This window comes from Limnothrix sp. FACHB-406 (assembly GCF_014698235.1).
Classification (GTDB): domain Bacteria; phylum Cyanobacteriota; class Cyanobacteriia; order CACIAM-69d; family CACIAM-69d; genus CACIAM-69d.
Genome location: NZ_JACJSP010000017.1, coordinates 1 through 57671, shown reverse-complemented (window position 1 = coordinate 57671; position 57671 = coordinate 1). Strand labels below are relative to the sequence as shown.

48 protein-coding genes, 1 tRNA gene and 2 pseudogenes are annotated in these 57671 nt (G+C 54.9%); 28 read left to right on the top strand and 23 right to left on the bottom strand.

Features of this window, described 5'->3' with window-relative positions; genetic code table 11:
• Positions 1–368 precede the first annotated feature (368 nt).
• Positions 369–1016: pseudogene (locus H6G53_RS19335) on the bottom strand (PDZ domain-containing protein); the annotation flags it as partial.
• A gap of 215 nt (positions 1017–1231) precedes the next feature.
• Between H6G53_RS19335 and H6G53_RS15020 the strand changes: the two are divergent.
• Positions 1232–2593, top strand: a complete 1362-nt coding sequence (locus tag H6G53_RS15020; protein WP_099531597.1) for a 1-acyl-sn-glycerol-3-phosphate acyltransferase — start codon at positions 1232–1234, stop codon at positions 2591–2593.
• A gap of 11 nt (positions 2594–2604) precedes the next feature.
• Here the strand turns inward: H6G53_RS15020 and H6G53_RS15015 are convergent, their stop codons facing one another.
• The 3 genes from H6G53_RS15015 to H6G53_RS15005 all read right to left on the bottom strand — a co-directional run bounded on the left by H6G53_RS15015 (position 2605) and on the right by H6G53_RS15005 (position 4504).
• Positions 2605–2760: a hypothetical protein gene (locus H6G53_RS15015; protein WP_190534334.1), complete on the bottom strand. Its 156-nt coding sequence runs from the start codon at positions 2758–2760 to the stop codon at positions 2605–2607.
• 69 nt (positions 2761–2829) lie between these two features.
• Entirely contained in the window at positions 2830–4077 is a 1248-nt protein-coding gene (gene hemW, locus H6G53_RS15010; protein ID WP_190534331.1) for a radical SAM family heme chaperone HemW, read from the bottom strand.
• A gap of 268 nt (positions 4078–4345) precedes the next feature.
• Entirely contained in the window at positions 4346–4504 is a 159-nt protein-coding gene (locus H6G53_RS15005; RefSeq protein ID WP_190534328.1) for a hypothetical protein, read from the bottom strand.
• Here H6G53_RS15005 and H6G53_RS15000 point away from each other — a divergent pair.
• Positions 4503–5579, top strand: a complete 1077-nt coding sequence (locus tag H6G53_RS15000; RefSeq protein ID WP_190355591.1) for a PIN/TRAM domain-containing protein — start codon at positions 4503–4505, stop codon at positions 5577–5579. The two genes, H6G53_RS15005 and H6G53_RS15000, sit on opposite strands and share 2 nt — an antisense overlap.
• Positions 5580–5660: 81 nt before the next feature.
• Entirely contained in the window at positions 5661–7442 is a 1782-nt protein-coding gene (locus H6G53_RS14995) for an ABC transporter substrate-binding protein (protein WP_190534325.1), read from the top strand.
• 143 nt (positions 7443–7585) lie between these two features.
• On the opposite strand, the gene gmd is transcribed toward H6G53_RS14995, so the two are convergent.
• From gmd to H6G53_RS14970, 5 genes are all read right to left on the bottom strand, one after another.
• On the bottom strand, positions 7586–8674 hold the full coding sequence (gene gmd, locus H6G53_RS14990; RefSeq protein WP_099531601.1) for a GDP-mannose 4,6-dehydratase: 1089 nt from the start codon (positions 8672–8674) through the stop codon (positions 7586–7588).
• Between the two features lie 202 nt (positions 8675–8876).
• Positions 8877–9581, bottom strand: coding sequence for a sugar transferase (locus tag H6G53_RS14985; RefSeq protein ID WP_099531602.1), 705 nt, complete (start codon positions 9579–9581; stop codon positions 8877–8879).
• Positions 9582–9704: 123 nt separating this feature from the next.
• A complete protein-coding gene (locus tag H6G53_RS14980) occupies positions 9705–10655 on the bottom strand; it encodes a hypothetical protein (RefSeq protein WP_190534322.1) in 951 nt (316 codons plus the stop codon).
• Between the two features lie 100 nt (positions 10656–10755).
• Positions 10756–11358, bottom strand: coding sequence for a peroxiredoxin (locus H6G53_RS14975; protein ID WP_190534319.1), 603 nt, complete (start codon positions 11356–11358; stop codon positions 10756–10758).
• 81 nt (positions 11359–11439) lie between these two features.
• Positions 11440–12375, bottom strand: a complete 936-nt coding sequence (locus H6G53_RS14970) for an ABC transporter permease (protein ID WP_190534316.1) — start codon at positions 12373–12375, stop codon at positions 11440–11442.
• Between the two features lie 114 nt (positions 12376–12489).
• Here H6G53_RS14970 and H6G53_RS14965 point away from each other — a divergent pair, with 114 nt between their 5' ends.
• Positions 12490–12963 carry a ferredoxin gene (locus tag H6G53_RS14965; RefSeq protein ID WP_199309272.1) on the top strand — a complete coding sequence of 158 codons (474 nt, stop codon included), beginning with the start codon at positions 12490–12492 and terminating at the stop codon, positions 12961–12963.
• A gap of 186 nt (positions 12964–13149) precedes the next feature.
• On the opposite strand, the gene H6G53_RS14960 is transcribed toward H6G53_RS14965, so the two are convergent.
• Positions 13150–14745 (bottom strand): NB-ARC domain-containing protein, encoded by a 1596-nt coding sequence (locus H6G53_RS14960; protein WP_190526811.1) that lies wholly within the window; start codon positions 14743–14745, stop codon positions 13150–13152.
• Positions 14746–15323: 578 nt separating this feature from the next.
• Between H6G53_RS14960 and btpA the strand changes: the two genes are divergently transcribed.
• The gene (btpA, locus tag H6G53_RS14955) at positions 15324–16166 is read left to right on the top strand and encodes a photosystem I biogenesis protein BtpA (protein WP_190534313.1); all 843 of its coding nucleotides are present in this window, start codon (positions 15324–15326) and stop codon (positions 16164–16166) included.
• Between the two features lie 81 nt (positions 16167–16247).
• On the opposite strand, the gene H6G53_RS14950 is transcribed toward btpA, so the two are convergent.
• Complete coding sequence (locus H6G53_RS14950; RefSeq protein ID WP_190534310.1) at positions 16248–18323, bottom strand: alpha/beta hydrolase; 2076 nt, start codon at positions 18321–18323, stop codon at positions 16248–16250.
• Positions 18324–18564: 241 nt separating this feature from the next.
• Here H6G53_RS14950 and thrC point away from each other — a divergent pair, with 241 nt between their 5' ends.
• A complete protein-coding gene (thrC, locus tag H6G53_RS14945) occupies positions 18565–19917 on the top strand; it encodes a threonine synthase (protein WP_190534306.1) in 1353 nt (450 codons plus the stop codon).
• A gap of 348 nt (positions 19918–20265) precedes the next feature.
• Entirely contained in the window at positions 20266–20541 is a 276-nt protein-coding gene (locus H6G53_RS14940) for a MoaD/ThiS family protein (protein WP_099531610.1), read from the top strand.
• A gap of 279 nt (positions 20542–20820) precedes the next feature.
• Here the strand turns inward: H6G53_RS14940 and H6G53_RS14935 are convergent, their stop codons facing one another.
• The 3 genes from H6G53_RS14935 to H6G53_RS14925 all read right to left on the bottom strand — a co-directional run bounded on the left by H6G53_RS14935 (position 20821) and on the right by H6G53_RS14925 (position 23585).
• Positions 20821–22452, bottom strand: a complete 1632-nt coding sequence (locus H6G53_RS14935; protein WP_190534303.1) for a 2-isopropylmalate synthase — start codon at positions 22450–22452, stop codon at positions 20821–20823.
• A 281-nt stretch (positions 22453–22733) separates the two neighbouring features.
• Complete coding sequence (locus H6G53_RS14930; RefSeq protein ID WP_099531612.1) at positions 22734–23252, bottom strand: NYN domain-containing protein; 519 nt, start codon at positions 23250–23252, stop codon at positions 22734–22736.
• A 162-nt stretch (positions 23253–23414) separates the two neighbouring features.
• Positions 23415–23585, bottom strand: coding sequence for a hypothetical protein (locus tag H6G53_RS14925; protein ID WP_190534300.1), 171 nt, complete (start codon positions 23583–23585; stop codon positions 23415–23417).
• A 102-nt stretch (positions 23586–23687) separates the two neighbouring features.
• Here H6G53_RS14925 and H6G53_RS14920 point away from each other — a divergent pair.
• From H6G53_RS14920 to H6G53_RS14865, 12 genes are all read left to right on the top strand, one after another.
• A tRNA-Ser gene (locus tag H6G53_RS14920) sits at positions 23688–23777 on the top strand.
• Between the two features lie 660 nt (positions 23778–24437).
• Entirely contained in the window at positions 24438–25757 is a 1320-nt protein-coding gene (locus tag H6G53_RS14915) for an ABC transporter substrate-binding protein (RefSeq protein WP_199309273.1), read from the top strand.
• Between the two features lie 549 nt (positions 25758–26306).
• Complete coding sequence (locus tag H6G53_RS14910; protein ID WP_190355598.1) at positions 26307–26645, top strand: NADH-quinone oxidoreductase subunit K; 339 nt, start codon at positions 26307–26309, stop codon at positions 26643–26645.
• 422 nt (positions 26646–27067) lie between these two features.
• Entirely contained in the window at positions 27068–28678 is a 1611-nt protein-coding gene (locus tag H6G53_RS14905; protein ID WP_190534388.1) for a cation:proton antiporter, read from the top strand.
• Positions 28672–29058: a Na+/H+ antiporter subunit E gene (locus H6G53_RS14900; RefSeq protein ID WP_190355600.1), complete on the top strand. Its 387-nt coding sequence runs from the start codon at positions 28672–28674 to the stop codon at positions 29056–29058. The genes H6G53_RS14905 and H6G53_RS14900 overlap by 7 nt, the downstream gene beginning before the upstream one ends.
• Positions 29059–29115: 57 nt before the next feature.
• Positions 29116–29370 carry a hypothetical protein gene (locus H6G53_RS14895; RefSeq protein WP_190534297.1) on the top strand — a complete coding sequence of 85 codons (255 nt, stop codon included), beginning with the start codon at positions 29116–29118 and terminating at the stop codon, positions 29368–29370.
• Between the two features lie 2 nt (positions 29371–29372).
• Positions 29373–29669: a monovalent cation/H(+) antiporter subunit G gene (locus tag H6G53_RS14890; RefSeq protein ID WP_242030929.1), complete on the top strand. Its 297-nt coding sequence runs from the start codon at positions 29373–29375 to the stop codon at positions 29667–29669.
• Positions 29666–30397, top strand: coding sequence for a hydrogenase subunit MbhD domain-containing protein (locus H6G53_RS14885; protein WP_190534293.1), 732 nt, complete (start codon positions 29666–29668; stop codon positions 30395–30397). Before H6G53_RS14890 ends, H6G53_RS14885 begins: the two co-directional genes overlap by 4 nt.
• Positions 30397–31059, top strand: a complete 663-nt coding sequence (locus tag H6G53_RS14880; protein WP_190534382.1) for a Na(+)/H(+) antiporter subunit B — start codon at positions 30397–30399, stop codon at positions 31057–31059. Before H6G53_RS14885 ends, H6G53_RS14880 begins: the two co-directional genes overlap by 1 nt.
• A 463-nt stretch (positions 31060–31522) precedes the next feature.
• Positions 31523–33031, top strand: coding sequence for a 5-histidylcysteine sulfoxide synthase (gene ovoA / locus H6G53_RS14875; RefSeq protein WP_190534290.1), 1509 nt, complete (start codon positions 31523–31525; stop codon positions 33029–33031).
• A 47-nt stretch (positions 33032–33078) separates the two neighbouring features.
• On the top strand, positions 33079–34089 hold the full coding sequence (gene egtD / locus H6G53_RS14870; protein WP_190534379.1) for an L-histidine N(alpha)-methyltransferase: 1011 nt from the start codon (positions 33079–33081) through the stop codon (positions 34087–34089).
• A 196-nt stretch (positions 34090–34285) separates the two neighbouring features.
• On the top strand, positions 34286–34738 hold the full coding sequence (locus H6G53_RS14865) for a DUF29 domain-containing protein (RefSeq protein ID WP_190534287.1): 453 nt from the start codon (positions 34286–34288) through the stop codon (positions 34736–34738).
• A 136-nt stretch (positions 34739–34874) separates the two neighbouring features.
• Here the strand turns inward: H6G53_RS14865 and galE are convergent, their stop codons facing one another.
• Positions 34875–35885, bottom strand: coding sequence for a UDP-glucose 4-epimerase GalE (galE, locus tag H6G53_RS14860; RefSeq protein WP_099531619.1), 1011 nt, complete (start codon positions 35883–35885; stop codon positions 34875–34877).
• A gap of 34 nt (positions 35886–35919) precedes the next feature.
• Between galE and H6G53_RS14855 the strand changes: the two genes are divergently transcribed.
• Together H6G53_RS14855 and H6G53_RS14850 are read left to right on the top strand one after the other, a co-directional pair.
• Positions 35920–37179, top strand: coding sequence for a glycosyltransferase family 4 protein (locus H6G53_RS14855; RefSeq protein ID WP_190355893.1), 1260 nt, complete (start codon positions 35920–35922; stop codon positions 37177–37179).
• A gap of 720 nt (positions 37180–37899) precedes the next feature.
• Positions 37900–42492: a PAS domain S-box protein gene (locus H6G53_RS14850; RefSeq protein ID WP_190534284.1), complete on the top strand. Its 4593-nt coding sequence runs from the start codon at positions 37900–37902 to the stop codon at positions 42490–42492.
• Positions 42493–42602: 110 nt separating this feature from the next.
• Here H6G53_RS14850 and cysE read toward each other — a convergent pair whose 3' ends face one another.
• Positions 42603–43454, bottom strand: coding sequence for a serine O-acetyltransferase (gene cysE, locus H6G53_RS14845; RefSeq protein ID WP_099531674.1), 852 nt, complete (start codon positions 43452–43454; stop codon positions 42603–42605).
• An 89-nt stretch (positions 43455–43543) separates the two neighbouring features.
• Here cysE and H6G53_RS14840 point away from each other — a divergent pair, with 89 nt between their 5' ends.
• Both H6G53_RS14840 and H6G53_RS14835 read left to right on the top strand, forming a co-directional pair.
• Positions 43544–43708 carry a hypothetical protein gene (locus H6G53_RS14840; protein WP_190534281.1) on the top strand — a complete coding sequence of 55 codons (165 nt, stop codon included), beginning with the start codon at positions 43544–43546 and terminating at the stop codon, positions 43706–43708.
• Between the two features lie 447 nt (positions 43709–44155).
• On the top strand, positions 44156–46027 hold the full coding sequence (locus H6G53_RS14835; RefSeq protein ID WP_190534278.1) for a sensor histidine kinase: 1872 nt from the start codon (positions 44156–44158) through the stop codon (positions 46025–46027).
• Here the strand turns inward: H6G53_RS14835 and adhE are convergent.
• From adhE to fabD, 5 genes are all read right to left on the bottom strand, one after another.
• Positions 46024–48657, bottom strand: a complete 2634-nt coding sequence (gene adhE, locus H6G53_RS14830) for a bifunctional acetaldehyde-CoA/alcohol dehydrogenase (RefSeq protein WP_190534273.1) — start codon at positions 48655–48657, stop codon at positions 46024–46026. The two genes, H6G53_RS14835 and adhE, sit on opposite strands and share 4 nt — an antisense overlap.
• Positions 48658–48837: 180 nt before the next feature.
• Positions 48838–49050, bottom strand: a complete 213-nt coding sequence (locus tag H6G53_RS14825) for a hypothetical protein (RefSeq protein ID WP_190534270.1) — start codon at positions 49048–49050, stop codon at positions 48838–48840.
• Between the two features lie 12 nt (positions 49051–49062).
• Positions 49063–49185, bottom strand: coding sequence for a hypothetical protein (locus H6G53_RS19025; RefSeq protein ID WP_255512379.1), 123 nt, complete (start codon positions 49183–49185; stop codon positions 49063–49065).
• Positions 49186–49195: 10 nt separating this feature from the next.
• Positions 49196–49477, bottom strand: a complete 282-nt coding sequence (locus H6G53_RS14820) for a hypothetical protein (RefSeq protein ID WP_099531626.1) — start codon at positions 49475–49477, stop codon at positions 49196–49198.
• Between the two features lie 273 nt (positions 49478–49750).
• Positions 49751–50629 carry an ACP S-malonyltransferase gene (fabD, locus tag H6G53_RS14815; protein ID WP_190534267.1) on the bottom strand — a complete coding sequence of 293 codons (879 nt, stop codon included), beginning with the start codon at positions 50627–50629 and terminating at the stop codon, positions 49751–49753.
• 218 nt (positions 50630–50847) lie between these two features.
• Here fabD and H6G53_RS14810 point away from each other — a divergent pair, with 218 nt between their 5' ends.
• From H6G53_RS14810 to H6G53_RS14795, 4 genes are all read left to right on the top strand, one after another.
• Complete coding sequence (locus H6G53_RS14810) at positions 50848–52194, top strand: efflux RND transporter periplasmic adaptor subunit (protein WP_190534264.1); 1347 nt, start codon at positions 50848–50850, stop codon at positions 52192–52194.
• On the top strand, positions 52194–53399 hold the full coding sequence (locus H6G53_RS14805; protein WP_190534260.1) for an ABC transporter permease: 1206 nt from the start codon (positions 52194–52196) through the stop codon (positions 53397–53399). Before H6G53_RS14810 ends, H6G53_RS14805 begins: the two co-directional genes overlap by 1 nt.
• 95 nt (positions 53400–53494) lie before the next feature.
• Positions 53495–54715 carry a sensor histidine kinase gene (locus tag H6G53_RS14800; RefSeq protein ID WP_190534257.1) on the top strand — a complete coding sequence of 407 codons (1221 nt, stop codon included), beginning with the start codon at positions 53495–53497 and terminating at the stop codon, positions 54713–54715.
• 6 nt (positions 54716–54721) lie between these two features.
• Positions 54722–55360, top strand: coding sequence for a response regulator transcription factor (locus H6G53_RS14795; protein ID WP_099531630.1), 639 nt, complete (start codon positions 54722–54724; stop codon positions 55358–55360).
• A gap of 57 nt (positions 55361–55417) precedes the next feature.
• On the opposite strand, the gene H6G53_RS14790 is transcribed toward H6G53_RS14795, so the two are convergent.
• Positions 55418–56296, bottom strand: coding sequence for a bifunctional 2-polyprenyl-6-hydroxyphenol methylase/3-demethylubiquinol 3-O-methyltransferase UbiG (locus tag H6G53_RS14790; RefSeq protein ID WP_190534254.1), 879 nt, complete (start codon positions 56294–56296; stop codon positions 55418–55420).
• A 170-nt stretch (positions 56297–56466) separates the two neighbouring features.
• Complete coding sequence (locus tag H6G53_RS14785; protein ID WP_190534251.1) at positions 56467–57291, bottom strand: DUF3800 domain-containing protein; 825 nt, start codon at positions 57289–57291, stop codon at positions 56467–56469.
• A 174-nt stretch (positions 57292–57465) separates the two neighbouring features.
• Between H6G53_RS14785 and H6G53_RS18585 the strand changes: the two are divergent.
• Positions 57466–57671 (top strand): annotated as a pseudogene (locus H6G53_RS18585) (IS4 family transposase); the annotation flags it as partial.

Below are 57671 nucleotides of genomic sequence, written 5' to 3'. Positions count from 1 at the left end.
AACCCATCGGCCCCATCCCACTGATCATCCCCATCGGCCTGATCTTCCTCTGAATCCCAATCCGTCAAGCCCATGGGCTGCGATCGCGGATCGAACACATTTGGATCGAAAACATCTGGATCGACAACATTCGGATTAACAACATTTGGGTCAGACAGATCCGACTCTGCCGCTTCTGAACCGTCGAGGCGATCGATCACCGCCACCCGATCGCGCTCAGATTCGATCGCCCCCAAATCGGCCCCAGGCGATCGCCCCGCCAACAACGTCACATTTTCGGAAATGGCCCAGCCACCCCCGATCGCGGCTTGGTCAGCCAGGGCCGGCATAGCCCGCCGACTGGGCCCGGCTTGGCCCGCAGGCGATCCATAAAAGCCGGCCAAATCATGAATGGTTCGCTCCAAATGCACCCCATCATTAATGCCAGGACAGAGCACCACTTGAGCATGGATTTGCAAGCGCCGATCGCGAAACCAAGCTAACTGGTTCATGATCTCGCCCGCCCGAGGATTTTTCAGCAGGCGCGATCGCACCTCTGGCTCCGTGGAATGCACCGAAACAAACAAAGGCGACAACCGCAGCCGCTCGATGCGATCCCATTCCCGCTGCGTCAAATTGGTGAGGGTGAGATAGGAGCCATAGAGAAAACTCAACCGATAATCATCATCTTTGTAATAAAGCGATGCGCGTTTACCGGGTGGCTGCTGATCAATAAAACAAAAGGGACAGCGGTTATTGCACTGAATCAGTCCATCAAACAGGGCCGCCTCAAATTCCAAGCCCAACTCGTCGTCATAGTCCTTTTCAATTTCAACCAGGTGGGTGCGATCGTGCTGATCCAACACTTCCAACTCCAACACCTCATCGGCACAGAGGAAGTTGTAATCAATCAAATCTCGGGGTTTTTGGCCATTGATGGCCACCAACCGATCGCCCACTTCAAACCCCACCTCCTGGGCAATTGATCCAGGCAACACTCGCGTAATTTTGGCCGGTCGCACCGCTGCTTCGCTCATCCCCACGCTCCTGAATAGACAACTGGCCAGGCGGTCACCAATCGTGTTTTCCTTGGGCACAACCGGCCAAAATACAGACACCCAATGGCGATTGTGCTGGGGCGATCGGGCCTATGCTGTTGATTCCCAAGCCTTGAACCCCACTGGGCAAGGCCAAGGCGGCTTTGGTGGCCGTTGATTGCTCGTAACCACTCTACCAACTGTTGATTAACCCTATGCCCGCCGCATCCGCTTCCGGCATTCAGCCCACTCTGGAATTCATTCCACCCAACTACACCCCTTGGGTGCATCGGTTGGCGCGTTGGATCTTTCCTTGGTTGATTCGCCAACAGGGCATCGCAAAACTCCATACGGAAAATGCTGAAACGTTGGCGGAACTGTTTCGCGACTTCCAGGCGGGCAAACTCCGCTTTATTTTGGCTTTTCGGCATCCCAGCACCAATGACCCGTTCGTGATGTCCCACTTGCTGTGGGAGGCAGTGCCCCAGGCAGCGCGCGATCGGGGCATTCGGCTGCCGGATTGGCCGCACACGCACTTTATCTACGATCGGGGCATTCCCCTTTGGGCGGGGGATGCGGTGGCCTGGATGTTTTCCCACTTGGGCGGCACATCAATGCAGCGGGGCAAGCTCGATCGCCCCGGGCTAAAAACGGCTCGCGATCTGTTGCTGAACGGGCGGTTTCCGCTGGCGGCGGCCCCGGAAGGCGCAACCAACAGCCACAGCGAAGTGGTTAGCCCCCTGGAGCCGGGCGTGGCCCAAATGGCCTTTTGGACGGTGGAGGATTTGCGATCGGCCGGGCGATCGGAACGGGTGGCCATTGTCCCGATCGGGATTCAATACACCTACCTTTCGCCCCCTTGGGCCGAGATCGATCGGCTCATCGACACGATCGAAACCAGCCTTGGCCTCACGAATCCCCTGAAAACCACCGCCCCCACCAGCCCCGAAGAAGGTCGCTACTTGCGGTTATACCTGTTGGGCGATCGGCTTTTGGACTTGGTGGAACAGTTTTATCAAACCTTCTATCAACAAACCCTCCCGATCGTGGACTTGCCCGACCCCAACGAACGCATGGGCCAACGGCTGAAAAATCTCTTGGATACGGCATTACGGGTGGGAGAAGCCTATTTTGGCGTAACCAACACTGGCACGGTTGAAGAGCGTTGCCGGCGGTTGGAACAGGCCGGCTGGGATCGGATCTACTGCGATGATGGGCGATCGCGCTGCCCAGTGGAGCGCGGTTTGGCCAACTGGGTGGCCGCCGAAGCCACCATCCGAATGCAACACATGCGCCTAGTGGAACGGTTCACCGCCGTCACGGGCCGCTATGTGCGCGAAAAACCCACCGCCGAACGGTTTGCGGAAACCCTACTGATTTTGTGGCGCGTCACCACCTGGATTCAGGGAGACGACACCAGCAAGCCCCCGCAACTGGGCAAACAAGCGGTTTGGTTACGGGTTGCTGACCCGATTTGGGTGAGCGATCGCGCAGCGGACTACAAAGCCAATCGCCGCGCCACCCTGCAATCCGTCACCCAGGAAATTCACCAATCCCTCAAAAACCTAATCGCCTAGCCGGGTCACCTTCAACCGGACTTTTCCTGGTTCGCCGCTGTCCGACGAGCCAGGAAGCGTTCGGAAATACCGGCCATGGCGTATACCAAGCCCGATCGATATTCATGGCGCATGGGGCTATTGGCTTCTAGGTTGAGATATTCCTCGGGGCTGAAGAAAATTGGCATTGGATTCAGTTCAACCAAAAGAATGATCGCACCGATCATAGTAAGCAGTATCAAGATCATTAGATAGCTCTATGGTTCTTGTTCCAAGGTGCTGAAAATTTCCGCCAGAATGCTGTTAGAAAATAGCAGACCATCCGGTTCTGCAAGAGCAAGCCGATCGCCCGATCGCACCACCCAACCCTCCGCCACAAATCGATCGAGGCATTGCAACACCCGATCGACCCAAACCGTGCCAAATTCTCGGCGCAGGGGTTCCAAGGCCAAACCCTCCGCCAACCGCAACCCCAACATCAGCGTTTCTGCCAATCGATCGGGCGCAGGTTGGGGTGAAGCGGGTGGTTCAATTGCGCCGTTGTTCAGCCAATCGTAGTAAGCAGCTCGGGTGCGTGGCCGGCCAAAGCGCTGCCCGGCCACGTAGCTGGTGGCTCCCATCCCAAAACCGTAGTAGGGGCGATTTTCCCAGTAGGTGCGGTTGTGGCGACACTGAAAGCCCGACTGGGCATAGTTGGAAACTTCGTAGTGCTGAAAACCCGCTGCCTGGAGGGTTTGGGAAGCCATCCGATACATTTGAGCCGTTTGTTCATCGGAGGGTAGGGGCCGATCGCCCGGTTGGTAGCGTCGATCGAACACGGTTTGCGGCTCAATGATCAGGTCATAAACTGACAGGTGCGCCGGGCCACAGGCCACAGCCCGATCGAGGGACGCTTGCCACTGGTCGATCGACTGATTGGGTAATCCCGAGATCAGATCTAGGCTCCAATTTTTGACCCCCGCTGACTGCAAAAGGGCCACGGCCTGTTCAATATCTTGGACTCCATGCGATCGGCCGCAGGCGGCTAACAATTCCGATTGAAAGGCTTGCACCCCCAGGCTAATGCGGTTGACCCCGGCCGCCAAAAAGCCCGCCAACCAGGCGCGATCGAACGTGCCCGGATCGAGTTCCATGGAAATTTCCACTTGGGGAGCCAACCCAAAGCGGCGATCGAGCAGTTGCAAGAGCCGATCGACCTGTTCGGGGGCCAGCAGGGACGGCGTGCCGCCCCCAAAAAAGACAGTTTCCAAGGGTGGTTGGTCTGCGGCGGCGCGATCGGCCCCAAGGGTGATTTCCCGCTCCAAGGCTGCCAAGTATTCAATGATTTGGGGGCTGTTGCGACCTGTGGCGGGTTCCGGTGGTTGGTCGGGGCGATCGCGGAAGGTTTTGAACTCCCCCACCACGGAAATGGGGAAATCGCAATAAAAGCAACGCCGCCGACAAAAGGGAATGTGCAAATAGGCGGCCCGGGGCGGGGACAGGGCCAGGGCGACGGGATGACTCATGGGATTCTGTCGGCGTTCCGGGTCGGTGTTTTGGGTCGCTGTTGCCAGTTAGCTTGATCGGCTTGTGGAAATCGGCTGGCGCGATCGCGTGCCTTAGCTCGTTTGATTTGCTGGCCCGATTTGCTGGCTTGATTTGCTGGCTCGATCGGTTAACCGCCCTGGGTTTCAGCCAAAGCCACCAAGTCACGGGGCTATAATACTCATCAAATTCTGTCAAGAATTGGGCGCAATCGTTCTGAATCGCCGCCCATGGGCGGCCGATCAAGGACTAGCAACCACCGCGACCAATCCCAATTCGACTCAGCCCCCACCCACCGAAGAGCCTGCAATTAGCCACCGCGATCGTTCCTGCATCCACCGCCTGCAAGCAATGCTCTGAGCAATGGTCGCGATGACTCGGGCGATCGTCCACTCGATCGATGACCATGATTGACACCGTAATTATCCTTTCATTTCTGATCGCCGGTGCGGGCATTGGCTTTTTCGGCATTGACTTTTTGCCCGCCCAAACCCTGGCCCAAGTCACCAACCGCGAAGGTCTCAGCTTTGCCACGGGTGGTTTTGGGGCCCTGATTGGCTTGGTGCTGGGACTGGCTTGCCAAACCACCTACCGACGCATTGAAAACCAGGTGCGCCAAATGCCCCCCGATCGGCTGCTGACCCGATCGGGTGGGGTGGTGTTGGGGCTGTTGATGGCCAACTTGATGTTGGCTCCTTTATATCTGCTGCCGTTTCCTTGGGAGCTGGCCTTCATCAAACCCCTCGTGGCGGTGTTGGGCAGTGTGCTGTTTGCGGTCACGGGCGTATCGCTGGCCGACACCCACGGGCGATCGTTCCTGCGGTTAATTAACCCCAACAGCGTTGAATCCATCCTGGTCAGTGAAGGAACCCTGGCTCCGGCCGCCGCCAAGGTGGTGGACACCAGTTGCATCATTGACGGCCGGCTGACGGCCCTGCTGGAAACCAAATTCATTGAAGGGCGCTTGATTGTGCCCCAGTTTGTGTTGCAGGAATTGCAGCGCATTGCCGATTCCGCCAGCGACCAGAAGCGATCGCGCGGGCGGCGGGGGCTGGATATTTTGCAGCAAATGCGTGAGGCCTATCCCGATCGACTCACGATCCACTCCGCCGACTACGAAGACATCACCACCGTTGATGCCAAACTGGTGCGACTGGCCCAAGAAATCAACGGCGCACTGCTGACCACGGACTACAACCTGAATAAGGTGGCCACGGTGCAAAACGTCCCGGTCTTGAATGTCAATGACCTGGCCGATGCCCTGCGCCCCGCCTACCTGCCCGGCGACAGCATTGAGCTAAAAATTGTCCGGGAAGGCAAGGAACCGGCCCAAGGGGTGGGCTATCTCAGCGATGGGACGATGGTGGTGGTTGAAGATGGCAACTCCTATTTGGGCGGTGAATTGCGGGTGGTGGTCACCAGTGCCCTGCAAACTTCCGCCGGGCGGATGATTTTTGCCAAACCCGAAGCCGCCGTTTCATAGGCCATTTCATAGACCATTGCATCTAGGCCATTGCATCAAGGTTAGGCAGCGGTTCGGATCCAGAACAAAGCAACAAGGAACATGGCAACGTTAACGGATTGGACGGTGGGGCTAACTCGGCGGCGGTTGCTGTGGGCCTTGGGGGGACTGTCGATCGCGGCGATCGGGGGTTGTGGGCGATCGGGCAGCACGGGCGGTGGCGGGCGATCGCAACTGGTCACCAGCATCCTCAGCGAACCCAAAACCTTCAACTACGCCATTAACGAAGAATCGCCCAACATCTTCGGCATCACCTACGAAGGCCTGGTGGAAGAAGATCCAGAAACCGGCAAGGTGGAACCGGCCCTGGCCGCAGGCTGGGAAATGAGCAACAACGGTCAGCGGATCGTTGTCACCCTGCGATCGGGGTTGCGTTGGTCGGACGGTGCGCCCCTCACGGCCGATGATGTGTCCTTCACCTTCAATGAAGTCTTCTTCAATGAAGCAATTCCCACGGGTATTCGAGACGTGTTGCGGGTGGGCCAAAGCAACGCGCTACCCCAAGTGAAAATGCTGGGCCCGCTCCAGGTGGAATTCAGCGTTCCGGAACCCTTTGCTCCCTTTTTGCGAAGTTTGGGCGTGGGCATTTTGCCCGCCCATCGCCTGCGCCCCACCCTCAAAACCAAGGGAACCGACGGCCGGCCGCAATTTTTGACCACTTGGGGCGTGGACACTCCGCCCAGCCAAATTGTTGGCAATGGCCCCTACCGGCTCAAGGAATATGTCACCAGTCAACGGCTGGTGTTTGAGCGCAATCCCCACTATTGGCGCAAGGGGCCAAACAATGCGCCCCAGCCCTACATCGAAGAGTGGGTTTGGCAAATTGTGGAATCCCAAGACACCTCCCTCTTGCAGTTTCGATCGGGCGGTTTGGACTCGATCAGCGTCACCGCCGACTATTTTTCCCTGCTGAAGCGGGAGGAAAAACGCGGCAACTTCACGATTTACAACGCTGGCCCCACCTTAACCACTTCGTTTATCTGCTTCAACTTGAACAAAGGCCAACGGGACGGCAAACCTCTCGTTGATCCGGTCAAGTCTGCTTGGTTTAATGATTTGCAATTTCGGCAGGCGGTGGCCCACGGGATCGATCGCCAAACCATGATTGACAGCATCTTTCGGGGGCTGGGGCAACTGCAACATTCCCCGATCGCCAGCCAAAGCCCCTATTACCTCTCGCCGGAACAGGGGCTGCTGACCTATGGTTTCAACCCGGAGCGATCGCGCCAACTGCTGACCGAGGCCGGCTTCCAAAATCGCAACGGTGAATTATTCGACGCGGCCGGCAACCGAGTGCGCTTCACCCTGATCACCAACGCGGGCAACAAAATTCGCGAAGCCATGGGCGCACAAATCGCCCAAGACCTGGCCAAACTGGGAATGAAGGTTGATCTTCAGCCGATCGCCTTTGGCAGCTTGGTTTCCAAACTCTCCGATAGTTTGGATTGGGAATGCCATTTGCTGGGATTTACCGGCGGTGTTGAACCCCACGGCGGTTCCAATGTGTGGCGGGTCACGGGCCGACTCCATGCCTTTAACCAAACGCCGGATCCCGGCAAGCAACTGGTGGGCCAGGAATTTGCCCCCTGGGAATTGGAGATCGATCGCCTCTATGCCCAAGCCTCCCAGGAGCTAGATGAAACCAAGCGCCGCGCCCTTTACGCCCGCACCCAGCAGTTAACCCAGCAATATCTTCCCTTCATCCACCTGATCACGCCCTATTCTCTGGTGGCCGTGCGAAACACGCTCCAAGGGCTAAAGGTGAATGCCCTCGGCGGCGCATTTTGGAATATTCACGAGTTGCGGCTCGATCGGGAAGCTTGAGCGGGTCTCTGAGCAGCCGAAACTAGCCACCCTGTGTGCCCCAGCGATCAACGCAGACAAGGAGCTAAAGCCCCTTGCCCCCACGACTGATGATTGGACTGATGATTGGGGTGCTTGAGCCAAAGCCCCCTGGTTTTCACGCATCAGCCACCCAAGTCCACCGTAATCGGTGAATCCTGGCGCACGGTGGCCGCTTCTCGATGCATCAGGGCCTCCCCTTCTCCGGGCGGCTCCAGCCCGATCGCCCGCAGATCCGCATCCACCATGATCTTGACCAATTCCTCAAAGGTCACCGACGGTTCCCAGCCCAGCTTTTCCTTCGCCCGGCCCGCATCCCCAATCAACAGATCCACTTCAGCCGGCCGCAAGTAGCGCGGGTCAAACTCCACAAACTGCTGCCAGTCCAAATTCACATAGCCAAAGGCCACATCCAAAAACTCCCGGATCGAGTGGGTTTCATTGGTGGCCACCACATAGTCATCGGGTTGTTCCTGCTGCAACATCAGCCACATGGCCCGCACGTAGTCCTTGGCATAGCCCCAATCGCGCTTGGAATCGAGATTACCCATAAAGATTTTCTTTTGGGTTCCGGCCAAAATTCGCGACAGGGCCCGCGTAATCTTGCGGGTCACGAAGGTTTCACCCCGACGAGGCGACTCGTGGTTAAACAAAATGCCATTGCAGGCAAATAGCCCGTAGGACTCGCGGTAATTCACCGTTTGCCAATGGGCATAGACCTTGGCGCAGGCGTAGGGACTGCGGGGATAAAACGGGGTTGTTTCCTTTTGGGGAACCTCCAGCACCTTGCCGAACATTTCGGAAGAGCCAGCTTGGTAATAGCGAATTTCTTGGCCGGTGCGTTGTTGGGTTTCGCGCAAGGCCTCCAAAATCCGCAAGGTTCCCAGCCCTACGGCATCCACGGTATATTCCGGCTCGTCAAAGCTCACCCGCACATGGGACTGGGCCCCCAGGTTATAGACTTCGTGGGGCTGAATTTTGTCGAGGATCCGGCGGAGGGTGGAGCCATCGCACAGATCGCCGTAGTGCAGAAACAGCCGCACACCTTCGTTGTGGGGATCTTCGTAGAGGTGATCGATCCGATCGGTGTTGAAGGTGGAGGTGCGGCGGATGATGCCGTGAACTTCATAGCCCTTTTGGAGCAGCAGTTCCGACAGATAGGAGCCGTCTTGGCCGGTAATGCCGGTGATTAGGGCGCGCTTGGGTTGCGTCATTAGGGACAGGGTTTACGACTGAAGGGAGGTTGGGATCGTCTGGGCTGGGCGATCGAACCTGAAGGGAGAACAGCACCGCAACCCAAGCGCGATCGAACCGTCGCCATTATCCATGACGATCGAGCAAGGCCGCCACCAACCGCAGGGCATCGTTGCGGGCGATCGTTGCGGGTCATTGCTGATGGATCGAGGACACTAGGGCCTAGTAAGCGCCGTTCTCCTTGGTGGCCACCACCACCCAGAGGGTCTTTAACACGATCCAAATATCAAGCCAAAGGTTCCGAGCGCTGGCATAGTACACATCGATCGAAATGCGGCGATCGTAGGGAATATCGTTGCGTCCCGACACTTGCCATAGTCCAGTAATTCCCGGCTTCACGGTCAGCACCTTATGGATGTGACGACCATACATGGGCAATTCTTCGGGAACCAACGGCCGCGGCCCCACCACACTCATATCCCCCAGCAATACATTTAAAAACTGGGGGAATTCGTCCAAGCTGGTCACCCGCAAAAAGCGACCAATCCAGGTGATGCGGGGGTCGCGCTTGAGCTTGCAGGTGGCGGCATATTCGGCCTGCAGGGCGGGATCTTTGGCAATCATGGCGGCTAGCATTTCATCGGCGTTCACCACCATGGTGCGAAATTTGATGCACCGAAAACGGCGAAAGTTTTTGCCGACGCGACTTTGGGTATAAAAAACGGGGCCGGGCGAACTGAAGGCCACAAGGGCAATCAGCAGCAGATACAGCGGCGAAAAAACAGTCAGTACAAACAGGGAAAAAACGATGTCAAACAGTCGTTTAACAAAGTCCGCATTCAGGTTGCTGATAACGGCAGGCCCGAGGCTTCGACGGGAGGTCGATCGCCCGGCCCGGCTGGCAACGGAAGGACTCTTAGCCAGCATGACACTCCTTCAAGTTTGTTCACACCACACCTGAGCCTAATGATAAGGCTTGGTTCCGAAAGTCCGGCCCGGACAATACGCTTCAAGAACTGACTACCGGGGCGATCGAGCCAATTCCGGCGGCTAATTCTCGGCAGCCAAGGCCGCCAACCAGGGCTGAATCTGCAAGTCATATTGGCCTGCCTGTTCGGGGGGATACCAACCCTGTTCGATTTTGGCCAGAATTTGCGGCAGGGCGGCTAAAAATTCGGGCGATCGGAGGTTGGGATGCACCGTCCAAGCATCGGTGGACGGCAGCACCGCCCGCCACCAGGGGCCCAGTTCCAGCCGTTTGGAAACCATTAATTCCCAGGAATCCAGGCGACCGCGCCCGGTGGTTCCATACAAGGCGGTGCGCAGGGCGGTGGGGAGCTGATCGAACCAGGGCCGGGGCGATCGATGCCACAAAATGGGCCAGGGCAAGAGTTGGTCAAACCGGCGGCGATCGATCAAAAAGGCGCGGCTGCTGAAGAATTTGAAGCGATAAAACCCATCGGGGTCTTGGGTGAAGGGTTTGACCTGATGCATGGCATCGGCCGGCGGCCCCGTCAGTGGCCGCACAGACATCACATCGGGCCGAGCCTTGAGCAGTTCCACCCCTTCGGAAATCCAATCATGGCCGGGCTTTTGATAAAGCATCATGTCGCTGTCGAAGTGCAGCAGGTAGTCACCCGCGATCGCTTCGAGGGCGTAGAGGCTGCCAAAAATGGGGTAGCCCTTCCAGTTGTGGGTGTGGGGCAGGGGCCAACCGAAGTGCTTGCGGTAAACCTGGGGCCGTTGGCCATAGTCCATGTCTGCGAGCCGATCGACAATGCCGCGATCGAGCAGTTCTTGGCAGGCGGCCCGCAATTGCTCGATCGTCCCCAGGCCCGGCCGCTGCACCTTATCGCCAGACAGGGGAGCCGTATCCACAAATAGCACCCGCTCCACAAAGGGAAAGTTGCAACTCCGAACCAGGTGCGGAATGGTGTGCATCATGAATGGCAAATCCGTACGCGCCACCATGATCGACAGGGAACAAGAGGGAACAGCCACCGCGATCGCAACTCCTCAGCTCAAGGTTATGAATTCAATTGATGAATTCAATCTATGAATTCGGCCAATTCCACCCTACTTCGATCGCCCCGGCCGTCAATCAGCCGACTTTCTGCAACTGATCCAGCCGTTCCAGCACTTCCGCACTGTGAACCACCGGCCGCACCTTCAAGAATCGATCGCGCAGCATCCCTTCCGGGTCGATCAGATAGGTATGGCGCATGGACATGGGATTCATCCAGGAACCATAGGCCCGGCTGACGGCCCCGTCGGTGTCTGCCAACAGGGGAAAACGCAACCCCTCCGCATCACAGAATTCCGCGTGGCTGTCCACATCATCGGCGCTGACTCCCAAAATTTGGGTGTTACGGGCTTGATATTGGGGCAAGTCGCGCTGGAACCGCTGGGCCTCGATCGTGCAGCCAGAGGTGAAATCCTTGGGGTAGAAATACAACACCACCCACTGGCCTCGGTAATCTTGCAGCGAAATCATGCCATCGCCGCTGTTGCTGGGCAGGGTGAAATCGGGAGCCGGGGCATTCAAGGCCGGCTGAGGGCCACCCAAGGCCCAGGCGGCATTGGGGCCAACAAACCACAGCGCCAGGGCGATCGCCCCAGCCAAACAACCCACCAACGCGCGATCGAGCCATTGGCGCACCCAAGCCAAAAACCCCAAGGGGGGCAAACGGTGTGAAAGCAACATCAAACAAGCCTCCTTAGACCTGAGTTTCGGGATTGGGGTTAATCAACAGTTTTGATGCTTGGGGCCGATCGCAGTTTTGGACTAAACCTCAAACTCCGCGCCCCTGATGGCCAAGTCGCTGGTGGTGCGACGCACGGCCACGTAGCTGCCCAAGAGGCCCACGGAACAGCCAAACCCTACCAAAATCGAAAGCAACAATAGCAAGTCAGAACCCGTGAGGGGCAAGTCTCGGGCCAGCAGTTGCACCAATCCCAAGCGGCTGTTCAGCAAGGAACCGAGGGCCTGTTGCAAGGCCATGACGGCCAAACTGGCGATCGAGGCTCCCTGGAATCCAAAAACGGCCCCTTGGAGAATAAAGGGCAGATAGATCCACACAGGGGTTGCCCCCACCAGTTGAGCAATTTCAATTTCCTGACGACGGGCGGCCACCACCAACCGAATGGCGGTGATGATCGTGGCGATCGCAGCGGAAACCAACAGGACGATCGTACCCGTGGCCACCACCTTCAGCCCCCAATCCAGTTCCCGCAGCCGCACCACCACTTCCGCCGCATACCGGGCCGCATCTACGCCGGGCAATTGGGCAATGGTGGCCGCCAGTTGGGGAGTCAGCTCGGCCTGGGCTGCTTGGGCTTTTAGCTCGTCGGTGAGGGGGTTGCCTTCCAACTGTTGGGTGGCGCGGGCAATATCCGAAATGCCCAAATCCCGAACCAGGTCTTGCCAGGCCTGATCTTTCGGAATCACTTGCACGGCCACCACGCCTTCGAGCTGGGCGATCGATCGGGCAACGGCGGCGGTTTGGGCCCCGGGTTGCAAATACACGCAAATTTCGAGCTGGCTCCCCAGTTTGGCCAGGGCCCGATCGAGATACCAAGTGCCCTGCAAGCTAATGCCAAACAAAAACAAGGACACCGCCACCGTACCCACGGCGGCCCAGTTCATCCAGCCGCCCCGTCGCAGGCCTTGCCGGGTTTCTTGCCACAGATACAGCCAAGGGATGGCCGTCCGATCGCCCATGGGGGTTGCCTTCGCCTCCGACTCGCCTCTGAACCATCATAATCAGAGAAATGGCGGTCTCGGCTCCTGGCCAGACTCCTGGCCCCATTCATTCCACACCCTCGAAAGCCGCTCGTGACACACTCTGTGCCCCAATCCACACCCAACTCCACACCAAACACGCCCAAGCACACCCCGGCTACCGCTATGAACAACGCCGCTGATTCTGAACTCCAGTCCCAAAACCAGCCTGCGGCCGAGTTGGGTACAGGGGAAAATGGGCGATCGATCCTGATTTGCCAGAACGTTCACTGCTACCGCAATCGATCGGGAGCCGTGCTGGCCGCTTTCCAGAGCGCCGCCTTGCCAGCGGGGGTCACTGTCACCGCCAGCGATTGCCATGGCCAGTGCCACTTGGGCCCCAGTGTGCGAATTGTGCCCGATGAAACTTGGTATGCCCGGGTCGAGCCAGCGGATGTGTCCAGGATTGTGGAGGAACATCTGCGGCAAAATCACCCGGTCTCAGATTTGCTGAATCCTCGCTTACATATGGATTACAGCACCTATTACGGCCAAGCGGGCTACGGTCAAACCGAGGCCGCCTCCTGAGCGTTGGTCAAAGGGCCCATTCCAAATCACGATCAAAAAATTCACCCCCCAACTCTCCAAGCAAACGGAGGAGAAGGGAGGTGAAGGTTAATCAACGGTCTGAAGGGACTTCAAGTCCTTAATTACAGCGACTGGCGCACCAAAACTCAGTCGCTTCAGCCTCGCGCCAGCCGATGACGACGACCCCTAAGCCTCAACCGGAGGCAGATCCAACCGCAACGAATCCAAAACGCTTTGGACATTGCTGGTGGCATAGCCCACTTCGAGGGGGAACTTGGCTTGCAAAACGGCCAACACCCGATCGAGCTGACCTTCAAGCTGGCGATCGTTGCGAATCAGCTTCCGCAGCCGATCCTTAACGGCCGGCAGAATCGGCCCCGTGTCTTTACCCTCAGAGGCTTCGAGGGCATGGGTACGGAACAGATCCAGGCGATCGATCTTTTGCGTCCGCAACAGGTCTTGCAATTCATAGCAAGCCCGATCGGTAAACTCTTGGGTCACATATTCCAAGACCACCGGTTGCAAGCCAAACATGGCCCCACCGGCCGCGCCACGCTCAATCAGCGATCGCCGGCCCAGGGATTCCAACGCTTCGATTAATTCCGGTTGCGAGAACGGAATCGAAATTTTGTCGCGCAGTTGGCTCAAAGACAGAGGTTGCTGTTCGATCGCCAACCAATAAACAATCGCCCGTTCAATATCCGACAGGCGATCAAACTGGCGTTGCAACAAATCGCGAATATCCCCAAACACCAGGGTCGATTGCTTCAAAAACTCCGACACCCGACCGCCAAACAGTTCTTGAATCGTGGTCGAAGCAATCTTCAAGGTGAGCGGGTTTCCCCGATACAAATCAATCAACTCCTTCCAGAGTTTTTCCTCTTGCAAGCCCTTGTCGCGGAAAATTTCACCCGCTTCATCGGGGCCCAACGCGCCCAACTGCGACACTCGCACCGGCAACGTATTGCCCTCTAGGCGAGCCACCTCACGGGGCTTTTCGGAACTGGTGAGCAGCAAGCAGCTTTGGTGCGACTCTTCGCCCACCCGGCGCAGCAATTCACCATAGTCCTCAAACCCGTCGCGGTATTGTCCGGAGATATCCCCTTGGCGCAGTACCGACTCCACCCCATCCAGCACCAACAAGCAGCGGTGTTGACGCAGATAGTCAATCAACAACGTAATGCGGTTGTGGGCACTGTCGGGCAAATAGGTTTGGCGCTTGCGAGACAAGGTTTGCACCAACCGACCAATCACCTCGCGGGGCGAAACCCCATGGCGGAGCGATCGCCAAATGATGAACTCAAACTCGTCTTGCTCTTCGAGCGATCGAGCCAAGCGCACCGCCAACGCCGTCTTGCCAATTCCCGCGATCCCCAGCAAGGCCACCACGCGGCAGTGATCTTGAGAAATCCAGGTTTGCAGGGCAGTCAGCTCCTGCGCACGGCCATAGAAAGCCGAAATATCCGGCGCTTCTCCCCAGTCATACTGCGGCGGCAACTCGCCCACTTCCACTTCGGGGGTGACCGGAATTGCCACGATCGGCCCTTGTGTTTGGCGGGTTTGATACTGAGACACCAAAATCTGCTGAAGCTTGGCCAATTTTCCTGGCCCAGCACCAGCAATATGAAACTTTTTATACACTTCACCCAAGCGCTTACGGGCCGCTTCTGGGCGGATTCCTAGGCGTTGGGCAATGGCATTCATCGGCTCACCATTGATGGCTGCGGCCAGCACATCCAGCTCGGTATTCGAGACACTATGCTCCTTCGCAATTTGTCTCAAAAAGTCTTGAGGAATCAATTCACCAATCTCTCTGTACTAAACAATCTTCGGCCTTCATCTTAGCCTCGAAAATGTATTTCTTATATGAATATTTTCTAGACATGAGTTCGTAGCTATCAGGGGAGAGTGGGATAAGCTCTCGCATCTCGCACGGTGGAATATTGCGTTTTCAAGATACTTGTGCCTTCCAAGCAGGTTTTACCCTGCTCTGGCCAAGGAGTCTTGGAATTCAGGGTTTTCTGAACATGAGTTTATGGGCATTAACTACAGGGGTGGATAGGGTCGCAATCACTCTGCAAATAGCGGACAGGGAGGCAACCCAAACACCACCCCAAACACCACCCCAGACCCGACTCAGAAATGAACGAAGATCGACGGCGCACCCTGCGCCCAAAAACTTGCCCGGGAACTCGCCCGGGAACTCGCCCGAGAACTTGCCCGAAAACTTGCCCGGGAACTCGCCCGAGAACTTGCCTCAAAATTTGCCCGAAAATTTGACCCGACTGGGATCCCTAAGCTCGATAGAATGGGGGGTGCTAGCAACGCCGCTGTGTTTCGCCGAGTTTTCAGGTCTTTGCGTGGATCTAGATCGAGTCTTTAAACATCCTAAGCCAATCATTGGAGTCGTCCATTTGTTGCCGCTGCCGAGTTCTGCGCGGTGGGGACTGAGCCTTAAGGCAGTTATTGAGCGCGCTGAACAGGAAGCAGTGGCGCTGGCTGCCGGTGGGGTGAATGCGATTTTGGTGGAAAATTTTTTTGATGCCCCTTTTCCGAAAGATGCGGTTGATCCGGCGGTGGTGAGTGCCATGACGCTGGTGGTTCACCATTTACAAAATTTGGTGACTTTACCGATCGGGGTGAATGTGTTGCGCAATGATGCCCATTCGGCCATTGCGATCGCCTCTTGCACCGGGGCGCACTTCATTCGGGTCAATGTGCTGTCGGGGGTGATGGCCACCGATCAGGGATTGATTGAAGGCCAGGCCCACCAGCTCCTGCGTTACCGGCGAGAACTGGGCAATGATGTCAAGATTTTGGCGGATGTGTTGGTGAAACATGCTCGCCCGATCGGGTCGCCCAACTTAACGGTGGCGGTGCAGGACACGATCGAACGTGGCTTGGCCGATGGGGCGATTTTGTCGGGCTGGGCCACTGGTAGCCCGCCAAACATTGAAGATTTGGAATTAGCCAAGGCTGCGGCGGGAGATACGCCGATCTTTGTGGGCAGCGGGGCTAATTATGACAATGTGGCGCAACTGCTGGAAGTGGCGGATGGGGTAATTGTGGCCAGCTCCCTGAAGCGGCGAGGCCGGCGGGATTTGCCGATCGACCCGAACCGGGTTAGCCAGTTTGTGGAGGTGGCACGGCGGGGCCGGCCGGCTCCGGCGATCGTTGTTCCTACGCCTACACCCATGAGCTGATGAGTTGCACCCATGAGTTAGCACCCATGGGTACTAACTCAGAGGCTCAAGCCTAATTAATCGGCACTAATCAGTCCAGGGTTATGGCTTGGACGGCAATGCAATGGCGGGGGCCAGTTGAAACCCGGCGATCGCCCCTTGCAAAATGGCTTGGCGCGATCGCTGGCGCAAGCTTTCCACTGCAATGAGATACGTATCCTGGCCGTCGGTGGTGGCGGCCACCTGCACCGGGCTTTGGGGGCTAGTGTAAAGCTGCCAAGTGCGCCCGCCCACCTGCCGGGATCCTTGAGCGGTCAAGGGCACGGTCAGCCCCAACCGTCGCAAGGCTTGGGGGCCGGTTTCGCCCACCACCCACATGAAGCTGATGCGGCCTTCATTCGGTTCTGTTTCGGGCGATCGCCACAGGTTGGTCAAGATCGAATCTCGCTGCCAGCCCAAGGGGACGAGCGATCGAACTCGCGTCCCCCACACCGCGATCGCGTGCAGGGCAGGAATCATCGGCACTTGGGGCATAAATTGCACCTGAGCCGCACAACGCCCATCGGGAGATTGGTTTGGATCGCGCAAAAAATCGCGAACCAGGCGGTTGGCGCAATCACTGCTGGCAAAGGCCCCATGGCCCAACCCGGGAAAGGTGTAGTGATAGGCGTGGGACAGGCTGGCTGCCACCTGATTGCCAAAGGGTGGCGGCGTGACCGGATCTAAGTTGCCCGACAGCAACAGGGTTGGAATGTTGGTGCGCACGGGGCGGTTGGCTTCGGGGCCCAAGGTGGGGACTGGCCAGAGACGGCAACTGTCTAGAAATTCTTGTGGATCGGTGCTGAGGGAGCGCAATTCCGGCAGAATGCTGCCCAAGTCGGTGGTTCCGGGGGTGGTGAATCCGGCCTCTTCGGCACAAAGCACCGATTGTTGCATTCCGTCGGCTAGGGGGCTGAACCAATCGGACGCTAGCTCCGTGAGGGAAGACCAGTCGCCCGATCGCATTTCGCGCAGCCATTCCGGGAGTTGCGGAATTAAGCTGCTGTCGTAGAGCGCTGAAATGACCAGGTTAACCAGCCCATCGCCGTCGATCGCCACGGTGCGCCAAAATTGCTCACCATTGGCGGCCAGGACTCGGCCCGATCGCCCCGCTTGCAATTGCGCATCCACATAGGCGATCGCGTCAAAGCCTTCAGTGGTAATGGGCTGGCGCTCCAGTTGGGCCACCACGGCTTGGAAGGTTTCTTGCAGACGGGGATATTCCCGCTGGCAAACGGGCGATCGTCGGCATTGTTCAAACAGTTGCCGCAGGGCCCGATCGTGACTGCGCAAGGATTCGGTGATGTAGTTGGTGTTTAGGGGAACCACCGCATCTAGGATCACGCTCCGCAGTCGATCGGGATGGCGCTTCATCAGGTGTTGACCCAACATTGTCCCGTAGGACACCCCATAGAAATTGAAGCGGCCATAGCCCAGGGCAGACATCACCAGCGGGATATCGTCAGCATTTTCCCAACTGTTATAGGCTCCCAGGTCTATCCCTTGGCCCAAGAGTCGATCGCGACAGGCCCCATAGGCCGCCAGGGTTTTTTGGTTGATGGTTTCCTCGCTGAGCTGGGGCAGTTGGGGCGCAATCTGTCGATCGACCTCGTAGATTTCTTGGCAAAACAAATAGGGCTGGGAAAATTGCGTGCCCCGTTGCTCAATCAGCACCAAGTCCCGATCGCTCAGGCCCGGCGTGGCGGCGATGGCTTCCCACCAAGGTTCCAGCAGCATCAGGGTGGAACCACCGGGCCCTCCTTGGGCCATCACCAGCGGATCCGGTTGGGCCTGGGGGCGATCGCTGCGAATTTGGGCCACGGCCAGGCGAATCGTGGGCCCCGTGGGGTTGGCATGGCGCTCCGGCACGGTCACAAAGCCACAGCGCAACCGATCGCCCAACCGAGCCAAGGCCTCGGTGCGCAGCAGCGATGGGCAAGGGGCCGCTTCAAATTGACCGATGGGCAAGGGGGGTGACGTAAGGGCAAGGGCAACCGATGGGGAAGGGGGGCGGTTTCCGGCCACAACGCCCAGGGACAACCCTGTGGAAAACCCATCCCCCCAAAGGGTTACCGCCATGGCACAGCCTGTCACCATCACCCACCGTTGCCACCAACGCCCCCTCCGCCCGATGACCATCACAGTTTCTTAAGAAAAATAAAAATTTTGTAGCAAGGTGCGATCGATAGCTTAACCGATGGCGGGCGATCGACATATCCCTTTACAGATCCGGGTTTTGGGCGTTGAAACAGGTGTAAAACAAATCCCGACTTTTTTAATCGGGATTGTTTGCAGGCCCCTTGTAACCCGTGATACGCTTTCTGCATTCGATGGGATACTCCCTAATCCCGTTGCCGCAAAACAGGAGCGAAACCGCCCCATGACTGGAGTTCTCGATACCCGCCGCACCGCCACCGAATCGCCCGATCATCAGCACAGCCACCCAACCGATGGCCACCATAGCCACAGCGGCCACTTTACGCACCTGAAGTGCAAAGAATGTGGTGCTGAATACGAAGCCACCGCCATGCATGTGTGCGAGTTGTGCTTTGGCCCGCTGGAAGTGAAGTATGACTACGAGGCGATCGCCCGCAACGTATCGCGCGAAAAAATTGCGGCCGGCCCGAACTCCATCTGGCGCTACAAAGATTTTCTGCCCGTAGGCAGCGACCCGATCGACGTGGGCACGGGCATGACTCCCCTCCTGAAGGCTAACCGCCTGGCTCGTCGTTTGGGTCTCAAGAACCTCTATATCAAGAACGACGCGGTGAACATGCCCACCTTGAGCTTCAAGGATCGGGTGGTGTCCGTGGCCCTGACCCGCGCTCGCGAGCTGGGCTTCACTACGGTTTCCTGCGCCAGCACCGGCAACTTGGCTAACTCCACAGCGGCGATCGCAGCCCACGCGGGTTTGGAATGCTGCGTGTTCATTCCCGCTGACCTGGAATCGGGCAAGGTGTTGGGCACGTTGATCTATAACCCCACCGTGATGGCGGTGCGCGGTAACTATGACCAAGTGAACCGTCTTTGCTCGGAAGTGGCCAACAGCTACGGCTGGGGCTTCGTGAACATCAACCTGCGTCCTTACTACTCTGAAGGTTCCAAGACCTTGGGCTTCGAGGTGGCGGAACAGTTGGGTTGGCAACTGCCGGATCACATTGTGGCTCCGTTGGCTTCTGGCTCCCTGTTCACGAAAATTCACAAGGGCTTCCAAGAGCTGATCGCCACGGGCTTGGTGGAATCGAAGCCCGTGAAGTGTAGCGGGGCCCAGGCGGAGGGTTGCAACCCGATCGCCACGGCCTTCAAGGAAGAGCGGGACTTTATTGCCCCCGTGAAGCCCAACACGATCGCCAAGTCGATCGCGATCGGGAACCCCGCTGATGGGATCTATGCGGTGGAGCAAGCCCGCAAAACCGGCGGCCACATTGAAACCGCCACCGACGAAGAAATCGTGGAAGGGATCAAGCTGCTGGCGGAAACCGAAGGCATCTTCACGGAAACTGCTGGCGGTACGACGATCGCCGTCTTGAAGAAATTGGTGGAAGCGGGCAAGATTAACCCCGACGAAACCACGGTGGTTTACATCACCGGCAACGGTCTGAAAACCCAAGAGGCGGTTCAAAGCCATGCGGGTCAACCGTTGGAAATTGATCCGAAGCTGGATAGCTTTGAGCGTGCTTGGGATCGGGCCCGCACGCTCGATCGCCTGGAGTGGCAACAGGTTTTGGTCTAGGGATTTTCCCAAAAACCGGGTGATTCGCGGCTTGGGTTGTGAATCACCCCCACCGCGCGGGAGTTGGTCACGCGCTCATAGCTCTTGCCCATGGGGAGCCTGTCCACTGACCTGGCCAGCCCAAGCGGCGGCCGACCGAACCCCACCACCGAATCCCACTGGGGTGAGGTTAGGAGGCTAGGGCCAATCTCGGGCGATTCGTGCCTGCTGTTTGCGGGCTTGCTTGTGACTGTTGTTGATTGTTCGCAATCACGACTCGCAATCACGATTCATCGTCACGATTCGATGATTGATTCGATCGCCTGCCCTTTTTTTTGCGTTGTTCTGAGTTTCTGAATCTGCACGACCATGGCCATTAAAGTTTTGATTCCTACCCCGCTGCAAAAATTCACCGAGGATCGGGCCGAAATCGAATGCAGCGGCGACACGATCGACGCGATGATCAATTCCCTGGAAGAAAGCTGTCCGGGAATTAAAGAGCGCATTTGCGATGAGCAAGGCAAACTCCGCCGCTTCCTGAATGTCTACGTGAACAGCGAAGACATCCGCTTCCTGGATGGCCAAGCCACCAGCCTGGCCGACGGCGATGAGGTGAGCATCGTGCCGGCCGTCGCGGGCGGTTAAACCAAGGCTGCGGTTGATTCTTCAGAATCGCCGTTGGCAGCTTCCCAGCTTTTCAGTTTTTTCAGTCTTTGGAGAAAGTCGGGCGATCGCCCTAGCGCATCAATTGGGGCGATCGGGATCCGATAGACTTCACTAAATTTGCGGCAACACGAGGGAACCCTAGCGGTATCCTCGTTTTTTCTTTTGGTTTGGCTGGGGGTCAGGCGCTGAACCTGACCCCCCAATCGATCGCCCCAATATCGCCCCCATTTAGGAAATTAGGGACTCATGGGGCAAGACTTACCCGATCGAGACCGTTTCCGTTTGGGGATTACGCTTCCCTTCCGTTTGCAGGGCCGCCGCCAACCGGTTGAGGGCGCTGACGTAGGCTTGGGCGGAAGCCACCACGATGTCGGTGTTGGCCGAATGGCCCGAAAACACCGTGTCCGCGTGGCGAATCCGGATCGTGACTTCGCCCATCGCATCGATCCCTTCGGTGACGGATTGGACGGAGAACTCAATCAAGTCGTTGTCGATTTGAGCGATCCGGCTGATAGCGCGGTAAACCGCATCCACGGGGCCCGTGCCGGTGGCCGCGTCGGTGCGATCGCTCCCGTCGGGCATCCGCACCGTGACGGTGGCCGTGGGGCAGGACTTATCACCGCAGGATACCTGCACATGCTCCAGGCGGTAGAGTTCCGGCACTTGGCGGATTTCGTCGTTGACGATCGCCTCCAAATCCCGATCGCTCACTTCCTTTTTCTTGTCCGCCACGTCCTTGAACCGCACAAAGGCCTTGTTCAATTCCGTTTCGGTCAGCTCAAAGCCCAACTCCTTCAGGCGCGTGGCGAAGGCGTTGCGACCCGACAGCTTGCCGAGGACAATTTGATTTTCCGTCCGCCCGATCGTTTGGGCATCAATGATTTCGTAGGTCAGCTTGTTCTTGAGCATCCCGTCCTGGTGAATACCCGACTGGTGCGAGAAGGCGTTGGCCCCGACGATCGCCTTGTTCGGTTGGACGATCATGCCCGTCAGTTGCGACACCATCCGCGAGGTGCGGTAGATCTCCTTCAGGTTCACACCGGTCAAGGGTTCTTCCGACTCCGGCGATCGCCCAAAGAACGGGTTATAGAACGATCGCCGCACGTGCAGCGCCATCACCAACTCTTCCAGGGAAGCATTGCCCGCCCGTTCACCGATGCCGTTCAGGGTGCATTCCAACTGACGTGCGCCGTTTTGGACTGCCGCCAGGAAGTTGGCCACCGCCAAGCCCAAGTCGTTGTGACCATGGACGGAAATCACCGCCTGATCAATGTTCGGCACATTTTCCTTGATGCCGCGAATTAGGGCCCCGAACTCGTCGGGGGTGGTGTAGCCCACGGTATCGGGAATGTTCACCGTGGTCGCCCCAGCGGCGATCGCCCGTTCCAGCACTTCATAAAGGAATTCCGGATCGCTGCGACCCGCATCCTCCGGCGAAAATTCCACATCGTTAGTGAAGCTCTTGGCGTAGGCCACCATTTCTTCAGCGATCGCCACCACTTCCGGCCGCTCTTTTTTGAGCTTGTACTTCATGTGGATGTCGGACGTGGCAATAAAGGTGTGGATCCGCCACTTCGACGCTTCCTTCAGAGCTGCGGCCGCCGTTTGGATATCTTCCTTGCGGGCGCGGGCCAAGCCGCAAATGGTCGGGCCGTTGGGGGTTCCCACTTCGGCGGCAATCCGCTGGACGGCATCGAAGTCCCCGGGGCTGGAGAAGGGAAAACCGGCTTCGATGATGTCCACTTGCAGTCGAGCTAGCTGGCGGGCGATCGTTAGCTTTTCTTCGACGTTCAGCGATGCGCCGGGCGACTGTTCGCCATCGCGCAGGGTGGTGTCAAAAATCAAAACGCGATCGGGATTAATTACCGGGCCAGCAGACTGAGCGGTCATGAACTTACCTCCGAGGAATCGGCCGCGACCAATGCGGACAACTATTCATAAGGGACAACCAAAAATGCAAAAGCGCAACGCTAAATTTAGGTTGCGCCCATGGGGTTTATTCTAACGATTTTGGTTGCCGATCGCGCAAGGGGCGATCGGGATTGTAATCAGTCAATGGGATGGGCGTACCGAGTCCACCCCTCAAAGCTCTGGACAATTCAACCAGGTAGGGGCGCACCGCCGTGCGCCCACAGTCAGTGATCGCTGAAGTCCCGATGAATAGTCATCGGTTAATAATCCGACTTTTCGATTTTGCGGCGGATGTCGTTCAGGTCAATGTAGCGATCGGTTGCATTGCGCAGTTCCCGGGCAATCATGCCCTCGGTGGAAACCACGGTGATATGGGTGTTTTTGGAGCGCAACAGCTCGATCGCCCGCTCAAAATCTCCATCCCCACTGAACAACACCACTGCATCATATTGATCCACAGTGTTGAACATATCAATCACGATTTCAATGTCCAGGTTCGCCTTTTGGGAATAGCGCTCAGACTTGTCGTCGTAATATTCCTTCAGCAATTTGGTGCGAACCGTGTAGCCCAGATTAATCAATGCATCCCGAAATCCCCGTTGATCCTGAGGATCCTTCAGCCCCGTATACCAAAAGGCATTAATCAATTGCACATTAGCTGGTTCGGTGAAATATTCAAGAACCCGCCGAGGATCGAAAAACCAGCCATTCTTTTGCTGGGCATAAAACATATTGTTGCCATCCACAAAAATGGATAGACGGGCGGTATTAATTGTCATAGAGAAGGAAGCCTAGCTGGTTGATTCAGATGTTTTGAGAAGTGTTTAGGGATTTAGACGCTAGCGTATGGCAGCTTGGTCTAACGAAGGGGCTGGCTGAGGGTTAGGGTTGGCTGATGCTTGAGACCCCGATACAGCGGGAGCGATCGCGCCGTGAGCTGCCTAATTTGAGCCTAGCACTTCATAATATTCCTTAACTTTTACATATTCCTTAACTTTTACACAAACCGCCGAGGGGCCGAATCGCCCGATCGCCCCCACAAGCAATCCTTTGCGGCCACCGCTGAGAACACCGCGCCCCGAAACTGACTCACCACGATCGCGGCTGGTCATGGCTCCCTGAAAACAAAAAAATTGAAACTGTTCCCAAAACCCTTCACAGAATCAAAAAAACTCTGCTACTATGTAGCTCGCGTTGTCAACACAGCGCCTTCTGGAGAGATGGCTGAGTGGTCGAAAGCGGCAGATTGCTAATCTGTTGAGGGTCGTTTAGACTCTCCGAGGGTTCGAATCCCTCTCTCTCCGTTCTGAACAGGCTTTGAGCTAGGGTCTGGGTTCAAGGCCGAACCATCAAGGCTGAGCCATTATCAATAGAATGGCAAATAGCTGCCAATGACTGTTCAAGCGCGATCGGGATAGTCATCACTCGCAGATATTTTTAAAAAAATATTCTTAAAGATCCATCAGCCTGAGCGGATCTCCAAACAGCCAAATCTGAACAGCCAAATCTAAACAGCCAAAATTAATCCGTGGTCGATCGACGGAGCTAAAGGGCTGCAATACCTGGCATCCACGATTATGGGTGCTTTGCCAGTCTCCAAAGATACTTTTCAGGCATCCCTCAGGGGCAATCATTGAGATGCATGAGCGCATGGAACACTCATGGATTGCAGAGATGAGTTCTAGAGATGAATTCTAGGAATCAGTTTCAGAGATCGAGCCGGAATATTAGATTGAGAGATTAAATCCGCCTGGGCTTCAGACCGACCCCTGATTTGATCAACTCATTCGATCAACTAATCTGATCAATTAATTTGATCAACCCAGGAGCAAACTCAGGGCCGAGACTCCTGGGCGATCGATTTGCTCGATCGAGCCAGAACGGGCTAAGACTAGGCCGCATTGGGTTTTCCAATTCTTGAGGAGTGAATGACCATGACTGCGATGCCCGAGCATCACGACCCCATGAAACCACAATTGACCTCGCGAGCCAGACAGCCGCGTCGCACCTGGCCCGCCCTGATGGCCGTGGCGGCCTTGACCAGTTTGCTCGGAGCCTGTGCCGGACAGCCCAACGCATCCCCCGCCGGAGGCAGCCCGGAAGCCGCTGCGCCTGCCGATGGGCTGAAGTTGGGGGCCCTGTTGCCCACCACAGGCGATTTACAGTCGATCGGGCAGCCCATGTCAGAGGTTTTGCCCCTGGCCGTCGAAACCATTAACGCCTGCGGGGGCGTGAACGGCAAACCCGTGAGCCTGGTGCTGGCCGATGACCAAACGGATCCGACCGTGGGCGTGGAAGGGATGACCAAGCTGGTGGAAGTGGACAAGGTGGCCGGGGTGGTTGGCTCCTTTGCCAGCAGTGTTTCCGGCGCGGCGGTGGATGTGGCCGTGCGCAACAAGGTGATGATGATTTCGCCCGGCAGCACCAGCCCCGTATTCACGGAACGGGCGAAAAAAGGCGAATTTCAAGGATTTTGGGCCCGAACAGCCCCGCCGGACACCTACCAGGCCGAAGCACTGGCCAAGCTGGCCTTTGAGCGGGGCCACAAGCGGGTTGCCACGATCGTGATTAATAACGATTACGGCGTGGGCTTTGAGCAAAAATTCATCGCTGCGTTCAAAAAACTGGGCGGCACGGTGGTCAACGAAGCCAAACCCACCCGCTATGACCCCAAGGCGGCCACCTTTGAATCGGAAGTGAACGCGGCCTTCAGCCAAAAACCCGACGCGGTGGCGGCAATTCTTTATGTGGAAAGCGGGGCCCTGTTGTTGAAGGCGGCCTATGAGCAGGGCCTGAGCAAGGGGGTGCAAATCATGCTGACGGACGGCATGAAAACGGACGACCTGGCGAAACAGGTGGGAATGGGATCCGATGGGAAACCGATTGTGGCCGGGGCGATCGGGACAGTGCCCGGAGCCGACGGTGAAAGCCTCACGGCCCTGACAGAGTTGGTGCAACGGAAGCTGAACAAGGCCCCCGCCGCTTTTGTGCCCCAAACCTGGGATGCGGTGATGTTGATGGCCTTGGCAGCCCAAGCGGCCGGCGAAAACACGGGCACAGGGATCCAAAGCAAGATTCGGGAAGTGTCTAGCGGCGACGGGGAAGCGGTTACCGATGTCTGCAAGGGGCTGGAGTTGCTGAAGGCGGGCAAGAAGATTAACTACCAGGGCACAAGCGGCAACGTGGACATTGACGAGAACGGCGACGTGGTGGGGAACTACGACGTTTGGAATGTGGAGAGTGACGGCAAGATTTCGATTAAGGGCAAGGTGAAGTTGCAATAGGGGGCGATCGAATCTCGTCGAACCCAATTAAGCTTCAACAAACTTCATAATATTCGGCACTCAGTGCCACTGGGGCGATCGAGCAGGCTGCAATGGGCCACTCGATCGCCCTATTGATTGCGGTGGCGTGCTTCCTGTCCCTGCCCCTTTCCAAACAGCACCCATTGATCCAGATTCAAATAGGAAAATTCAATCAAACAATTAAGTTTTTATGTCAGTCTCTAATTGACCAAGGCGATCAATCCTCAAGCGCTCCATAGTATAGTCGTTAAGTCAGTACTAAAAAAGAGTAATCAGATCATCTGGTTACAGCAACACCCTATTTAATTTGAATGGGCTAAGTAGGCCCAAGCCGTTTTTCATCGCCCTGGACATTTCCAACTTCTTTGCCCAGGCATTCCGTCCGAATATGATCGGATTGTTCTGTCTCAGCAATCTGTGCAACTTGCTCTAATCAATCTGTTCAATCTGTCCTAAGTCATCTTTCATTGCATTGGTTTGCTTTCAGAATTGCTGATTCAAATGACCTTCACCATAGAGTAATGAGCCATGTTAGAAGGATTTATTTTTGCCACTATTTTATTAGGATTTTTCGGGATGGTTTTAAAGAAAAATCTAGTCATGAAGATTGTTGCGATGGATGTCATGAGCACAGGTGTCATTGCCTACTATGTGCTCATAGCGGCGCGATCGGGTCTATTTACACCCATTTTGCAATCACCTCCCCGTGATGTGACCTATGCAGATCCAGTGCCCCAAGCGGTGATTTTGACGGCGATCGTAATTGGCTTTTCCATCCAAGCACTGATGCTGGTGGGCGTGATGAAGTTAGCGCGGGATAACCCAACCTTGGAAACGGCTGAAATTGAAAAAAACAATCAGCGATAGGCCGCTCAATGGTTTTTAAATCGATCCTCAATCAGGGATTTATCCAGATCAACTAGCAACTAATTTTCAGTTAATTTCGTTGAAATTAGTTTCAAGTAACTCATCTGAATTGATCCTGGTTTCATGGCTCTTAGTTGGGTCGCCTATGGGTTCAGGTTTAAGTTCCAATTAACTTTGGGTTAAGTCTGAATTCACCCCTTGGTCAACTGTCCCGTTGGCCATTCATCACCCCACAAATGCTTGCTGAGTTGAGCGGCGTTGCTCGCCCAAAATCCGTCAATTCTCAGCATCTTCAATGGCTCAACGATGGTTCAGATGGCGCGATCGCGCACTGAGCTAGTCCTCCCCTAGATTGAGTCGCTAATAGCCCCTTGATGGCTCATTCACCACCCCCAGAAGCCACCATGCTTGCATCTTCTATCTTGGAACCTTTAACCGTTGGCTGGGTTGTTTTTTCCCTGATGGTGGGGTTTGTAATTGCCCTGCTGCCCAAGCTCGATCGAGTCTTGTCCCTGCTGGTCGCCGTCACCTCAGCGGTTTATGCCGGGCTACTGTTAACCGCCAATGCTCCCTTGCCGCTAACCCTCTTGGATCGGTTTGGGGTGACTTTGGTTGCCGATTCCTTGGCGGCTTTTTTCATTTTGACCAATGCGATCGTCACCCTCGCAGTCTTGTGCTACTCCTGGCAAAGCCCCAAAAAAGCTTTTTTTTACAGCCAATTGTTAATGCTCCATGGCAGCCTTAATGCGGCATTTATTTGTGCTGATTTAGTCAGTATTTATATTGCCCTAGAGGTTAGCGGCATTGCGGCTTTTTTGCTCATTGCCTATCCCCGCAGCGATCGCTCCATTTGGGTCGCCCTGCGCTATCTCTTCATTAGCAATGCTGCCATGCTGTTTTACCTGGTGGGGGCAGTTTCTGTTTATCAACATCAACATTCCTTTGCCCTAGCAGGTCTTGCCAAGGCTCCACCGGAGGCAATCGCCCTCATCTTTTTGGGACTGCTGGTGAAAGGTGGGGTTTTTATCTCCGGTTTGTGGCTACCGCTCACCCACTCAGAATCAGAAACCTCCGTTTCAGCCCTGCTTTCGGGAATTGCCATTAAAGCCAGCATTTTGCCTTTGTTACGCTGTGCCTTGGTGTCTGATGATTTGGATTTAATTGTCCGAATTTTTGGGGTCGCAACAGCCCTTTTAGGGGTTAGCTACGCCATGTTTGAAAAAGACACCAAACGAATGTTGGCTTTTCACACCATTTCGCAGTTGGGGTTTGTTTTGGCCGCGCCCTTGGTCGGTGGATTTTACGCCCTCACCCATGGTTTAGTGAAGTCCTGTTTGTTTTTATTGGCGGGTTCTTTACCCAGCCGCAACTTCAAGGTTTTAAAAAGCCAAACGATCGATCGCACCCTTTGGGTTGGGTTGCTGCTGGCTAGTTTGTCGATTTCTGGGTTGCCCCTTTTGGCTGGTTTTGCGGCCAAGGCCTTAACCCTGAAAGAACTGCAACCTTGGCAAACCATGCTAATGAACGCAGCCGCGATTGGGACAGCCATTTCCTTTGCGAAATTTATCTTCCTCAAACCCGATGGATTCCCATCCTTTGGCAAGGCGATCAGCGGTGACCAAGGGGCAGGTCAAATCACAACCCATGCTCTGCCGCAACCCGAAGTGGCCGTCATGGCTAGCGCAGCATTAGCTCCATCAAGTTTGGCTACCCAAAACCTAGATTTTTCTGGTACGAGTGCTGCCCATTTGGAACCCAAAGCAGCCGCCACCACTCCCAAATTTGGGCTTTGGATTGCTGTGAGTTTGCTACTCGGAAGCCTGGTGCTGGCCAATGGTTTTTATGGAGCGGCTTACACGGTGGATAGTGCCAGCAAGGCTGGTTTAACCATTGCCGCAGGCTGGCTGATCTATTGGGTTGTGATTCGTCAAAGCACTGTGAAATTACCTCAGGTAGCCGAAGAATTTGATCACCTGGTGGGGGCCATGAGTTTAACGTCTGTTGTGCTGTTTTGGATGGCATTGTCATGGTAAAGATCGGCCGGCTCGCAATTATTTTATTTCGCCTTCTGATTTGGTTGTTGCTAACAGCCGATGGCAGCGGGGTCAACCTCGCGATCGGGATTGTGGTTGCTGTGCTTTTGCCGCGTCAATCCTTTGCGCCCGATCGCCTCAAAGATTGGCTCACCGTTTTCTGGAAGATCGTGACCGCCATTCCCATGGCCTATATCGAATCCATTGAAATCATGTTCCGTCCCCATCGTCGGGAAAGCATTGTTTGGGAACAGGTTCCTCAGCGGCGATCGACCCAACTAATTTTTTTGGACATCTTTCTCATTACCTTCACCCCCAAAACCATCGTTTGCCGATACGACAAAGAAACCGGCTATGCCGTTCACAAAATTGATCCCTAGAGTTTGATTGCTTCGCCGTGACTGCTCAACTTCCTGACTCAGGTTGCTCAATTCACCATGACCAATACCATTTTGATTGCTGCCATTTTGGCTTTGTTAATTCCAATTTATAAAGCCTGCGCAGAAGAAGACGTTTGGCAAAAGATGTTGGCCCTGTCGAGTGTTTCCAGCAAGGTTTCAATCGCCATTTTGCTGGTTTCAGTGCAGCGAGATGATTGGTCGATCGGGGTCGTAGCCGTGATTGTGTTGAGCGTGGGCAATGCTGGATTAATGCTGCTGGCTAACGTTTTGAAACGAATGGGAGAAGCCTAAACATGACCTGGACAGAACTGCCTTTGGTTGATGGCATCAGCAATCTTTGTTTAGGGGGTGGGATGGTGTTTTGGTTTTGGGGCACAACCCAATTACTCACCCGTCGATCGGTGCTTTTTAAATTACACGGCTTATCGGTGTCGGACACCTTGGGATCTTTGGCGATCGTGTTTGGATTGTTATTAAAGATTCCCAATGAGTGGCCATTGCTCATTTTGGCCATGATTTGTTTGGCCGTTTGGAACACTATGTTGGGCTATGTTTTGGCCTACTGCTCCACCAGCGGAGATCAACCATGAATGAGTTGAACTGGGTTAATGACCTGCCAATTTATGTGATCACTGCGCTGTTGCCGCTCTCGGCAGCGATGGTAATTTTTCAATCGAATCCTTACCATGCACTGGTGATTCGTGGCATTTTGGGCGCTTTGGCGGCGGCTGTTTATGCGGTTTTGGGTGCTGCTGATGTGTCTTTAACGGAAGCACTGATGGGCACATTACTGGCAATTACCCTATATGCAATTGCTGTGCGATCGTCCTTGGTTTTGCAGTTAGGATATCTAGAAGATCCAACCATTGTTACCCCGCCTCATCTACTGCATTTAGACCCGGAAACCCACGCACCTGACTTAACCCAAGAGTCTGCCAATGGGGAATTAGATCCCACGGTGGTGGAATGTTTAGCAAATACATTCAAGCCCTTTTACCTCCGCATTGAATTGGTTCCCTATCCCAGCCTGACGGCACTCCAGCGAGCCTTGGGCGATCGGGAAGTTCATGCCATCTATACGCCCACATTCAGTCTTTTAAGTGCCCCTGAAGACTCAACAGCGCCTCAGCCCCATTCCGGAAAGCCACAACTCATCACCCGCGTTCAACGGCTCTACGAAATTATGCGGGAAAAGCCCCTGTCAGACTTGGCCACCATTACTTATCAGTCAGCATATCAGTCAGCCAATTTATTAGCCAATTTATCAACTGATTCGTCAGCCAACGTCACCCTTACCCAGGAGCGCAAACCCTCATGATTAAGTGGATTTATGTACTGGCAGGCTTAGCGCTCTATTGCAAAATGGTGCTGTTTCCCAACTATGCGCCAGATGTGATTGGGGCTGAAATTGTGCAGGCAGTGGTGACCGATAGCGGGGTGCCGAATGCTGTTTCGGGGATCATTTTTCGCAATCGGTTATACGACACCATTTTTGAGGTGGTGGTTTTTACAATTGCAATCATGGGATCGCAATTTCTATTGGCTAATGAAAATCCATCCTGCTCAATTCAACGCTTGGTGGATCAGCCCTCGATCGTGCTGGCGCGGTTAGGAGCCACGATTGCTGCCCTGGTCGCGATCGAGCTAGGAATTCGCGGTCACCTCAGCCCCGGCGGTGGTTTTGCAGCGGGCGTGGCGGGGGGCACTGCGATCGGCCTAGTGACCATTACTGCTTCGCCAGACTGGATGCAAAATCTTTATCAACGCTGGCGAGCCGCCACCTGGGAAAAAATTTCCGTCCTCGTTTTCATCGCCTTGGCTGTCGTCACCTTGATTGGGTATGAATTGCCCCACGGTGAGTTAGGGACCCTCGCCAGCGGCGGTTTATTGCCAATCTTGAACTTATTGGTGGCAGTGAAAGTGGCCTTGGGATCTTGGGCGGCGCTGTTAGTTTTTATACGCTACCGTGGACTGTTTTAGGTTTGGCTTTTACAGTTGAGTGATCCGACTGATCGTTTTCTGTGATGTTGCTGGCCACCCCGATCGACCTTGGGAAGGGATGCTTAGACATGACTCGTGAAACGAATTGTTGACAGCGATTCTTCAAGGGAATTTCAATCACACTCTGTGAAGAAATGTTCAATCACGCTTTGTGAAGAAATAGATCCCATAACGCTGAAGAATTGCTGAAGTTCCCCTTCAGGATCCAAAATCAGACTGAGGATGGGAACACAATTCCCCAAACCTTTGCCCTTGCCTCATTGAAATCCTAATTGGGCAAGACCCGCTGCAAAGCAAGCGACCTCAACCGATCCAGAAGGATCGGTTTTGACCGCAATGGGGAAAATTCAGTCTTGATTTTCAAGGGATGGCTCGGGCCATTGCCCAATGCTAAAACCATTGGAGATCAGATCATTTGAAATCGTCATGGTGATCTAGCCATATGACTGTTGCAACCAATCCGGCTGACATTCGGATGAATTCAGCCCCAACTGTGCCACGGTTAGACCGTTGTTGCTCGCAGGAACTGCTGCATTATTTTCAGGATGCCTGGGCTTTAGAAGATAAACTGCTAAGCAGTTTGGCAGAGCCAGCAACCTTTTATTTACGACCAGATCCCCTACGCAACCCGCTGATTTTCTACTTAGGACATTCAGCGGTTTTTTATGTCAATAAGTTGGTGCGGGTTGGCCTGTGGTCACAACGGCTGAACCCAGACTATGAGCAGTTGTTTGAAATCGGGGTTGATCCTAACACTGCTGCGGAATTAGATGCCGTCATTGGCGAGATTCAATGGCCAGAAGTGGCGGCTGTTTGGGACTATCGCGATCGGGTCAAGGCCACGATCGAGCAAGTGATTCAGACTGTTGATTTTGAATTGCCCATTCACCCCCAACATCCCCTTTGGGCCCTGTTGATGGCGATCGAACATCAGCGGATTCACATTGAAACCTCTTCGATGTTGTTGCGCCAATTACCCCTCGATCGCCTGCGATGTCCGGCCGATTGGTCGATCGCCCCAACGGATTTGCCCGCGCCGCAAAATTTCATGCGCCTGATTCCCGGCGGCACAGTCACCCTCGGGAAATCCCCAACCGATCAAACCTATGGTTGGGATAGTGAATATGGTCGCCGCCCAGTGGAAGTGCCCAGCTTTTGGGCGAGCCAATTCCTCATCACCAACCAAGAGTATCAAGAATTTGTGGCAGCCGGTGGCTACCAAAATGCAGCCTACTGGTCGGCCGAGGGTTGGCAATGGCGCGAAATGCATCAGGTTTCCCATCCCAAGTTTTGGATTCCGCAAGGCGATCACTACCGGTATCGATCGACCTTTTTTGAATGTGATTTACCCCTCGCCTGGCCCGCAGAAGTGAACTATCACGAGGCGATCGCCTTCTGTCGCTGGAAGGGTGAAGGCGTGCGATTGCTCAGCGAGGCGGAATGGAATCGTGCATTGCAATGGTCAACAACAGAGGCACAAAACCCTGCGCAAGGTCATGATTTCCAGCCTTGGAATCAGCAAACAGATCCCCACTTCAATCGCCCTTTCATCCAAGATCTAGATCAAGATTTCGGGCAAGACTTTGGGCAGGCTTTCGGGCAAAACTCAGGCCCCATGGCTGAATTGCCTCCCAATTTGCACTGGCAATGGATCTCACCCCGAGCGGTCAATTCAAACGGGGCGATCGCCCAAGGACTTGCGGATTTGTGCGGCAATGTTTGGGAATGGATTGCTGATGCTTTTAATCCATTACCCGGCTTTGAACCTCATCCCCTTTATGAGGATCAGTCAGCGCCTTTTTTTGATGAAGATCACCGGATGATGCTGGGTGGTTCTTGGGCCACCAATGGCTCCATGGCCCTGCCATCCTATCGCAATTGGTTTCGACCTCATTTTTATCAACATGTGGGCTTTCGGATTGCCCAAGGAACAAGTGATTTATGCCACTAGAAAGCCGGTCTTTGTCTGTTCAATCGCGCCCTGTAAATGCCGCTGAAATGGTTGATGCGGATATTCGATCGGGGGCGATCATTGTTTTGGATCACAGCCACGTACCCGCCACCCCAGAAGGGGCAGAGGTGATCCAAGGCTTGAGCAAAAACCCTAAGCAGTTGTCTCCCAAGTATTTTTATGACGATCGGGGATCGCAACTCTTTGAGGACATTTGCCAGCTTCCGGAATATTATCCAACCCGTACAGAAGCTTGGATTTTGCAAACCTATGCCACCGAAATTGCTGCAATCACCGACAGCCACGAACTGATTGAATTAGGCAGCGGCAGTTCCACCAAAACTCGCTTACTGTTGGATGCCTATCGATCGCTCTGGGCCGATCGCCCCGACACTTGCCACTATCTCCCGGTGGATATTAGTGGCGGCATTTTGCACAGCAGCGTGGTGCAACTGCAATCGCAATATCCTGAATTTCAGATCCAGGGACTATTAGGAACCTATGACCAAGCCTTGGACTATTTAGCCCACAGCAATGAGCGATCGCGCCTATTGTTTTTCCTGGGCAGTTCGATGGGAAATTTCTCCCCCGCAGACTTCAACAGCTTTGTCGATCGCGTGGCCCAATCGCTCAAGCCCGGTGACTATTTCCTGTTAGGAGTTGACCTCGAAAAAGACCTGGAAATCCTCAAGGCAGCCTATAACGATTCTCAGGGAGTGACGGCCGCCTTCAACTTGAACATGCTGGCTCATTTGAACCGGCGTTTTGGGGGCAATTTTGATCTCGATGCTTTCAGTCACGAAGCGGTTTATAACACCGCAGACTCGCAAATCGAGATGTATCTCCATTGTCACCGCGATTGCCAAGTGCAGTTCGATCGCCTGAATTTTGTCGCCAACTTCCAAGCCGGGGAGTCGATTTTGACGGAACTTTCCCGCAAATTCCGGCTCGATCGCTTGCCCCAACAGCTCGCAGAGCGCGGCCTCACCACCGTCAAAACCTGGAGCGATCCACAGCAATGGTTTGGACTGCTGTTGTGTCAAGCTACCAGCTCGTAGATTCTTGTTCTCCTTTCTTCAAACGTCAATCAAGCTCATGTGATTGATAGTCTAGTTGACAGTCAAAACTATCAATCATCCATCGAGACTTGATTGGATCCCCAAGGAAGTCAAGGCATTTTCTTAGGCGAACTGCTAAATTGAGAGGGTGAACGTTTTTGCCCTCTCAGTTTGCTTGTTTCCGTGAGGTACAGCGATGACAGTGGCCCGGGACAATTTGGCAACGTTGTATGAGTGCGATTACGCCCTTTGGTTAGACGCAACAATCGAACAACTGCGCCGCCGTGACTACGGCAATGTGGATTGGGATAATTTATTAGATGAATTAGAGTCAATGGCCCGCAGCGATAAACGTGCCATTAAACATAATTTGGTGGTGATTCTTGTGCATCTTTTAAAGTGGCAATTTCAGCCTGAGATGCGATCGGGAAGCTGGGCAGGAAGCATCACGGAACACCGAACCCGAATTCAGTCCCTATTAGACGATTCCCCTAGCCTCAAAAATTTCCTAACTGAGGCCCTAGATTGGGCCTATCCCAGAGCACGTCGGCAAGCCAGTGATGAAACAGAATTACCGATCGAACAGTTTCCAGAAGCTTGTCCCTACCAACTTTTTGAGGTATTAAACGAAAATTTTCTACCCCAATAAGCCTCTTTCAAAAAATCAAGCCTCATCCGCATTGACCTATTTTTATCCTCTGATTTCATCTGATTTCAACGGAGAAAAATTGGGCGGCTTTCATTGGGTAACTGACTAAAAACTGCTGGATAGAAGCTGGCTGGCATTATTCAGTGCCGTGGCGGCGTTGATGCCAGTGCCAAGCATGGGACACGATCGCCTCTAAATCTGGGTACTCCGGTTGCCAGCCCAAAACCGCCTGGGCCCGATCGCTGCTGCTGACCAACACGGGCGGATCACCAGCCCGGCGATCGCGCTCCACCACAACGATCGGGCGTTGGGTCACCTGGCGAGCAGCAGCGATCGTTTCCTTCACGGAAAATCCGTTGCCATTACCCAAATTAAATGCCGTGGATTCGCCGCCGTTCAGCAAATATTCCAACCCCAACACATGGGCGTGGGCCAAGTCGTTCACATGGACATAATCCCGAATGCAAGTGCCGTCGGGGGTGGGGTAGTCCGTGCCGAAAATGGCGATGTTGTCCCGCTGGCCCAGGGCCGCCAGCAAAATCAGTGGAATCAGATGGGTTTCCGGCTGGTGATCTTCGCCCAGGTTGCCGGAGGGGTCGGCTCCGGCAGCGTTGAAGTAACGGAAGATGACCGATCGCAATCCATAGGCCAGGTCAAAATCCCGCAGCATCCGCTCGACGGTTAATTTAGACTCCCCATAGGGATTAATCGGCTGTTGGGGATGATCTTCGGCAATTTTGGGGGTTTGGGGTACGCCATAGGTGGCCGCCGTGGAGGAAAACACGAAATGGGGCACTTGGGCCGCCACCATGGCTTCCAACAGGGTCAGGGTTCCCACCACGTTGTTGCGATAGTATTTGGCGGGATTGGCAACGGACTCGCCCACGGCAATGTAGGCGGCGAAGTGCAGCACGGCTCCAATCTGGCGCTGGGCAAAGAGTCGATCGAGTAAGGCCCGATCACCAATATCACCCACAATCAACTCAGCCTTTAGCACCGATTCCACAATCTCGCGGTGGCCGTAGCCCAAATTATCCAGCACAACCACCGGATAGCCAGCCTGTTGAAGCGCTAGAACGGTATGGGAGCCGATGTAGCCAGCGCCGCCGGTCACGAGAATGGTGGGTTTTGAGCAAGCGTCGGTCATGGGGGGCAGCGACGGGAATTACGGGGCGATCGCCATGAGAATTTTAGCCATTTCTTCTACCTTTCCTTATCCGCCCAGCAAAGGCGGCACGGAAATTCGGACTTACAACCTGCTGGCCCGTTTGGCCCAGCGCCATGCGGTCACCATTGCCACCCAGCGCCATCCTAGTGTCACCGATGACCATCTGGCCGCGCTTCGGGCAACTGTTCAGGAGGTGATGGTGTTTCCGCTGCCACCGGATCCGGCCGCCAGCCGCAGTCCGCGCCAGTTGGCCCGCAAGGTGAAGCGGTTTGGGCAATCTTGGCTGAGGGGCACGCCGCCCAATGTGTTGCATCGCTTTTCGCGGCCGATGCAGGCTTGGATTGATCAACAAATTGCGGCCGATCGCTTTGATGTGGTCACCTGCGAGCACAGTGTGAATGAAATCTATGTGCGGCCCGATTGGCAGCGGCGCTACCCCAAACTGCGATCGATTGTGGATGTTCACAGCTCCGTTTACGGTTGGGCCAAGGGGCATCTGGATTTGGGTGCATCTCCCCACCCCACGCGCGATTGGCTGTATTTGCCCTTGCTCGCCCGCTACGAGCGCCGCTACGCCAACAAATTCAGCGCGATCGTCACCACCACGCCCGACGATCGGGACTACATGGCCCAATTTGCGCCCCAAGTGCCCGGTTTCGTCATTCCCAACGGGGTGGACTTGGCCCTGTTTCCGCTGCGCGATCGGGATCCCGGGGGTTATGAATTGGTGTTTGTGGGCGCAATGGATGCCACCCACAACATCGATGCGGTGAAGTTTTTTGTGAATGCCGTTCTGCCACCGCTGCGATCGACCTATCCCGCCGCCACCTTTCGGATTGTGGGGGCCCGGCCCAGCGCTGAGGTGTTGGCCCTGGGCGATCGACCTGGCGTAGTGGTCACTGGCCCTGTGGATTCCATGGCCGCCGAGCTACATCGGGCCTCCGTTTGCGTCGTGCCCCTGCGCACCGGGCTGGGCATCAAAAACAAAACCCTCGAGGCCATGGCGGCCGGCGTACCCGTGGTGGGGAGCGATCGGGGACTCGAGGGCTTGACGATCGACCAACCGCCCTTAGCCTTACGGGCCAACCAACCCGCTGAATACATTGCCGCCATCGGTCGGTTGTGGGAATCTACGGAGTTGCGGGCCCAACTCTCCCAAGCGGCCCGCGCCTACGTGGAGCGCGACTTTAGCTGGGACCAAGCCGCCCAACATTACGAAGCTGTTTTACAAAGCTCCCCACAACAGCCAACTTTCACCTCTTTTTCCCTATAAGGGCGATAGGGTCAACTTCGGCGGCCGGCTGCAACGGCCAGCAACATTGTCAGCAATCAATGATGGAATTAGGTATTAATAATGATCAGTAGTCAATGATTTAAATTCATACTCTGGTGATAGTTTATACCCAAATCCTTCTTGATTGAATTTGATCGCCTTTGCCCCTTGGAATACTTTAGGAGAATCGCAGGGAATGCTTAAATAGAATTATCAACCCCACCAGCTCAAGAATTTTCAACGATTGCTCAATCATCACGGTTAATTTTTAAAAACAGAGCAGGATTCTCGGAACAATTGCGGTTCACAAAGGAAGGTTTCTAAAAGGCTTCAAGCATTAAGGCTAGGGCTGAGATCAAGATTTGAACAGAAGTTTGGGGTGAACCTAAATGGATTTCAACCAAGCTCAAATCCGATCTAAAACATAGATCCGATTGGTTCAAGACGTGAGAAAATTCTGTTGACTGAAAAATTCAGCATCCTCGATCAACAGACCGCCCCGCTAGCCAGATCAGTCAATGCTGAGGGATCAGCCAAACGCTCATGGAGCAAATTTTGATCATTTTGTGATGGTCAAGCCATGGTTCTCAGTCATTATCCAAACCTGATGTTCAAACCCTTTTAGGTATCTTGCAAATTGGCGTTCCGGGTTCTGGGTCAACGCTCGGCCGATGGTGATTCAGTGTTTAAGGGAATGGATCCCCGCGTTCTTTACATCCAATGACCAACGTTGCTGCGGCTAATGCATCACCCTTTTTGGGCCAATTATTGGTCTTGGAACCTGATGAAACGGATCAGTTAAAATTTGCTCGCTGTTTTCAGCACTGGCCCTGGCTGGGTGAAGGGCATGTGGTGGCTTCCATGCAGGCGGCGATCGCCCATTTGCGTCGGCAACCGGTCGAGATGGTGTTGCTCAATGGCTGTGCGATTCCCCCGATCGAGGCGGTCTTGGAACCGTCGGCAGGGACTGAAAGCTGTCCCGCCAACAAGCCTGAAGACTTGGCCGATCGCAGCCCCCAGCCCAGCGATCGCCCCGTAACCCCGATCGCGCAGGATCAACCCGACCTCCTCGACCAAGCCGCACCCAGCTTTCGGGAACTCTTGCAGCTCATGGAAGCCCAGGCGGTTCTCTGGCTGGTGATGGTTCCAGCGGATGCCGCAGATGTGGCCTTGGCACTGGTGCAACAGGGCGCTGCCGATTATGTGGTGAAAGATGCCGCTGGAGCCTATCTCAAGCTATTGCCAATTACCTTACAAAAAAGCTGGCAAACCTATCAGCAACAACGCCAATTACAGTGGCTGAATCATACGGTTCAAAGTTTACCCGATGGTGTGTATGTGGCCGATGCCGGTGGGCAATTACTGTTTACCAATGACGCGCTAAAAGCAATTTGCGCGATCGAGCAGCAAAACCTACAAGGGCAACCCATCACCACCCTGGGCCAGCCCGCTTTGACCCGTTGGGTGCAACAACAGGCCCCGATCGCCTCCGATCTACAGCAACCCTATCACCGCCGGGATGTGGAATTAGCCATCCAGCAGCCCGATCGGCCAGCCCTCAGCATGTTGCTCTCGGAAACCTTTATTGATGATGGTTGCCAAGCCATTCGGGTGGGCGTGCTGAAAAATGTGCATTTCCTGAAGGAAGTACAGTCTTCAATTCACAATGTTCAAAGCAGCTTAAATAGCATTATTCAATCTCGAACCAATCAGCTTCAGGAGGCGATCGGGGAGTTACATCGCGAAAACCAAGAACGTATTAAATCAAAAATTTCGCTGCGCCTCAGTCGCGATTTTATTAATCGTCAACAGGTCTTTTTACGATCTGTTATTGACAACAATCCCAATTTAATTTTCGTCAAAGATTGGGAGGGTCGGTATGTGCTCGCCAATCAAGCCATGGCGGATTATTACGGAACCACCGTTGATGAACTGCTGAATAAAACTGACGAAGAATTACTAGGGCCCTCGGAAGCCAATGCTCGGTTTTTGAGCGAAAATCGCTTCGTCATTGAAAATCGCCAGGAACTCTTCTTGCCTGAGGAAATGGTGATTCGCCGCAAAATTGCTCAGTCAGATGTTCAGCCAGACTCGATCGCCTCAGTGGAGCAGGATGGTGCCCTCCTCGATGCTTCCCCAGAATCTGACTTAGGAACCAACACCCTAGGAACTGCCTTGGAAATCAATTTATCGGGGGCTGGTGGTTCCTCTGGGGCAGATTCCTGCAACGGCCAAGTTGATGATCCATTTGGAACCAATCCAGACATTCAATGGCTGCAATGGCACAAGTCACCGATTTTTCTGCCCGCCAAGGGTGAATATGGAGTCTTGGGCGTAGGGGTTGATATTACGGCTCGCAAACAGGTGGAACTGGCCCTGGCGGAACAGGAAAAAAGTCTTTCGACCCTGGTGGCCAATTTGCCCGGCTATGTTTATCGAGTGGCTAATAATCCTGAATACTCCGCGCTTTTTGTTAGCGATGGAGTAACGGCCATCACGGGCTATGAAACTCATGAATATTTAGTCGATCGCACCACCAGTTGCGGTCAAGAAATTCACCCCGAAGATGCCGATCGCGTTTGGGAAATTGTCCAAGCCGCCATTCAAAAGCAAGAACCCTATGAGTGCGAATATCGCATTCTCACCAAGTTTGCTCAAGAAAAGTGGGTTTGGGAGCGGGGTAGCGGTGTTTATTCCAATGAAGGAAAATTTCTGTTTTTAGAGGGATTCGTCACGGATATCAGCGATCGCAAGGCTGCGGAACAGAACCTGCGCCAACTGAGCGATCGCCTGCAAGAGTCCCAGCGGATTGCCAAGCTCGGCAATTGGCAAATAGATTTACGAAGCAACAAGCTCTATTGGTCTGAGCAAGTTTTTGAGATTTTTGAAGTGGATGCACAGCAATTTGATGCATCCTATGAAGCCTTCATGGCCGCTGTTCATCCTGACGATCGGGAAATGGTCGATCGAGCCTATGAGCGCCACTTAGTCAATCATGAACCCTATTCCGTCACCCATCGGTTGCTGTTGGCAGATGGGCGGATTAAATATGTCCATGAGCAATGCGAAACAACCTATGACGAGGATGGCACGCCCCTTTATTCCCAAGGCACGGTGCAGGATGTTACCGATCAATATTTGGCAGAAATGGCCCGAGAACAGGCCGAAAAAGCTTTGCATCAAGTGATTGAAGGCACGGCCACGGTAACCGGAGCACAGTTTTTCCCCAACTTGGTGCGGCATATTGCGGAAGCCCTGAATGTGGATTATGTGGTAGCCACGGAATTACGGGGCGATCGATTACAAACCCTTGGTGTTTGGGTTGATGGTCAACTGGGCGACAATTCCAATTTGGACTTAGAAAACACACCCTGTTCCTACATTTTGGAGCATGGCGAACTCTATTGTGAAACCGGCGGACAGTCCTGTTTTTCCATTTCCCATTCCCTCTTTCCTGGGGCAGTGAATGGGCTGTTGGGCGTTGCTTTACAGGATGATCAAGGACAGGCGATCGGCAGTCTTTGCATCCTAGATCAACAACCCTTTTCTGAAGAAAAACACCAACAAGCCATGGCCCTTTTGCGGGTGTTGGCCTCCCGGGCAGGGGCCGAACTTCAGCGCAAACAGGCCAACGATGCCTTGGAGCAACTGAACCAAGACTTGGAAGCGAGGGTATTGCAGCGCACCTTGGAACTGCAAGCTCAAGAAGCGCAACTGAGGGATTTGTTTGACAATGCAACGGATTTAATTCAACGAATTGATCCCCAAGGGCAAATCTTGTTGGTCAACCGGGTTTGGAAAGAAACCTTGGGCTATGGCGATGAAGATTTAAATGATTTGTCAATCTTTCAGGTTGTCCATCCTGCGGACTTAGAGGACTACCGCCAATATTTAGATCGCCTTTGCGCCGGGGAAGCTTCTTTAGACATTGAAACTCGCTTTCTCAGCAAAGATGGCCAAGAAATTTTGTTGGAAGGAAATGCCAACTGCGATTTTCAAGAGGGGAAACCGATCGCCATTCGCAGCATGTTTCGGAATGTGACTGAGGGCAAACAAACCCGCAAAGCACTTCAAGAATCGCAGCAATTCTTGCAAACGGTTTTGAATACATTTCCGCTCTTTGTGTTTTGGAAAGATCGCAATTCGGTTTACCTGGGGTGCAACCAAAACTTTGCGGCGGCGGCGGGGCTGCCTTCACCGGAGGCGATCGTGGGCAAGACAGATTACGACTTGCCCTGGGGAGTCAGCGAAGCCGAGCTATACCGAGCGGACGATCGGGAAGTGATTGAGTCTGGCATGGCCAAGCTACATCTCATTGAGTCCCAAAAACAACTGGATGGCTCCCTGATCCAGATTGAAACCAACAAGGTTCCGCTCCGGGATTCGTCAGGAACGGTGATTGGGGTTTTGGGCATCTATCAAGACATTACCGATCGCCAAGCGGCGGAATTACAGTTGCAACGAACGAATCAACAACTGTTGCGAGCAACGCGCTTAAAAGATGAGTTCATGGCCAATATGAGCCACGAATTGCGCACGCCGCTGAATGCCATTTTGGGGATGACCGAAAGCCTGCAAGAGGAAATTTTTGGGCCAATTACGCCCCAGCAGGACTATGCGCTCAGGACGATCGACCAAAGCGGCACACACCTGCTGGAACTCATTAACGACATTTTGGATATGGCCAAGATTGAGTCTGGCCAAATGGAGTTGGATTGGTCAATCACGGACTTGGTGCCCATGTGTCGATCGAGCCTGGTTTTTATTCAACAGCAGGCCACAAAAAAACGGATTGAACTGAACCTCAACAGCCCGGAAAACTTGCCCAATCTGTGGGTCGATGAACGACGACTGCGCCAGGTGTTGATTAATTTGCTGAGCAATGCGGTGAAGTTCACGCCGGAAGGGGGCAAAATTACCCTTTCGATCGCCGTGACCAGCGAATCGTTAACCGCCGCCTCGGAATTTGTGCGATCGCGCTCTCTGTCCAAAATGCATCTCCAGGGCCTGGTTCAGCAGCCCCCAGCCCCCACCGCGCCCGCCAACCAACCCACAACCTTCGTGCGCATTGCCGTAGCCGACACCGGGATTGGCATTGCCGCCGAAAATTTACCCAAGCTCTTTCAGCCCTTCATCCAAGTGGACGGGGCCTTGAATCGCCAATATGACGGCACAGGATTGGGTTTGGCGCTAGTGAAGCAAATTGTGGAACTGCACCAGGGCTGTGTGGATGTGGTCAGCGAAGTGGGAGTGGGCAGTTGCTTCACGATCGAACTTCCCCTGCTGGCCCCGCCGCCCCACCAGATCCCCTAGGCAAGGCGCAAATCAGCAAGGCGCAAGACCGCCAGCCGGACGGCATCCGGCCCCGACGCGATCGACATCAGCCCAGTGACCAGCCCAAGTGATCAGACCGATCATTAACCCTAAATTCCAGCCCCATCAAAGAACTCTTCCAAGGCTCGATCGCTCAACCGGCAACGCTTTCCCGCCGGGTCATCACCACTCACAAGATTGAGCTGGCCCAGTTGGCGTTGGGCCGCCGTCACCTCCGCGGCCACCTTGGCAATCCGTTCCCAATCGCAAAGGGTCAAGTCTTCGCAAGGGCGCTCCGGCGCACCCACGGCCACCGGCACTTGGGCCCGTTCCGCTTCCATTTCCTCAATCCGCCGCTCCAGGGTTTCGATGCGATCGAGCAGGGCCCGAATCGCCTGGGCTTCCGAGTCCGGCAGCTTGCCATGCTCCAGTGGATCTACCCGCACACCCGATCGATAGACCACACGACCAGGCACACCCACCACCGTGCAATCGGCAGGCACATCCCGCAAAACCACGGAACCAGCCCCAATGCGCACATTTTCGCCAATATTCAGATTGCCGAGCACCTTAGCCCCAGCTCCCACCACCACGTTGTCACCCAAGGTGGGGTGGCGCTTGCCGCTTTCCTTGCCCGTGCCCCCCAGGGTCACGCCCTGGTAAATCAAGCAATAGTCGCCCACAATCGCCGTTTCACCAATCACAACGCCCATGCCGTGATCGATAAACACACCTTGCCCGATCGTTGCGCCCGGGTGAATTTCAATCCCGGTCAACAGTCGTCCAATGTGGGAAATCAGCCGAGGCACAAAGGGTAATTGGCGCTGTTGCAGCCCATGGGCCAGCCGATGGAGGATCAACGCTTGCAACCCCGGATAGCAAAAAAGCACCTCTAGCCAATTGCGGGCGGCGGGGTCACGATCGAAGATGATGCGAAAGTCAGCAATGAGAGCGTTTAGCACGGTTGGGCGGCCTGAAAGCTTCAAGGTTGTGTTGCATCGATTACAAAATCACTTTTAATCCTACTGCCTACCGACCGAGACGCGGGGGGGTGGGGCCACCGAACCCCAACCGAAGCATTGGGGAATATATTTTGGCTCAGGTTTTGGCTCAGGTTTTGGCTCAGGCCCCAGACTCCACCCAGCGCCATGCTCCCCGGGAATCGGTTGGCGAACTGAGCGATCGGGACGAAACATTTCAGTTGCGGCAGCCATGACCCATTCAGCGTCACCAGAATTGCGGTTTTTAGGGTCAGGGTTTGGTAAACTTTGCGACTTTCAAGGCCTTCAAATACGGACATTTGGATACTGATCATGTTGCCGATCGCACCCAATTAGGCAATCAACTGATGGATTATATTGTTGATTATTGATTGCATTTCTTAACGCCATTTCAAGAAAGCACCTGATAGATTGGGATCGACTTTGACGACGGCCTTCGCCTTCCAAAATGACACAAAAAAGATAGTGAATTCACGTTTCATCCCTCATGAATCGTTAAATTTATCCATCTTTCAGGGTTTGCATCAATCCATTGAGGTTACAACCAAGCATAATCAGCCCACGGCGTAGGGCTGTTGCGGTTGGAGCTGCCCTAAAATTCGTAATCAATGAATTTTCCACTGCCCTCTCCTCACTCGACGGCAGCGATGTCCCACTCCACGATGAAGATCCAGATCAAGGGGCGATCGCGCTGGCTCGGCTATTGGCAACAACGCATCAGCAATTGGCACTTCAGCCAAAAGATTGCGTTGGGCTATATCTTGGCGATCGCCACGGGGGTTGTTGGCTCCTTGGCCGGCATCGCCCTGGCGGATCATTTCCAAGGGCGCGGGGTGGCCCAACTGCACGACGCAACCACACAAGTTCAATTACTCAGTGATTTACGCAGCAACTTGCAGGCGGCTCGCCTCGCCATTGATGAAGCGGGGGATGATGAAATTCCCGCCGCACAACGGCAACTGTTCCAGCAGGATGCGATCGCGGCCATCCAAGCAGCCCGCGACTTAGCCAACGAGCTAACCGCCTATCTCAAGCAAAATCCCCAATGGCTGGCCGATCGCCCCGATCGCCTGTTGCACTTGGCCAATCAAAGCGTGGCGGATCTTCAGGAATATGCCAATCAGCAAATGCTGATGCAGCAGGCGGACGAGGCCAATCAATCGGCCGCCCAAAAGGAAGCCAAAGAGGCAGCGGAGGCCCTGGAGTGGAAAGCGCTGGCCGGGGCCGATCGCGCCCTGTCCCGGCTGGTGATTATGGCCCATGGGCAAGCGGAACAGGCGGAAGTTTTGCTCGAAGAGGCCCAAGGTCTGGAAAAAGGCGTTGTGATCCTGAGCCTGTTGCTGTCGGCGGCGGTGGCGGGGGTGATTGCGATGCGAGTCACGCGGGCGATCGTCAATCCCCTGGTGCGGGCGGCCACGGTGGCCCAAGGGGTGGCGGAAACCGGCGACTTCAGCCAACGGGTGGGCATCACCAGCCAAGACGAGGTGGGATCCTTGGCCCAAGCCCTCGATACGTTGATTGAGCGGGTGGCCGAACGCAATCAGGAATTGGCGGACGCGGCGGATTTTGCCAGCTCCCAAGCCCGCACCCTCTACAGAACTCTGATGGATTTGCGCCGCACCCAAGCGCAACTGATCCAAACGGAAAAAATGTCGCTCCTGGGGCAGGTGGTGGCCGGGGTGGCCCACGAAATCAATAACCCCACCAGTTTTATCTACGGCAACCTAATCCATGTCACGGAGGGGGTGAGCCATCTGCTGGAGTTACTGACGCTGTATGAGGCGGGCCATGGCCCCCACAGTCCAGAGATTCGATCGCTCGTGGAACAGTTGGATTTGGAGTTTGTGCGGGAAGATTTGCCGCAACTGATGGCTTCCATGCGATCGGGCGCGGAACGCATCCGGGCGATCGTCCTGTCGTTGCGGTTGTTTGCCCGTTTGGATGAGGCGGAGGTGAAGGCGATCGACCTGCCCCAAAGCCTGGACAGCGTGCTCACCATTTTGGGGTCGCGCCTCTGTGCCCAAGCTCACCGCCCGGCCATTGTGGTGCAGTTGGACTACGGATCTTTGCCCCCGATCGAGTGCTATGCAGGTCAGCTCAATCAGGTGTTAATGCACATTTTGACGAACGCGATCGATGCGCTGGATGAGGCCTTCCGCCAACAGCCCGATCGGCTCTTGACCCTGAAGCTCACCACCCGCACCCTTGACCCGGATTCGGTCAGCTTGGCGGTCACCGACAGCGGCTTGGGCATTCCCGTCAGTGAACAATCGCGGATTTTTGAGTTGTTTTACACAACCAAACCCGTGGGCAAAGGCTCGGGCATGGGTCTGGCGATCGCCCAGCAGGTGATTGTGGAAAAGCACGGCGGCACGATCGATTGTGAATCGGGCGATTGGGGAACGACGTTTACGCTGAAGTTACCGATTCGACTCGCGATCGCCGATCCAGCCCAACCGCAAGCAGCCCCTTTAGCCGCAGACGATCCAGCCCCGATCGAACCACTCGCGAGCGACGGCTTAACCAGGCCCTAGGGAGTCGTCACCGGTTCCGGCGCTTCCGGAGCCGACAACAGCGGCGAATCTCCGTGATAGGCCCGCAACAACAGCGTTTTCAGCTCGCTGATCATCGGGTAACGGGGATTCGACACCGTGCATTGATCGTCAAAGGCGCGATCGGCCACATCGTCCAACTTCGCCAAAAACTCCGCCTCGCTAATTGACGTGGCTTCCCGGATCGATCGGGGAATTCCCACCTGCTGCTTCAGCGCCTCGATCGCCCCAATCAGTCGATCGATCTTCTCGTCCTCCGTCGTGCCCCCCAAGTTCAAATAGTCCGCAATCCGGGCGTAGCGCCACTTGGCATTCGGATACTTGTATTGCGGGAACGCCGCCTGCTTAAAGGGCGCATCCGTCGCGTTGTATCGAATCACGTGGGAAATCAACAGCGCATTGGCCAGGCCGTGGGGAATGTGGAACGTGCCGCCAATTTGGTGGGCGATCGAGTGGCAAATCCCCAAGAAACCATTGGCAAAGGCCATCCCCGCCATCGTCGCCGCGTAGTGCATCTTTTCCCGCGCCTTCGGATCCGCCGCCCCGTGCTCATAGGCCGAGGGCAGATATTTGAAAATCAGCCGAATCGCCTCCAGGGCCTCGCCGTTCGTGAACTCCGAAGCCAACACCGACACGTAGGACTCCAGGGCGTGGGTCAAGGCATCAACGCCCCCAAAGGCCGTCAGGGACTTGGGCATATCCAGCACCAATTGCGGATCGCAAATGGCCATGGTCGGCGTGAGGGCGTAGTCCGCCAGGGGGTACTTGATCCCCGTGCGCTCGTCCGTCACCACCGCGAAGGGCGTAACCTCCGACCCCGTGCCCGAGGTGGTGGGAATCGCCACTAGGATGGCCTTTTGGCCCAAAGGCGGCAGCTCATACACCCGCTTGCGGATGTCCATGAACCGCATCGACAGCCCCTCGAACTCAATTTCGGGATGCTCGTACAGCAACCAGGCAATCTTGGCCGCGTCCATCGGTGAGCCACCCCCGATCGCGATGATCGTGTCCGGATTGAACGATCGCATCTGTTCCAAAATCCGGTTCACCGTTCCCAGACAAGGATCCGGCTCCACATCGTAAAAGGTGTCGTACTTCAGACCAATATCATCCAGGACGCTTTCCAGACCCGCCGTGATCCCCAGGTTGTAAAGGGGTTTGTCGGTGATGATGAACGCCCGATCGCGCCCGGCCAGCTCTCGCAGCGCCACCGGTAGCGAGCCATATTTGAAGTAGATTTTCGGCGGAATCCGGAACCAGAGCATATTTTCCCGCCGTTCCGCCACGGTTTTGATGTTCAGCAGGTGGCGCGGTTCCACGTTCTCACTGATCGAGTTGCCACCCCAAGTGCCGCAACCGAGGGTGAGGGACGGATCCAGCCGGAAATTATAGATATCCCCGATCGCCCCTTGGGATGAGGGCGTGTTGATCAGCACCCGCGCCGTTTGCACCTGATCCTCAAACTGCTTGATTCGGTCGCGGTTGTCCGGCGACGTGTAGAGCACCGCCGTGTGCCCCCGCCCCGCAAACATCACCAGCGACTCACTCAGCTCCACCGCTTGGGCAAAATCCGCCGCCCGATACATGGCCAGTACTGGCGACAGCTTCTCATAGGAGAACGGCTCCTCTGGCCCCACCACGCTCGCCTCCCCGACGATCAGGCGCGTGCCCGGTGGCAGTTGAATATCGGCCATCGCCGCAATCTGTTCCACCGATTGGCCGACGATGTTCGGGTTCAGCCGCCCATCAATCAGGATTTGCGCGCCCATCCGGACTTTCTCTTCGGGGTTCAGGAAATAGGCTCCCCGATCGCGAAACTCCTGCTTCACCTGTTCATAGACCGCATCCACCACCACCACCGATTGCTCGCTGGCGCAGATCATGCCGTTGTCAAAGGTTTTGCTGAGAATAATCGACGACACGGCCATTTTCAGGTGCGCCGTTTCGTCAATCAGGGCCGGCGTATTCCCCGCGCCCACACCCAAGGAGGGATGGCCCGACGAGTAAGCAGCCCGCACCATGCCCGGCCCGCCCGTGGCCAAAATCAGGTTCACATCCGGGTGCTGCATCAACTGCTGCGACAGGGGCACGGTCGGCTGATCAATCCAGCCAATGATGTCCGGCGGGGCCCCGGCTTCCACGGCCGCTTGCAAAATCACCCGCGCCGCCTCGATCGTGCAGTCCTTGGCCCGGGGGTGGGGCGAAAAGATAATCGCGTTGCGGGTTTTCAGGGCAATCAAGGCCTTAAAAATCGCCGTCGAAGTGGGGTTCGTGGTGGGCACAATTCCCGCCAAAATCCCCACGGGTTCGGCAATGCGCTGAATCCCAAAGGCCTTGTCCTCTTCGATCACCCCGCAGGTTTTCTCGGCTTTGTATTTGTTGTAGATGAATTCCGAGGCGAAGTGATTTTTGATCACTTTGTCCTCGATCGTCCCCATTCTCGTTTCGGTTACCGCCAGCTTGGCCAGGGGGATGCGGGCCGCGTTGGCCGCCAAGGCTGCTTTTTTGAAGATCAAATCCACCTGCTCTTGGCTGAAGGTGGCATAGGTGCGCTGTGCGGCTTTGACCCGCGCAATTAGGGCTTCGAGTTCGCGATCGTTGGTAACGGTCATAACGCACCTCGCAGGAATGGCGTTCTGTTTTTACGCTAGGTTGATCCCCTTGTTTTGGTTAGATTTGTTGACAAGTTTTTAGGTTTTGCTCACCCGAATTGCAACGAACCTTTACGAAGTCTCACAGAACGCTCGGCCGCCGATCGCTCAAAACCATCATTTAGCTCGGTGACCATTCCCCTAGTCCAACAGGCCCGATCGCTCCAAAATCCATTGACTCCACAGGCTCGATCGCTCCAACACCACCTGACGGCGATCGGCATTTGGCCACAGCACCGACCACTCCGCCAACCACTGAACAATCTGCCGCTGAATCGCCACCAGCTCGATCGCCACCGGTAAATCGGTCTCGGGGGCTGCCCATTCAATAAACCAACCACTTTCCCGCAGCAAACTGGAAATGAGCTACCCATGATCAGGATTTTTGCCAAAGGATTTGACCCGCGCCAAATTTGCCGCAATGCCACCTAAACGCACCGCCAAACTATCACGCATATACCGATCGCGCCGCCTTAGAAAATCATTCATGAATCTCAGCTTATGACTCGGGCTGTTCTAGACCCAGGCGATCGTAAGCATCCGCCAAACTCAAGCGCGATCGATCCGTCTTGCGCTCTTGCAACAGGGCCATCAGTTCTGGATTTTGCGTAATTTGCTGAACCTCCGTGGTCAAATCCTCGGCCGAATTTTGCAATCGCTCAACGGAGGTCAACACAAATTCGCGACCATCGGGCAGCTTCAAAAGCAGAACATCATCTTGAGCTTGGGCAAAGAGATTCAGAAGAAACTGAATAACATGGGTTAGATAAATTACTTTCATCAGTTGTAGAGCTTTTACAGTTTTTACCTAAAACGGTTTTTACCTAAAACGGTTAGTACGCCGTATTGCAGGTGCTATGAAGCAATTATTAGGTGGGCAGTGCCCACCCTACAGGCGACAGGCTTGCATCAGTTTTAGGGCTTACTTCAAATAAAGAATTGATTACGAACTTTTTCATTGGATCAATACTCATTGTGATGGAATCGATCGCCAGTTACCATTGATTGTTATGGATAGCTAGCGATCACTCCATCACGTCACCAGCAAGCAGATTTAAGCGATGTCGGCGAGGGCGGCAATATTGACCAGGGCGGTGTTGGGGCAGGCACGCTTCAGCAACCCCGTCAGCACCTTGCCCGGCCCCACCTCGATCGCCTCCGTGCAGGCCACCTGGTTCAACATCACCATCGTTTCCCGCCAGCGCACCGAACCGGTCATCTGCTTCGAGAGCCGTTCTTTCAAAGCTGCGCCGCTGGTTTCCGGGGTGGGGTCAGTGTTGGAGAGCACCCCGATCGCCGTGTCCGCAAAATCCGTGGCCGCCAAAATTTCGTTAAATTCCGCCGATGCTTCCGCCATGTAGGGCGAGTGGAACGCACCGGACACGGCCAAGGGCACAGCCCGCTTGGCTTTGACGCTGCCCAGGATCGCATCCACCGCCTCGGGCGTTCCGGAAATTACCACTTGGGCATCGCTGTTGTCGTTGGCCAGCACCACACCCTCGGTAGCGGCGATCGCCTCGGTTAGGGCCGGGCGGTTGAAGCCAATCATGGCCGCCATCTTGCCGCCGGAAGCCGCTTGCATCAACTCTGCCCGCCGCTTCACCAACTTCAGACCCGCTTCAAAGCTGAAGGCCCCGGCCGCGTAGAGGGCCACGTATTCCCCCAGGCTGTGACCCGCCACCAAATCAGGCGATTGACCGGCGGCTTTCAGCGCATCAACCAAGATCGCCTCGATCGCGTAGAGGCAAGGCTGGGTGTATTGGGTTTGGGAGAGTTGCGCTTCGTCGCCGTTGCAGACCTCCGCCACCGACCAACCCAAAATTTCATCCGCGATCGCCAACTTCGCTTGGGCGGCCGGCGAGTCGAGCAAGTCGGCAGTCATGCCAACGGCTTGGGAGCCTTGGCCCGGGAACATCCAGAGGGTTTTTGCCATTGTGTTTGCTGTGCTTCGCATCGGTATAGACAAGGTGCTTATACCAAGCGGCCGGCCCGTTGCGCTAGCGGGGAATTTCCGGCAATCCGCCCCTGATGGCGGCCGCTGGGAAATCGTGACTCTAGTCATGGGCACTGATGACCGGCGGCAGTCGTCGCGATGGGGGCGATGTTTTTAGAGTGATGGCGTGGCATTTGATCCCGGTTTGGGCAACGTCGATGCAACCTGCGATTCGGTTCAAGTTTCAGCAATGGCGGCTGTGGGCCGGGGGCCTCGGGGCCCTGGGCCTGTTGGGCACGATCGCCCTGGTGATCCCTCACCCAGCGCCTGCCCCCAAGGTGGATCTTGCCCAGGACACAACCCTGGTTCAGCGGCAAGATTTGGTGGTGCAAGTGCAGGCCAATGGGGTGGTGCAGCCCCTGCGTAAAGTCAACTTGGCCCCCAAGGAGGCCGGCAAGGTGGCGGCCTTATTTGTGCGCGAGGGCGATCGAGTGCAGCCTGGGCAAGTGGTGGCCCAAATGGACGGCGAACAACTGCAAGCGCAGGTCAAACAATCTCAAGCGGGCCTGGCGCGATCGCAGGCGGAATTGCAACTGAAACTCGCGGGGAATCGCCCTGAAGACATCACCAAAGCCCAAGCCGAGGTGCAACGGCAGCAAGCCCAGTTGCAAGAGGCCGAAGGAAAGTGGCAATTAGCCACCCAAAAACTCCAGCGCCGCCAGCTTTTGGCCAACGAAGGCGTACTGAGTCAAGATGCCTTGGATGAGACCTTGACCGAAGCCCGCAACGCCAGCGCCACCGTGGAGCAAGCCAGAGCCAGCTTGGCCACCGCCGAACAGGAATTCCATAAACAGCGCCAGGGGTTTCGCGCCGAGGAAGTTGCCCAAGCCCGCGCCCAAGTCGCAGAAGCGCGATCGCAACTGCAAGTCGTGCGGATCCAGCTACAAAACACGCTGATTCGATCGCCCTTTGGAGGAGTCATCACCCGTCGATTTGCCGATGTGGGGGATTTTGTGGCACCCACCACCACCGCATCCAGCAGTGATGGGGCCACCTCTGCCGCCATTGCCGAACTCTTCAGTGGTTTAGAAGTCGAAGCCAAAATTCCCGAAACCGCGATCGGTCAAATTCGCCAGGGCCAAGCCGTCGAAATTCGCAGCGACAGCTATCCCGATCGCACGTTTCAGGGGCGGGTCAAGCGCATTGCCCCCCGAGCTGTGCCAGAAAACAACGTCACCACCTTTCGCATCAAAGTTTCCCTGCAAACGGGCCTGGACATCTTAAAAGCCGGCATGAACGTCAAGTTAGCGTTTTTGGGCCAGCCAATTCGGAATGCGCTGGTAGTGCCGCTCGCGGCCCTTGTCACCCAAAAGGACGGCCGCAAGGGCGTATGGCGACTTGTGCCCAACCAGGAAGCACGCTTTCAAACCGTGGAAATCGGTGCAGAAAGTGGCAGCCAAGCCCAGGTGCGATCGGGCCTGCAAGCGGGCGATCGAATTTTGCTGAGTCCCCCAATCAACCAAGTGATTCCGGGTGTTGATAATCCCGAAGGAAGCGGCTTCTAATGAACCCTCTAGATACGCTCAACATGGCGATCAGCACCCTGGTCAGCCATCGAATGCGGAGCCTGCTGACCATGCTGGGCATCGTGATTGGCAATGCTTCAGTGGTGGCCACCGTGGGGCTGGGTGAAGGGGCCCAACATTTCACCGCAACTCAGGTGGAATCCTTGGGTGCGAACTCCCTGTACGTTTTTTTAAGTGAACAACAAAGCAAGGAACTGACCGGTGAAGTGCCGCGCTTGTTGCTGTCCGAAGCTGACTTGATCGCCGCCCAAGCACCGGCCGTCCAATGGGTGTCACCGACGATTTCGAGTTCCTTGGCGATCGGCCATCGCAGTCGCACCGTGACGGCAACGGTGCAGGGAGTCACGCCCGACTTTCTCAAAGTGCGGAATATCCGCATGGCCCAGGGGATTTTTTGGGATGAGGCTGCCCAACGTCAGGATCGCAAGGTGGCGGTGTTGGGTGGGGAGCTGGCCCGGAAACTGTTCGATCGCACCAACCCGATCGGCCAAGAAATTCAAATTAACAATCAGAGCTTTCAGATCATTGGCATCATCCAAAGAAAAGGCGCATTTCTCGGTGTGAATCCCGATGCCAATGCCTTCATTCCAATCACAACCATGGCCCATCAAGTCGTGGGGCGACGAGTTCCCCAAGGACTGCTGATCGATGAAATTGAGATCACTGCCCGCGACCAAGCCCAGATTCGATCGGCTGCTTTTCAAGTCACGAATCTGTTGACACGCTTGCATGGCAAACAGGATTTCTCAGTGGTGGCGAATAAATCCATTCAGGATTTGTTAGGGCAAATTACCAGCGCGTTGGGGACAATGCTCACCTTAATTGCGGGGATTTCCTTGCTGGTGGGCGGCATTGGGATCATGAACATCATGTTGGTTTCCGTCGCCGAGCGCACCCAGGAAATTGGTCTCCGCAAGGCGATCGGCGCTCCCCCCCAGGCGATCTTGCAGCAGTTTTTAATTGAAGCCACGATCTTGGCTGTGGCCGGCGGTGTCGTGGGCATTTCCCTGGGCGCGGGCGGGATGGCCCTGATCGGCACTTTGACTCCTTTCAAGCCCACCGTTCCTGTGCCGGTCGTGGTGGTGGTCACGGCTATTTCCGGTGCGATCGGTCTGGTTTTTGGCGTGGTTCCGGCTCGTCAAGCGGCCCAGCTCGATCCGATTACAGCCTTGAAAACGTCCTAGTGCAATGCCGGCAAATGACGCGATCGCACCATTTTTCAATGGACTTCAATCACGTTAAATCATTCTCCAGTGGGAATTACTCACTGTATTTCAGGATGAAAGCTCTACGCAGCTACTTTGGTTCCTCTTTCTTTAAGTTACGGCCCATGATGCGCTATGCGGAATGGGTCTTGCTCTTAATGTATGGCTTGGCCTATGGCATTGATTGGTATTTTTATAAATTGCCGACCTTGCCCGATTTATTCAGCAAGGTTTTGGTGTTTGTTACCATCTTTTGGTTGCTGAGTTGGTTTTTTCCAATCAAGCAACCTCACTGGGTGCGATACGTCTATATTGGACTAGAAATTTCGCTGGTTCTAGTGGCGCAATTGTTACTAGTCGATTTGCATCTGCTTTTATATTTGATCTTAATCAAGAGTTGTTTTTTATTTAATCGAAAAACCATTGTCTATCTCGTGGCAGGATCAGGAATTAGCTATTTGCTCTGTATCTGGTGGACGATTCCTATCATTGAAAAGTTATTCATTGAAACCACCCGATCGCAACAGTGGGAGGAGATTTACAAGCCACAGGCGATTATTTTGTCGAGTTCGGTGGAATATATCAGCATCAGTGCGTTGGTGATGCTGATTGGCTTTTTGATCATGGCGGAGCGTCGCAGCCGCCAACGATCGGAAGCCCTAGCCCAAGCGATCGAAACCCTAGCGGCGGATTTGGAGCGATCGCGCATTGCCCGCGAAATTCACGACTCCTTGGGCCATTCGCTGACCACCCTGCGCCTACAACTCGAGTTAGTGCAAGTGATGCAAGGGCGCGATCGCGATCAAGCAGCTACCGCCCTCAACCATGCACAAACCTTAGCCAGTCAATGCTTAGAGGCGGTACACCAAGCGGTTCAAACCACCCGTGATCCCTCTTTTCAGCTCGATGTGGCCTTGCAGCGGTTAATCAATCAAATTCACAACACCCAATCCCTGGTGATTACCTCAAGACTGAACCTACCGGCGATCGATATCCAAACCAGCCATCAGGTTTATTGCATCATTCAAGAAGCCTTAACCAACGTACAAAAACATGCGCGGGCTTCGAGGGTGAATCTGCTGAGTCACTACACAGCATCCACGCTCAACTTGGAAATTATGGACAATGGCCAAGGCTTTGATCGGGGCGCGGCCACGACTGGTTATGGATTGCGCGGCATACGAGAACGAGTGCAGCTTCTCGGCGGGCAGTTTGCGATCGCCAGCACACCGGGAACAGGCACCACCCTCCGCATCACAATTCCCCGATCATGGGGATTAACCCCCGAGGATTGAGCCGCTATGATTCGGCTGCTATTGGTTGATGATCAAGATCTCTTTCGGCAGGGCTTGGCCACGTTGCTAGCCCTAGAAACGGATCTCGAAATTGTGGGTCAAGCGGACAATGGCCAGACGGCGATCGCCCTGGCCGAGCAACAGCAACCCGACATTATTTTGATGGATATTGAAATGCCCATTTGTAATGGAATTCGGGCAACGCAGGAAATTCATCAGCGATTTCCTTGGATTCGCATTTTGGTGCTGACCACGTTCGATCGCGAGGATTATATTTGGCAATCACTCCAGGCAGGAGCTTTGGGCTATATCCTCAAAAACGCCCCTTCCAAACAAGTGGCCGATGCAATTCGCAGCGTCCACCATGGCTATAGTCAACTAGGCCCGACGATCGCCCCGAAAGTTTTCGCGCATTTAACCACCCATCCACCAACCACCCCGGCTGACCTGACCCAGCGTTTTAGCGATCGCGAATTGGCGGTGCTCAGGCTGCTGGGCGAGGGCAAAACCAATCAGGAAATCGCCCAGATTTTGTATTTAGCCCACGGCACTGTCAAAAACCACATCAGTCGCATTTTGAGTGAACTACAGGTGACCGATCGCACCCAAGCGGCCCTCTGGGCCCAACAGCACTACCGACGCTGAATACCTAGCCCCTTAGCCCGCCGACTGAGCGGGCCACGATCCACCGCTCATTGGCCTTTAGCGGGGGATTTCCGGCCAGGGCAGGGGGCGGCTGTCGTTGCTGAGGTCGGAAGCCTTGAGGGCCACGGGGCGACCCTTGAAGGCCACAAAGGTGGCCCGATCGCCCGTCCCCGATCGCCGCAATTGCTCGAATTTTTCCACCAGCGGCGAGTGACATTCGTAAATCGATGTAAAGCCACAGTGCTGCATCAGGTTAAACAGCGACGGGCGCGTTAACCAAAAGCTGTAGTCGTTGTCCAAAGAAGCCCAAAGAATTTTCAGGCGATCGTCCGTGGAAGCTTCCGGCGCGTGTTCCACATAGCGACAACCGGCCAGGGTCAACCCGGCGTAGTCGTGCTGCTCTTCGGCGGTGCGGCTGACGTGGGTATCGACGATCGCCAGCTTGGTGCAAACGGAGCCGATTTGCTCCATGAACCGAAACACGTCCGGCGCGTCCAGGTGGTAATAAATCCCCAAGCACAGAACCACATCAAACTGGCCGTAGCGCTCCACGGACAGGTTGCGCACGTCGTCGCAGTAAAAGTCGATGTTGCTCAGGCCCAGGCTTTCTTTCACAAAGCGCGCCTTGGCCAAATTGGCTTCGCGCCCTTCAATGCCCACCACCTGTGCGCCCTGCATGGCCAACTCCAGGCCATACATCCCCTCCAAACAAGCCAAATCCAGAATCCGCAACCCTTCCACAGAACCGCCGCACCAGTCCATGACAATTTGGGTCATGCGGCGCAGCTTTGGTTCCGAGGGGGTCGGGGTTGGGGCGATCGTGTAGCACCCGTCAGCAAGGCGCATGTTGTGGTTCGTCCAGTCACCAAACTCCGCAATGACTTGGGCTTTGGCGGCTTCAAGGGCGGCGATCGCGTCGGGGCTACTCACGGTCATGGACAAGACATAGCAACATCGCCCTCAGAATATCGGCATCGCGGCTAGGGGTTTGGTGCGCATGTGCCAACTTGGGCAGTTGCAACGGTTTTCCGTCGTCACATCCCAGGTCAGCGCGGTAAAATAGAGAGCGAGAGGCGAACGTCGGCTCCATGCCGTGTGTTTAGGTTTTACCTAGACCTAGCCTCTCTCATTTTTTCAGCCGTTAGCGGATTCCTATCGCTGTACCACTCTCCATAATCTTTATGGCGTTTATCGTCTAGATCCATAATCAGCCGATATTTAGGGGCAAGCGGTTTAAAAAATCGATCTTCTTCGCGCTCATAGAAGCGTTGCAGCGCCCACAAATAGTAATCAATAATTTGCAAGCCTGGACTCTGAGACGGGTATGTTGACTCGATTGAAATTAACCCGTTAGCGCTAATATTCCACCTGGATTCAAAGTTTTTGCGAGCTTGGTTAATTGCTTGTCCTAGTGCTTCTTCGCGGGCTTCTTTGCCGCGTCGTGCAATGGTGATGTTAATGAAATTCGCTTTGTGCAGTCGATCTTTAAATAGGCGCTTAATCAAGTCATCGTAAATCGAATTTTGTTGCAATTTTTTATTCAGGTTCTTGAAATTATCTTGCGCTCGTTGGGCAATTTCAATCTTGCTACGAATTGCAACATAGATTTTGACATCGAAGGACTGCATTAATTCAAAAACTTGCTCTCGAATTTCTGCATAGTCATCTTTTGCGTGAAAGGTGACTACTGTTTTTTGGGCTTGCGGTTGCATGGAGGGAATGTCTTTGTAGCGCGGATTATTTATTAATGCCAACCGCAAGCTCTCCAACTCCCTAGCAACGACTTCAGGGTCAGCAATCTGGGCAATGCCTACCATGAAAAACCGAGAAGCCCCTGGCTGACCAATGATCACTCGCCCTTTTTTATTAAAGAACGTTAAATCGCCTGCTTCATCAACAAAGTAGTGGTGTGTTTCCGAATCGATAGTCATGAAAAAAACGCTTGAAGATTGACTCACTTCAAAGAGCTTGGATGATGAAAAGCTCAATGACTAGCCATGTCTGATGTTACCAAGAAGCAGAAGTGTTGAATGACAGATTCAGGTTATAAAAAAGGGGTAAGAAGATGTAATTCTTACCCCAAACAATCAAAAAGTAATACACCAATGTTACGCTCATTCTCTCAAATCGTCAAACCTATTCTCAAAAGCTTACCTGAGCATGATTACCCAGTGCTCAGCAGTCGGAGATTTTTTGAGATCTGGTTGACTTTCATTCTTGATCAAGGTTTGATGAGCATGAGAGACCTATTTTTCAAGCTCAATCACACCGGTATCTCAGTAGACATATCAACGTTTTCCAAGGCTTGTAA

What these genes read in the sequence shown, in the direction of transcription:
- H6G53_RS14900 (WP_190355600.1), top strand. Translation starts at nt 28,672, where the DNA reads ATGGTAAAGATCGGCCGGCTCGCAATTATTTTATTTCGCCTTCTGATT.
- H6G53_RS14970 (WP_190534316.1), bottom strand. Translation starts at nt 12,375, where the DNA reads ATGGGCGATCGGACGGCCATCCCTTGGCTGTATCTGTGGCAAGAAACC.
- H6G53_RS14930 (WP_099531612.1), bottom strand. Translation starts at nt 23,252, where the DNA reads ATGACAATTAATACCGCCCGTCTATCCATTTTTGTGGATGGCAACAAT.
- gmd (WP_099531601.1), bottom strand. Translation starts at nt 8,674, where the DNA reads ATGACGCAACCCAAGCGCGCCCTAATCACCGGCATTACCGGCCAAGAC.
- hemW (WP_190534331.1), bottom strand. Translation starts at nt 4,077, where the DNA reads ATGAGTCATCCCGTCGCCCTGGCCCTGTCCCCGCCCCGGGCCGCCTAT.
- H6G53_RS14865 (WP_190534287.1), top strand. Translation starts at nt 34,286, where the DNA reads ATGACAGTGGCCCGGGACAATTTGGCAACGTTGTATGAGTGCGATTAC.
- H6G53_RS14895 (WP_190534297.1), top strand. Translation starts at nt 29,116, where the DNA reads ATGACCAATACCATTTTGATTGCTGCCATTTTGGCTTTGTTAATTCCA.
- H6G53_RS14785 (WP_190534251.1), bottom strand. Translation starts at nt 57,291, where the DNA reads ATGACTATCGATTCGGAAACACACCACTACTTTGTTGATGAAGCAGGC.
- H6G53_RS14940 (WP_099531610.1), top strand. Translation starts at nt 20,266, where the DNA reads ATGGCCATTAAAGTTTTGATTCCTACCCCGCTGCAAAAATTCACCGAG.
- H6G53_RS14910 (WP_190355598.1), top strand. Translation starts at nt 26,307, where the DNA reads ATGTTAGAAGGATTTATTTTTGCCACTATTTTATTAGGATTTTTCGGG.
- H6G53_RS14795 (WP_099531630.1), top strand. Translation starts at nt 54,722, where the DNA reads ATGATTCGGCTGCTATTGGTTGATGATCAAGATCTCTTTCGGCAGGGC.
- H6G53_RS14890 (WP_242030929.1), top strand. Translation starts at nt 29,373, where the DNA reads ATGACCTGGACAGAACTGCCTTTGGTTGATGGCATCAGCAATCTTTGT.
- fabD (WP_190534267.1), bottom strand. Translation starts at nt 50,629, where the DNA reads ATGGCAAAAACCCTCTGGATGTTCCCGGGCCAAGGCTCCCAAGCCGTT.
- H6G53_RS14975 (WP_190534319.1), bottom strand. Translation starts at nt 11,358, where the DNA reads ATGTTGCTTTCACACCGTTTGCCCCCCTTGGGGTTTTTGGCTTGGGTG.
- H6G53_RS14790 (WP_190534254.1), bottom strand. Translation starts at nt 56,296, where the DNA reads ATGACCGTGAGTAGCCCCGACGCGATCGCCGCCCTTGAAGCCGCCAAA.
- H6G53_RS14995 (WP_190534325.1), top strand. Translation starts at nt 5,661, where the DNA reads ATGGCAACGTTAACGGATTGGACGGTGGGGCTAACTCGGCGGCGGTTG.
- H6G53_RS14885 (WP_190534293.1), top strand. Translation starts at nt 29,666, where the DNA reads ATGAATGAGTTGAACTGGGTTAATGACCTGCCAATTTATGTGATCACT.
- galE (WP_099531619.1), bottom strand. Translation starts at nt 35,885, where the DNA reads ATGACCGACGCTTGCTCAAAACCCACCATTCTCGTGACCGGCGGCGCT.
- H6G53_RS15000 (WP_190355591.1), top strand. Translation starts at nt 4,503, where the DNA reads ATGATTGACACCGTAATTATCCTTTCATTTCTGATCGCCGGTGCGGGC.
- H6G53_RS14835 (WP_190534278.1), top strand. Translation starts at nt 44,156, where the DNA reads ATGAAGATCCAGATCAAGGGGCGATCGCGCTGGCTCGGCTATTGGCAA.
- H6G53_RS19025 (WP_255512379.1), bottom strand. Translation starts at nt 49,185, where the DNA reads ATGAATGATTTTCTAAGGCGGCGCGATCGGTATATGCGTGATAGTTTG.
- adhE (WP_190534273.1), bottom strand. Translation starts at nt 48,657, where the DNA reads ATGACCGTTACCAACGATCGCGAACTCGAAGCCCTAATTGCGCGGGTC.
- ovoA (WP_190534290.1), top strand. Translation starts at nt 31,523, where the DNA reads ATGACTGTTGCAACCAATCCGGCTGACATTCGGATGAATTCAGCCCCA.
- H6G53_RS14805 (WP_190534260.1), top strand. Translation starts at nt 52,194, where the DNA reads ATGAACCCTCTAGATACGCTCAACATGGCGATCAGCACCCTGGTCAGC.
- H6G53_RS14925 (WP_190534300.1), bottom strand. Translation starts at nt 23,585, where the DNA reads ATGACCAGCCGCGATCGTGGTGAGTCAGTTTCGGGGCGCGGTGTTCTC.
- thrC (WP_190534306.1), top strand. Translation starts at nt 18,565, where the DNA reads ATGACTGGAGTTCTCGATACCCGCCGCACCGCCACCGAATCGCCCGAT.
- H6G53_RS15020 (WP_099531597.1), top strand. Translation starts at nt 1,232, where the DNA reads ATGCCCGCCGCATCCGCTTCCGGCATTCAGCCCACTCTGGAATTCATT.
- H6G53_RS14915 (WP_199309273.1), top strand. Translation starts at nt 24,438, where the DNA reads ATGAAACCACAATTGACCTCGCGAGCCAGACAGCCGCGTCGCACCTGG.
- egtD (WP_190534379.1), top strand. Translation starts at nt 33,079, where the DNA reads ATGGTTGATGCGGATATTCGATCGGGGGCGATCATTGTTTTGGATCAC.
- H6G53_RS15015 (WP_190534334.1), bottom strand. Translation starts at nt 2,760, where the DNA reads ATGCCAATTTTCTTCAGCCCCGAGGAATATCTCAACCTAGAAGCCAAT.
- H6G53_RS14810 (WP_190534264.1), top strand. Translation starts at nt 50,848, where the DNA reads ATGCAACCTGCGATTCGGTTCAAGTTTCAGCAATGGCGGCTGTGGGCC.
- H6G53_RS14985 (WP_099531602.1), bottom strand. Translation starts at nt 9,581, where the DNA reads ATGCTGGCTAAGAGTCCTTCCGTTGCCAGCCGGGCCGGGCGATCGACC.
- H6G53_RS14800 (WP_190534257.1), top strand. Translation starts at nt 53,495, where the DNA reads ATGAAAGCTCTACGCAGCTACTTTGGTTCCTCTTTCTTTAAGTTACGG.
- H6G53_RS14950 (WP_190534310.1), bottom strand. Translation starts at nt 18,323, where the DNA reads ATGGTCATCGGGCGGAGGGGGCGTTGGTGGCAACGGTGGGTGATGGTG.
- H6G53_RS14855 (WP_190355893.1), top strand. Translation starts at nt 35,920, where the DNA reads ATGAGAATTTTAGCCATTTCTTCTACCTTTCCTTATCCGCCCAGCAAA.
- H6G53_RS14820 (WP_099531626.1), bottom strand. Translation starts at nt 49,477, where the DNA reads ATGAAAGTAATTTATCTAACCCATGTTATTCAGTTTCTTCTGAATCTC.
- H6G53_RS14850 (WP_190534284.1), top strand. Translation starts at nt 37,900, where the DNA reads ATGACCAACGTTGCTGCGGCTAATGCATCACCCTTTTTGGGCCAATTA.
- H6G53_RS15005 (WP_190534328.1), bottom strand. Translation starts at nt 4,504, where the DNA reads ATGGTCATCGATCGAGTGGACGATCGCCCGAGTCATCGCGACCATTGC.
- H6G53_RS14935 (WP_190534303.1), bottom strand. Translation starts at nt 22,452, where the DNA reads ATGACCGCTCAGTCTGCTGGCCCGGTAATTAATCCCGATCGCGTTTTG.